Annotated in this window: 64 protein-coding genes, 1 pseudogene and 2 riboswitches (1 of these 67 cut by a window edge); of the genes and pseudogenes, 50 read left to right on the top strand and 15 right to left on the bottom strand. The window is 33.9% G+C overall.

The features are described 5' to 3' along the window. The first annotated feature begins 526 nt into the window (after window positions 1-526). From isdC to D2K62_RS11280, 13 genes are all read left to right on the top strand, one after another. Window positions 527-1,180 carry a heme uptake protein IsdC gene (isdC, locus tag D2K62_RS11335; RefSeq protein ID WP_112181801.1) on the top strand — a complete coding sequence of 218 codons (654 nt, stop codon included), beginning with the start codon at window positions 527-529 and terminating at the stop codon, window positions 1,178-1,180. Window positions 1,181-1,193: 13 nt separating this feature from the next. After that, window positions 1,194-3,779, top strand: coding sequence for an NEAT domain-containing protein (locus tag D2K62_RS11330; protein ID WP_117161483.1), 2,586 nt, complete (start codon window positions 1,194-1,196; stop codon window positions 3,777-3,779). Between the two features lie 111 nt (window positions 3,780-3,890). Continuing rightward, window positions 3,891-4,823, top strand: coding sequence for a heme ABC transporter substrate-binding protein IsdE (gene isdE, locus D2K62_RS11325; protein ID WP_232824119.1), 933 nt, complete (start codon window positions 3,891-3,893; stop codon window positions 4,821-4,823). Between the two features lie 27 nt (window positions 4,824-4,850). Continuing rightward, window positions 4,851-5,834 (top strand): FecCD family ABC transporter permease, encoded by a 984-nt coding sequence (locus D2K62_RS11320; RefSeq protein WP_112181799.1) that lies wholly within the window; start codon window positions 4,851-4,853, stop codon window positions 5,832-5,834. Then, window positions 5,824-6,594 (top strand): ABC transporter ATP-binding protein, encoded by a 771-nt coding sequence (locus D2K62_RS11315; protein WP_112181798.1) that lies wholly within the window; start codon window positions 5,824-5,826, stop codon window positions 6,592-6,594. The genes D2K62_RS11320 and D2K62_RS11315 overlap by 11 nt, the downstream gene beginning before the upstream one ends. A gap of 22 nt (window positions 6,595-6,616) precedes the next feature. Further along, complete coding sequence (srtB, locus tag D2K62_RS11310) at window positions 6,617-7,390, top strand: class B sortase (RefSeq protein WP_112181797.1); 774 nt, start codon at window positions 6,617-6,619, stop codon at window positions 7,388-7,390. Further along, the gene (locus D2K62_RS11305) at window positions 7,387-8,325 is read left to right on the top strand and encodes an ABC transporter substrate-binding protein (protein ID WP_232824118.1); all 939 of its coding nucleotides are present in this window, start codon (window positions 7,387-7,389) and stop codon (window positions 8,323-8,325) included. Before srtB ends, D2K62_RS11305 begins: the two co-directional genes overlap by 4 nt. Window positions 8,326-8,330: 5 nt before the next feature. Continuing rightward, on the top strand, window positions 8,331-9,326 hold the full coding sequence (locus D2K62_RS11300) for a FecCD family ABC transporter permease (protein ID WP_112181796.1): 996 nt from the start codon (window positions 8,331-8,333) through the stop codon (window positions 9,324-9,326). Further along, the gene (locus D2K62_RS11295) at window positions 9,327-10,100 is read left to right on the top strand and encodes an ABC transporter ATP-binding protein (protein WP_232828007.1); all 774 of its coding nucleotides are present in this window, start codon (window positions 9,327-9,329) and stop codon (window positions 10,098-10,100) included. It abuts the gene before it with no gap. Between the two features lie 15 nt (window positions 10,101-10,115). Next, window positions 10,116-10,436, top strand: coding sequence for a heme oxygenase (isdG, locus tag D2K62_RS19170; protein ID WP_232828006.1), 321 nt, complete (start codon window positions 10,116-10,118; stop codon window positions 10,434-10,436). 67 nt (window positions 10,437-10,503) lie between these two features. Then, window positions 10,504-10,908, top strand: coding sequence for an Rrf2 family transcriptional regulator (locus D2K62_RS11290; RefSeq protein ID WP_117161482.1), 405 nt, complete (start codon window positions 10,504-10,506; stop codon window positions 10,906-10,908). A gap of 232 nt (window positions 10,909-11,140) precedes the next feature. Beyond that, window positions 11,141-11,527 carry a hypothetical protein gene (locus D2K62_RS11285; RefSeq protein WP_117161481.1) on the top strand — a complete coding sequence of 129 codons (387 nt, stop codon included), beginning with the start codon at window positions 11,141-11,143 and terminating at the stop codon, window positions 11,525-11,527. Continuing rightward, complete coding sequence (locus tag D2K62_RS11280) at window positions 11,511-12,836, top strand: aryl-sulfate sulfotransferase (protein WP_117161480.1); 1,326 nt, start codon at window positions 11,511-11,513, stop codon at window positions 12,834-12,836. Before D2K62_RS11285 ends, D2K62_RS11280 begins: the two co-directional genes overlap by 17 nt. Before the next feature lie 93 nt (window positions 12,837-12,929). Here the strand turns inward: D2K62_RS11280 and D2K62_RS11275 are convergent, their stop codons facing one another. From D2K62_RS11275 to D2K62_RS11265, 3 genes and pseudogenes are all read right to left on the bottom strand, one after another. Continuing rightward, entirely contained in the window at window positions 12,930-14,378 is a 1,449-nt protein-coding gene (locus D2K62_RS11275; protein ID WP_117161479.1) for an aldehyde dehydrogenase family protein, read from the bottom strand. A 108-nt stretch (window positions 14,379-14,486) separates the two neighbouring features. Beyond that, a pseudogene (locus D2K62_RS11270) lies at window positions 14,487-14,990 on the bottom strand (peroxiredoxin family protein). 70 nt (window positions 14,991-15,060) lie between these two features. Continuing rightward, the gene (locus D2K62_RS11265; RefSeq protein WP_117161478.1) at window positions 15,061-15,732 is read right to left on the bottom strand and encodes a haloacid dehalogenase type II; all 672 of its coding nucleotides are present in this window, start codon (window positions 15,730-15,732) and stop codon (window positions 15,061-15,063) included. A gap of 620 nt (window positions 15,733-16,352) precedes the next feature. On the opposite strand from D2K62_RS11265, the gene D2K62_RS11255 reads away from it, so the two are divergent. After that, the gene (locus tag D2K62_RS11255; RefSeq protein ID WP_117161477.1) at window positions 16,353-17,813 is read left to right on the top strand and encodes a SulP family inorganic anion transporter; all 1,461 of its coding nucleotides are present in this window, start codon (window positions 16,353-16,355) and stop codon (window positions 17,811-17,813) included. 39 nt (window positions 17,814-17,852) lie between these two features. Then, complete coding sequence (locus tag D2K62_RS11250; RefSeq protein ID WP_117161476.1) at window positions 17,853-18,269, top strand: universal stress protein; 417 nt, start codon at window positions 17,853-17,855, stop codon at window positions 18,267-18,269. A 37-nt stretch (window positions 18,270-18,306) separates the two neighbouring features. On the opposite strand, the gene D2K62_RS11245 is transcribed toward D2K62_RS11250, so the two are convergent. Continuing rightward, a complete protein-coding gene (locus D2K62_RS11245) occupies window positions 18,307-18,474 on the bottom strand; it encodes a helix-turn-helix domain-containing protein (RefSeq protein WP_117161486.1) in 168 nt (55 codons plus the stop codon). Window positions 18,475-18,762: 288 nt separating this feature from the next. Between D2K62_RS11245 and D2K62_RS11240 the strand changes: the two genes are divergently transcribed. The 6 genes from D2K62_RS11240 (at window position 18,763) to D2K62_RS11215 (ending at window position 24,432) form a co-directional block, all read left to right on the top strand. Then, window positions 18,763-20,223 (top strand): SulP family inorganic anion transporter, encoded by a 1,461-nt coding sequence (locus D2K62_RS11240; protein WP_117161475.1) that lies wholly within the window; start codon window positions 18,763-18,765, stop codon window positions 20,221-20,223. Between the two features lie 39 nt (window positions 20,224-20,262). Further along, window positions 20,263-20,679, top strand: a complete 417-nt coding sequence (locus D2K62_RS11235; protein WP_112181789.1) for a universal stress protein — start codon at window positions 20,263-20,265, stop codon at window positions 20,677-20,679. A gap of 99 nt (window positions 20,680-20,778) precedes the next feature. After that, window positions 20,779-21,660, top strand: a complete 882-nt coding sequence (locus tag D2K62_RS11230) for a DMT family transporter (RefSeq protein ID WP_117161474.1) — start codon at window positions 20,779-20,781, stop codon at window positions 21,658-21,660. A 79-nt stretch (window positions 21,661-21,739) separates the two neighbouring features. After that, window positions 21,740-22,492, top strand: a complete 753-nt coding sequence (gene aroD, locus D2K62_RS11225) for a type I 3-dehydroquinate dehydratase (RefSeq protein WP_112181787.1) — start codon at window positions 21,740-21,742, stop codon at window positions 22,490-22,492. Between the two features lie 257 nt (window positions 22,493-22,749). Further along, window positions 22,750-23,988: a coiled-coil domain-containing protein gene (locus D2K62_RS11220; RefSeq protein WP_483312724.1), complete on the top strand. Its 1,239-nt coding sequence runs from the start codon at window positions 22,750-22,752 to the stop codon at window positions 23,986-23,988. 138 nt (window positions 23,989-24,126) lie between these two features. Next, a complete protein-coding gene (locus tag D2K62_RS11215) occupies window positions 24,127-24,432 on the top strand; it encodes a hypothetical protein (RefSeq protein WP_117161472.1) in 306 nt (101 codons plus the stop codon). 48 nt (window positions 24,433-24,480) lie between these two features. On the opposite strand, the gene D2K62_RS11210 is transcribed toward D2K62_RS11215, so the two are convergent. Further along, entirely contained in the window at window positions 24,481-24,909 is a 429-nt protein-coding gene (locus D2K62_RS11210; protein WP_112181784.1) for a BrxA/BrxB family bacilliredoxin, read from the bottom strand. Between the two features lie 201 nt (window positions 24,910-25,110). Between D2K62_RS11210 and D2K62_RS11205 the strand changes: the two genes are divergently transcribed. The 10 genes from D2K62_RS11205 to D2K62_RS11160 all read left to right on the top strand — a co-directional run bounded on the left by D2K62_RS11205 (window position 25,111) and on the right by D2K62_RS11160 (window position 34,295). After that, window positions 25,111-26,061, top strand: a complete 951-nt coding sequence (locus D2K62_RS11205; RefSeq protein WP_112181783.1) for an ABC transporter permease — start codon at window positions 25,111-25,113, stop codon at window positions 26,059-26,061. Then, on the top strand, window positions 26,054-27,001 hold the full coding sequence (locus D2K62_RS11200; protein ID WP_112181782.1) for an iron chelate uptake ABC transporter family permease subunit: 948 nt from the start codon (window positions 26,054-26,056) through the stop codon (window positions 26,999-27,001). Before D2K62_RS11205 ends, D2K62_RS11200 begins: the two co-directional genes overlap by 8 nt. Next, window positions 26,995-27,753, top strand: a complete 759-nt coding sequence (locus D2K62_RS11195) for an iron ABC transporter ATP-binding protein (protein ID WP_112181781.1) — start codon at window positions 26,995-26,997, stop codon at window positions 27,751-27,753. The genes D2K62_RS11200 and D2K62_RS11195 overlap by 7 nt, the downstream gene beginning before the upstream one ends. 193 nt (window positions 27,754-27,946) lie before the next feature. Further along, window positions 27,947-28,924 (top strand): siderophore ABC transporter substrate-binding protein, encoded by a 978-nt coding sequence (locus tag D2K62_RS11190; protein ID WP_112181780.1) that lies wholly within the window; start codon window positions 27,947-27,949, stop codon window positions 28,922-28,924. Window positions 28,925-29,135: 211 nt separating this feature from the next. Then, window positions 29,136-29,600 (top strand): chemotaxis protein CheX, encoded by a 465-nt coding sequence (locus D2K62_RS11185; RefSeq protein WP_112181779.1) that lies wholly within the window; start codon window positions 29,136-29,138, stop codon window positions 29,598-29,600. A gap of 201 nt (window positions 29,601-29,801) precedes the next feature. Further along, window positions 29,802-30,269 (top strand): chemotaxis protein CheW, encoded by a 468-nt coding sequence (locus D2K62_RS11180; protein WP_112181778.1) that lies wholly within the window; start codon window positions 29,802-29,804, stop codon window positions 30,267-30,269. A 23-nt stretch (window positions 30,270-30,292) separates the two neighbouring features. Next, the gene (locus D2K62_RS11175) at window positions 30,293-30,649 is read left to right on the top strand and encodes a response regulator (protein ID WP_112181777.1); all 357 of its coding nucleotides are present in this window, start codon (window positions 30,293-30,295) and stop codon (window positions 30,647-30,649) included. Window positions 30,650-30,777: 128 nt separating this feature from the next. Next, entirely contained in the window at window positions 30,778-32,010 is a 1,233-nt protein-coding gene (locus D2K62_RS11170; protein WP_112181776.1) for a methyl-accepting chemotaxis protein, read from the top strand. 112 nt (window positions 32,011-32,122) lie between these two features. Further along, entirely contained in the window at window positions 32,123-33,280 is a 1,158-nt protein-coding gene (locus tag D2K62_RS11165; protein ID WP_112181775.1) for an acyl-CoA dehydrogenase family protein, read from the top strand. 97 nt (window positions 33,281-33,377) lie between these two features. Beyond that, window positions 33,378-34,295: a M14 family metallopeptidase gene (locus D2K62_RS11160; protein WP_112181774.1), complete on the top strand. Its 918-nt coding sequence runs from the start codon at window positions 33,378-33,380 to the stop codon at window positions 34,293-34,295. Between the two features lies 1 nt (window position 34,296). Here the strand turns inward: D2K62_RS11160 and D2K62_RS11155 are convergent, their stop codons facing one another. After that, complete coding sequence (locus tag D2K62_RS11155) at window positions 34,297-35,442, bottom strand: glycosyltransferase family 4 protein (protein WP_112181773.1); 1,146 nt, start codon at window positions 35,440-35,442, stop codon at window positions 34,297-34,299. Between the two features lie 158 nt (window positions 35,443-35,600). Next, window positions 35,601-35,662, top strand: a riboswitch (Fluoride riboswitch). 59 nt (window positions 35,663-35,721) lie between these two features. Here D2K62_RS11155 and D2K62_RS11150 point away from each other — a divergent pair. After that, a complete protein-coding gene (locus D2K62_RS11150; RefSeq protein WP_112182757.1) occupies window positions 35,722-36,996 on the top strand; it encodes a voltage-gated chloride channel family protein in 1,275 nt (424 codons plus the stop codon). Window positions 36,997-37,102: 106 nt separating this feature from the next. Continuing rightward, window positions 37,103-37,522, top strand: a complete 420-nt coding sequence (locus D2K62_RS11145) for a universal stress protein (protein WP_112181772.1) — start codon at window positions 37,103-37,105, stop codon at window positions 37,520-37,522. A 645-nt stretch (window positions 37,523-38,167) separates the two neighbouring features. Here the strand turns inward: D2K62_RS11145 and D2K62_RS11140 are convergent. Beyond that, a complete protein-coding gene (locus tag D2K62_RS11140) occupies window positions 38,168-38,617 on the bottom strand; it encodes a GtrA family protein (RefSeq protein ID WP_112181771.1) in 450 nt (149 codons plus the stop codon). Window positions 38,618-38,728: 111 nt separating this feature from the next. Here D2K62_RS11140 and D2K62_RS11135 point away from each other — a divergent pair, with 111 nt between their 5' ends. Further along, on the top strand, window positions 38,729-39,517 hold the full coding sequence (locus tag D2K62_RS11135) for a VLRF1 family aeRF1-type release factor (protein ID WP_117148925.1): 789 nt from the start codon (window positions 38,729-38,731) through the stop codon (window positions 39,515-39,517). A 56-nt stretch (window positions 39,518-39,573) separates the two neighbouring features. Here D2K62_RS11135 and D2K62_RS11130 read toward each other — a convergent pair whose 3' ends face one another. From D2K62_RS11130 to D2K62_RS11110, 5 genes are all read right to left on the bottom strand, one after another. Further along, window positions 39,574-39,981: a Fur family transcriptional regulator gene (locus tag D2K62_RS11130; RefSeq protein WP_112181769.1), complete on the bottom strand. Its 408-nt coding sequence runs from the start codon at window positions 39,979-39,981 to the stop codon at window positions 39,574-39,576. Next, entirely contained in the window at window positions 39,978-40,832 is an 855-nt protein-coding gene (locus D2K62_RS11125; protein ID WP_117148924.1) for a metal ABC transporter permease, read from the bottom strand. The genes D2K62_RS11130 and D2K62_RS11125 overlap by 4 nt, the downstream gene beginning before the upstream one ends. A gap of 21 nt (window positions 40,833-40,853) precedes the next feature. Next, window positions 40,854-41,609, bottom strand: a complete 756-nt coding sequence (locus D2K62_RS11120) for a metal ABC transporter ATP-binding protein (protein ID WP_117148923.1) — start codon at window positions 41,607-41,609, stop codon at window positions 40,854-40,856. Window positions 41,610-41,766: 157 nt separating this feature from the next. Beyond that, window positions 41,767-42,087, bottom strand: coding sequence for a spore coat protein (locus tag D2K62_RS11115; protein WP_112181767.1), 321 nt, complete (start codon window positions 42,085-42,087; stop codon window positions 41,767-41,769). 15 nt (window positions 42,088-42,102) lie between these two features. Next, entirely contained in the window at window positions 42,103-42,378 is a 276-nt protein-coding gene (locus tag D2K62_RS11110) for a hypothetical protein (protein ID WP_117148922.1), read from the bottom strand. Between the two features lie 189 nt (window positions 42,379-42,567). Between D2K62_RS11110 and D2K62_RS11105 the strand changes: the two genes are divergently transcribed. The 4 genes from D2K62_RS11105 to D2K62_RS11090 all read left to right on the top strand — a co-directional run bounded on the left by D2K62_RS11105 (window position 42,568) and on the right by D2K62_RS11090 (window position 44,145). After that, entirely contained in the window at window positions 42,568-42,924 is a 357-nt protein-coding gene (locus D2K62_RS11105) for an arsenate reductase family protein (RefSeq protein ID WP_112181766.1), read from the top strand. A 34-nt stretch (window positions 42,925-42,958) separates the two neighbouring features. Continuing rightward, window positions 42,959-43,345 (top strand): glycine cleavage system protein GcvH, encoded by a 387-nt coding sequence (gcvH, locus tag D2K62_RS11100; RefSeq protein WP_112181765.1) that lies wholly within the window; start codon window positions 42,959-42,961, stop codon window positions 43,343-43,345. Window positions 43,346-43,475: 130 nt separating this feature from the next. Further along, window positions 43,476-43,832, top strand: a complete 357-nt coding sequence (locus tag D2K62_RS11095; RefSeq protein WP_112181764.1) for a toprim domain-containing protein — start codon at window positions 43,476-43,478, stop codon at window positions 43,830-43,832. 10 nt (window positions 43,833-43,842) lie between these two features. Continuing rightward, on the top strand, window positions 43,843-44,145 hold the full coding sequence (locus D2K62_RS11090; protein WP_112181763.1) for a thioredoxin family protein: 303 nt from the start codon (window positions 43,843-43,845) through the stop codon (window positions 44,143-44,145). 5 nt (window positions 44,146-44,150) lie between these two features. Here the strand turns inward: D2K62_RS11090 and D2K62_RS11085 are convergent, their stop codons facing one another. Further along, window positions 44,151-44,570 carry a TlpA disulfide reductase family protein gene (locus tag D2K62_RS11085; protein ID WP_112181762.1) on the bottom strand — a complete coding sequence of 140 codons (420 nt, stop codon included), beginning with the start codon at window positions 44,568-44,570 and terminating at the stop codon, window positions 44,151-44,153. Between the two features lie 124 nt (window positions 44,571-44,694). Continuing rightward, window positions 44,695-44,809, top strand: a riboswitch (SAM riboswitch). A gap of 95 nt (window positions 44,810-44,904) precedes the next feature. On the opposite strand from D2K62_RS11085, the gene D2K62_RS11080 reads away from it, so the two are divergent. The 9 genes from D2K62_RS11080 to sufB all read left to right on the top strand — a co-directional run bounded on the left by D2K62_RS11080 (window position 44,905) and on the right by sufB (window position 53,340). After that, the gene (locus D2K62_RS11080; RefSeq protein ID WP_112181761.1) at window positions 44,905-45,933 is read left to right on the top strand and encodes a methionine ABC transporter ATP-binding protein; all 1,029 of its coding nucleotides are present in this window, start codon (window positions 44,905-44,907) and stop codon (window positions 45,931-45,933) included. Then, window positions 45,923-46,591, top strand: a complete 669-nt coding sequence (locus D2K62_RS11075) for a methionine ABC transporter permease (protein ID WP_117148921.1) — start codon at window positions 45,923-45,925, stop codon at window positions 46,589-46,591. The genes D2K62_RS11080 and D2K62_RS11075 overlap by 11 nt, the downstream gene beginning before the upstream one ends. A 63-nt stretch (window positions 46,592-46,654) precedes the next feature. After that, window positions 46,655-47,476 carry a MetQ/NlpA family ABC transporter substrate-binding protein gene (locus D2K62_RS11070; RefSeq protein ID WP_117148920.1) on the top strand — a complete coding sequence of 274 codons (822 nt, stop codon included), beginning with the start codon at window positions 46,655-46,657 and terminating at the stop codon, window positions 47,474-47,476. 185 nt (window positions 47,477-47,661) lie between these two features. Continuing rightward, window positions 47,662-47,847 (top strand): YuzK family famiily protein, encoded by a 186-nt coding sequence (locus D2K62_RS11065; protein ID WP_112181758.1) that lies wholly within the window; start codon window positions 47,662-47,664, stop codon window positions 47,845-47,847. 262 nt (window positions 47,848-48,109) lie between these two features. Beyond that, window positions 48,110-48,895: a Fe-S cluster assembly ATPase SufC gene (gene sufC / locus D2K62_RS11060; protein WP_112181757.1), complete on the top strand. Its 786-nt coding sequence runs from the start codon at window positions 48,110-48,112 to the stop codon at window positions 48,893-48,895. A gap of 17 nt (window positions 48,896-48,912) precedes the next feature. Continuing rightward, window positions 48,913-50,220, top strand: a complete 1,308-nt coding sequence (gene sufD, locus D2K62_RS11055) for a Fe-S cluster assembly protein SufD (RefSeq protein WP_117148919.1) — start codon at window positions 48,913-48,915, stop codon at window positions 50,218-50,220. After that, window positions 50,220-51,440, top strand: a complete 1,221-nt coding sequence (locus D2K62_RS11050) for a cysteine desulfurase (RefSeq protein WP_117148918.1) — start codon at window positions 50,220-50,222, stop codon at window positions 51,438-51,440. The genes sufD and D2K62_RS11050 overlap by 1 nt, the downstream gene beginning before the upstream one ends. Continuing rightward, window positions 51,430-51,873: a Fe-S cluster assembly sulfur transfer protein SufU gene (gene sufU / locus D2K62_RS11045; protein WP_112181754.1), complete on the top strand. Its 444-nt coding sequence runs from the start codon at window positions 51,430-51,432 to the stop codon at window positions 51,871-51,873. The genes D2K62_RS11050 and sufU overlap by 11 nt, the downstream gene beginning before the upstream one ends. A 69-nt stretch (window positions 51,874-51,942) precedes the next feature. After that, complete coding sequence (gene sufB / locus D2K62_RS11040) at window positions 51,943-53,340, top strand: Fe-S cluster assembly protein SufB (protein ID WP_117161471.1); 1,398 nt, start codon at window positions 51,943-51,945, stop codon at window positions 53,338-53,340. Window positions 53,341-53,381: 41 nt separating this feature from the next. On the opposite strand, the gene D2K62_RS11035 is transcribed toward sufB, so the two are convergent. Together D2K62_RS11035 and D2K62_RS11030 are read right to left on the bottom strand one after the other, a co-directional pair. Further along, window positions 53,382-54,578, bottom strand: a complete 1,197-nt coding sequence (locus tag D2K62_RS11035; protein WP_117161470.1) for a site-specific integrase — start codon at window positions 54,576-54,578, stop codon at window positions 53,382-53,384. A 17-nt stretch (window positions 54,579-54,595) separates the two neighbouring features. Continuing rightward, window positions 54,596-55,369: a helix-turn-helix domain-containing protein gene (locus D2K62_RS11030; protein WP_117161469.1), complete on the bottom strand. Its 774-nt coding sequence runs from the start codon at window positions 55,367-55,369 to the stop codon at window positions 54,596-54,598. Between the two features lie 202 nt (window positions 55,370-55,571). Between D2K62_RS11030 and D2K62_RS11025 the strand changes: the two genes are divergently transcribed. The 3 genes from D2K62_RS11025 to D2K62_RS11020 form a co-directional block, all read left to right on the top strand. Beyond that, complete coding sequence (locus tag D2K62_RS11025) at window positions 55,572-55,832, top strand: group-specific protein (protein ID WP_117161468.1); 261 nt, start codon at window positions 55,572-55,574, stop codon at window positions 55,830-55,832. A gap of 189 nt (window positions 55,833-56,021) precedes the next feature. Beyond that, entirely contained in the window at window positions 56,022-56,198 is a 177-nt protein-coding gene (locus tag D2K62_RS18785) for a hypothetical protein (protein ID WP_157967887.1), read from the top strand. A gap of 16 nt (window positions 56,199-56,214) precedes the next feature. Beyond that, window positions 56,215-56,577 carry the 5' portion of a hypothetical protein gene (locus tag D2K62_RS11020; RefSeq protein ID WP_157967886.1) on the top strand. The gene runs 63 nt beyond the window's last position, so 363 of the gene's 426 nt are visible here — the first part of the coding sequence; the start codon lies at window positions 56,215-56,217; the stop codon falls past the right edge of the window.

Genomic DNA, 56,577 nt, shown 5'->3' with positions numbered 1-56,577 from the left:
AATTTTATCAGAAGGTATCCTTTTTTACTTACTAAAATTTTCGATTTTATAAAAAAGTTGCATCTTCCAACTACCGTTGGAAGATGCAACTTTTTATTGTTTATCTGAGTTTTGTCCCAGCCTCTTTGTGCTACACGCATTCGAACTATTTCATGCGTTAGCTTGAAACCTTATTTCTTGCTTCATTAGATCTTCCTAGTCCAGAATTTTTTCATTAAAAACGCAGAAATTCATAATCATTTTCCATACTTTTAAAACAAATAATTCCAAAAAAGTTATTGACATTGATAATCATTATCGATTAGTATGGTATTAATTACATAATGACTATGGAGATAGTAGATTAAGTCAACAGGAATTCCAAAGTCTTTGATAAAGGAGGAAAATTATTATAGTAAATATTTTTTGCGAAATGAAAAAGGTACAATAATAATTTATTAAATGAGTTATCTTAACTCATTATTTTTTTACTTATTCATTGATAATGATTATCGTTATCAAAAATTAAAAAGGAGTTGACTTTAAATTGAAGAAAATATTCACAATGGGAATTGTATTGTTCGCTTTCTTATTTTTGCTTTTACCAAATGCATTTGCTGCCACTTCACTAGAAGATGGTACCTATCAAATTAATTACTCTGTTTTACATGCGGACAATGATTCAGCGTCAATGGCAGATGGTTATTTTGCGAAACCAGCACAGTTAGAGATTAATGGTGGTGAGATTACAGTACAAATAGATCTAACCAGTAGCATGATTAAAGAATTACAGGTTGAATCAAAGGATGTAACGGAAGTAAGTTCTAGCGGTGAAATTAGAACAGTTAAATTCCCAGTTAGTACTATTTCTAATCCAATTATGTCAGAAATTCATGTAATAGCTAATGAGTCTTATGACCATTGGTACACAATTAGATTTTCTTTTGATGAGAGTTCTTTAGAGGTTATTCAATTAGCTGAATCAAATACAGAAGAGACTAATACAACTGAATCAACTGAATCGAATTCGACTGCTTCTACAGATGAGCAAGTTAGTAGTGAAACAAGTGATAGCGATGTAAGCAGTGAACAAGTCAGTAATCCTGAAACAGGTGAAACTATGTCAATAACGCTATTATCGTTGCTACTTATTTCGTCTATAGTATTTTTATTTTCCAAAAAAATCAAGTTTAATAGATAAGGGGAGAGCACTATTGAAGAAATCTTTTAAAATATTAATTGCTTTGTTTGTTGTAATATTCACAGTATTGCCTCAGGTTCAGCCAGCTGTGAGTGTTGTTGCTGCAGAACAAGAATTGTCTGATGGAGCGTATACGATAGATTACGATGTCTTTTATCAAGGAGCAGAAACAGTATTTGGTAAGTACTTCTCAACACCAGCTGAATTAACTGTTGAAAATGGGAAGAAGTACATTAGCTTTACTGCTTCTAGTAGTAATATAATTCTATCATTCGAAACAGAATTCGCGGGTCAATATAGTGAAGCTGAGGTTGTCAGTGAAGACACAGTTAATGAAACACGAGTTATAAAATTTGAAGTAGAGAATTTAACAGAAACAAATGTTAAATTAGTAATGTCTTATGGTATGACACATGACATTCAATTGAAATATGATCAAGCATCAATAACAGAAATAGAATTAGAAACACCTGAGACTCCAGAGGAAACAGAAACACCGGTAGAATCGGAGACTCCAGGGGAAACAGAAACTCCCGTCGAAAATGAGGATATTGAAATTGAAGACGGAGACTATACGATTGATTATGATATTTTCTATCAAGGAGAAGAGGCACCACGGTATGCCAGTTACTTCTCAACTCCAGCAGAATTAACTGTTGAGGATGGCGATCAATACATTAGCTTTACAGTATCTAGCGGTGATGTAATTGTCTCATTGGAAACAGAGTTCGAAGGGGAGTTTAGTAAGGCGGAAGTTGTTAGTGAAGACACAGTAAATCATACACGTGTCGTGAAATTTGAAGTAGAGAATTTAACGGAAACAAACGTGAAGATTGTAATGTCCTATGGTATGTCACATGAAATTCAACTGGTCTATGATCAAGAATCAATAACAGAAGTCATTGAAACTCCGGTAGAAACAGAAACTCCAGAGGAAACAGAGACACCAATAGAATCAGAGACTCCAGAGGAAGAAGAAACACCAGCCCAGAATGATGGCGATGAAATAGAAGATGGAGACTATACGATTGATTATGATGTTTTCTATCAAGGTGAAGAAACAAGTTTTGGTAGTTATTTTTCAACTCCAGCAATATTAACTGTTGAAGATGGCAAGCAATACGTTAGTTTTACTACATCTAGAAGTGATGTAATCGTATCGTTTGAAACAGAATATGCAGGTGAATATACCAAAGCGGAAATTGTAAGCGAAGACTTAGAGAATCAAACACGTCAATTAAAATTCGAAGTGGAGGATTTGACAGAAACAAATGTGAAGTTGGTAATGTCCTATGGTATGACACATGAAATCCAACTAGTCTATGATCAAGAATCTATAACAGAAGTGGTTGAAACACCAGAGCAGGAAGAAAGTGTTACTGCTAAACCAGTCGTGAGTAATGGAATGGCTACAATTGAAGATGACGCAGTAGACAAAGTAAAACAAGATGGTGAATTAGTTGTTAATGTTGATCAGGAATTAACAATAGAATTATCTCTTTCTAGCGAACAAGTTCAACAGTTAAAAACGAAAAACGTTAAATTAATTATTGTTAACAAAGAAACTACTGTTTCTATTTTAGCTAGTGAATTACCAGACGGAGAATTTAAATTCAATGTGGATGTAATTGAAGATGTAGAAGGATCTGATCAAGCATTAAGTAAGATCTTTGATTTCAACATTAGTAATAAAGATACATTTGAACAACCTGTGACATTGCAGTTTAATGTTGACCCGAATTCTGTTGGTAATAAAGATATAGAAGTGCGTTATTACAATGAGAGCACGAAAGAGTGGGAATCGATTGGTGGTAATTATCAAGATGGAATAATAACTGCTGAAACAAACCACTTTAGTATTTATGGTGTTTTTGAAATAGTGGAAGAATCTCCAGAAACGCCAGAAGAAGATACCACAGAAGATCAGGAATTAGCTGATGGAGAATATGACCTTCCGTTAAGCGTCTTATCTGTTGATTCAGATTCAAGTTCAGCTTTTGAAAAGTACTTTACTGAGACAGCTATATTAAAAGTAGTCGATGGCAAGTACACGATTGTTATAACTCAAAATGATTATAATCTTTCGGCATTAGGTGCGATAACATTTGAAATCAATGGAGTGGAACACACATTGGTTGAACAGAGCAAGGATGATGAAACAAGAGTGTTAACACTTGATATCGATGAAATACAATCGAGCTATACAGCGACAATTGAAGCAATTGGAGCACCACATCTTTACCCTGTAAGGTTTGTTTTTGATCTATCTGAATTAGAAATAGATGTTGTGGATGAGGGAGAAACCGGTTCGAATGATGAGGAAAACCCAACATCTAATACTGATAACACAGATAATATAGTAGATAACGTTGAAAATTCAATAAATGAAGAAAGTAATGAAAATGGTCCTGAATTTGATCGCGATGCTGATACAGATAATGCTACTGAATCTGTTTCATCTGATAGTGAAACTGAGGAAAATAATGCGAAAACTGGAGATGCAGTACAAATTGGCATGTACCTATTATTTTTACTAGGCTCACTAAGTTATTTAGTTGTTAGGTACCGCAGTAATAAATTTAGACTAATTACTAAATAATTCATATTTTCATTTTAATAGGTATATAGAATAAGGAATAGTAAGTTGCAGATTAATGCAACTTACTATTCAAATCTATACAAGTATTTCCTAACGGAAGGAGAGTAGAATTTGAGAAACTTAAAAATTTGTTTCGGAATATTGTTGCTGTTACTAGTTAGTGCATGTTCAGTAAATTCGGCTGAAGACCAAAAAGATTCAACAACTGTTAATGCAGAATCTAATCAGGATGTGGAACAAGAAAGTACAAATCCAGAAGTTGAACAAGATGAGAATGTAAGAATTATAGCAACAACTTTTGCCATTACACAGATAATGGATAAGCTTGAACTTGATTTAATTGGTATCCCAACAACATCTTATTCTGTACCTGAACGTTATGAAGAGGTTACAGAGGTTGGAAATCCAATGTCACCTGATATGGAGCTTATTAGTTCTTTAAAACCAACAGATGTTTTATCTGTTACAACTTTAAAATACGACTTGGAACCACAGTTTGAACAAGCTGGAGTTGAAACTAGTTTTTTAAATCTACAAAGTGTCTCTGGTATGAACGAAGCGATTCTCTCATTAGGAACAAAATATAATCGATTAGATCAAGCAAATAAGTTAATTGGATCTATTGAAGATAAAATAAATGAAATTGAAACAAAAACAGAAAATGAAAATCCACCTAAAGTATTAATTTTGCTTGGTGTTCCTGGTAGTTATCTCGTTGCAACTGAGCACTCCTATGTTGGAGATTTAGTAAGTGTTGCTGGCGGAGAAAATGTTATCACAGGCCATAGTGAAGAATATTTATCAGCAAATATGGAGTATCTTCAACAGGGTAATCCAGATGTTATTTTACGTTTATCTCATGGAATGCCTGATGAAGTGGTTGAAATGTTTAATAAAGAATTTGATACGAATGATATTTGGAAACACTTTAATGCTGTTAAACAAGACCGCGTGTATGACTTGAAGGAACCAGTATTTGCTACCACAGCAAATATCCAAGTAATAGAGGCATTAGATGAACTCGTTACGATCTTATATGAATAAGTCATTTATAAATAAAGGAAGATTAGTATGAATAAAAAAGTAATAAGTTTTTCAGTGGTCAGTTTATTGATAATTATTATGTTTTGCTACTCAGCAATTTCTGGAAGTATTTCTATTTCATTTAATCAATTAATAGATGGCCTTATACATGGTGGTGTCGAAGAAGTAGAAGTAATAAAAGATTTACGTTTTCCAAGAATTTTTGTATCTATGTTTGCAGGAGCTGCTTTGTCTGTCTCTGGGGTTTTGCTTCAGTCAGTCATGAGAAATCCGCTAGCTGATGCTGGTGTAATAGGAATATCCTCAGGTGCGAGCTTCTTTACGTTATTTGGCATCCTTTTTCTACCTACATTGTATATTAGTAGTCCTCTATTTGCATTTATAGGTGGGGCCTTGGCATGTTTCTTGGTTTACTGGCTTTCATGGAAATCAGGCTTACACCCATTACGACTTATTCTCACTGGTATAGCAATCAGTGCTATGTTTACTGGATTTAGAGAAGCTATGTTGATGATTTGTAGTTATTTTAATATTTCGGTGGGCGCATCAAACACTTCAAATTTATTAATGAAAACATGGGATGATGTTCATATTATTATCGTTTATGGACTGATCGGATTAGTCCTAGCATTCTTTGCAAGTTCCTGGTGTAATTTACTTTCTCTGCAAGATAAGAAAGCAAAAAATCTAGGTTTAAACGTGACCGCTGCACGATTATTGATTTCAGCGGTTGCAGTACTATTAGCGGCAGTAGCCACTTCAGTTGCTGGGGTCATACTATTTGTTGGTCTCCTTATTCCAAGTATAGCCCGTCAACTTGTAGGAACCGATCATCGAATCTTAATTCCTTTTTCAGCAATAGCAGGTGCTTTACTGATTTTAACAGCTGATACAATAGGAAGAACGATTATTTCTCCATTAGAGATTCCGGCATCTACTTTAATGGCCGTAATTGGTGGACCGTTCTTAATCTACTTATTGAGAAAGAGTGAGCGAATAAATGGAATTTAAATCTATTTCTTTTTCATATAATCAAAAAAGCAACCAGTTAAATTCTATTTCAGGACTTATAGAAAAAGGTAAAGTTACAACCATCATTGGTCCAAATGGTTGTGGTAAATCAACATTATTATCAGTACTCTCAAAAGATAACAAACCTTTATCAGGTCAAATTGTAATAAATGATCAAGATATTAATAACTATAAACCAAAGGAGTTAGCAAGAACAATTGCAATGGTTTATCAACAAAATGACGCACCACAAGATTTGACTGTTGAACAATTAATTGCATTTGGAAGAGTACCATATAAAAATTTATTTCATCCGAAATTAAAGGAAGATCAAGAGGTCATAGATTGGGCTATTTCTTCCACACGTTTAGAAGAAAAGCGGCATAAAACATTGGATCAATTATCTGGTGGTGAAAGTCAACGCGTGTGGATTGCATTATCTTTAGCTCAAAAAACAGAATTTTTATTTTTAGATGAACCTACTACATTTTTGGACATCTATTACCAAATGGAAATACTTGAGTTAGTGCGCTCGTTAAACAAGAAATATGGATTAACAATTGTTATGGTACTTCATGATATTAATCAAGCAATTCGATACAGTGATTCACTTATTGTGATGAAGAATGGCGAAATTTACGCAAATGGTGCTCCAGATAAAATTGTGAACGATGTAATGATGAAAGAAATCTACGGTGTAGATGTTGCTGTATACAACAGCAAGTTAGCAGGGCTGTATCTTGTTCCTATCGGAATATAAGCATTAAATGAGGAAGATATCTATGAATCGAGAAAACATAATTAAAAATTTGCAAAGAATTCTAACGATAATAGCAATTGGCGTGTTTTTATATTCTGGTTATACACTCTCGATTATTCTTTATGGTTACTATGAGAATAGACAGGTGCTAGCCGAAGCACATGAAATCTATCATTCCGAAGTAACTCGTACAGAAACAATTGAGAGCACCGGTCAGATTCGCGACCAATTTGATTCTCTAAGAGAAATTAATTCAGATATCATTGGTTGGATAACTATTGAAGAAACACAGATAGATTACCCAATTCTTCAAGAAGAGAACAATGACTATTATTTGAATCGGAACTATAAAAAAGAAGAATCTCGAGCTGGAAGTATCTTTATGGATTATCGAAATGATATTAATTCAGAGACAAACAAAAATATTATCCTCTATGGCCACAGAATGAAAGATGGATCTATGTTTGGACAATTAAAAAAATATTTAAGTGAAGAATTTTTTGAAAGTGGCAATAAAGTGTATCTTGATACTTTATATGAAGGATTTAGTTTGGAAGTATTTTCAGTCTATCAAACAACGAGTGATTTTTACTACATACAAACAGACTTCAATGAGGAAAATGATTTTATGACATTTATTGAAGGATTAAGAGATAAGTCACTCTATCAATCCAATGTATCTATTTCAGATGAAGATACAATTGTTACGTTATCAACCTGTGATTATAGTTTGGATAATAACAACGGAAGGTTAGTTGTTCATGCTAAGTTAGTGCAAAGAGAGGCGAGTGAATGATGAATTTAAAATTAGTGAAATATGCTATAGGAGCAATTTTTTTACTCACTATAAGTGCCTGCGGTCAAACAAATAATGTTACAGAAGCTGTTAATAAAGAAGGTTCTGTTACAGTTACAGATTTTACGGATCGCTCAATAACCTTCTCTGAAACACCTGAAAAAATTGTCGCACTTGGAAATGGCGATATTGACATAATTTATGCATTAGATGGTGCAGTTATAGGAAGACCAAATGGAACGGATGGATCAGCTGAAGCTATTGATGCTGAAGAAGTAGGAACCACACATGAGATTAATTATGAGAAAATAGCTTTGCTAGCACCAGATGTCGTTCTTGCTAACAGCGGATTGAATGATAAAGATGTCCCAACAATTGAGGCAATTGGTACAAAAGTTATTTTAACCCATGCTAACTCAATTAAAGATATTAAGAATCAAATAACTTTATATGGCGATCTATTAGATCAGAAAGATAAGGCAGTTGAGCTCAATGCTAAGCTAGATAATGAGCTAGAAAGTCTTCAAGAAAGTGATAATAGTCCGAGAGTTCTGTTAGTTTATGGTGCTCCAGGTACCTACATGGCTGCACTCGATAATTCTTTAAGTGGTGACATTCTTAAAGCGGCAGGGGGAATGAATATTGCTTCTGAATACCCTGCTCTTAAAGAGTTTCCACAGTATGCACAAATAAATACAGAACATGTAGTAGACTCGGATCCTGATTTAGTTTTATTAATCACCCATGGAAACACGGAAGAAGTAAAAAAAGGATTTATAAAGGAAATGGAACAAAATGCAGCATGGAACAATATTTCTGCAGTGGAACAAGGAAATATTAATGTTTTACCTTCAGATTTGTTTGGTACAAATCCAGGAACAAGGGTAGTTGAAGCTGTTTCTTATATGGTTGATATATTGAATGATCTGGAGTGAATGGTATGAGTTTGATAGGAAGAAAAGTGAAAAAGAAGTATATATTTTTAGTTACCTTTTGTTTACTGATTTTCACTGTGTATCTCGGTTTAACTTTTGGAGCGGTACCTATCAGTTTGCAAGATATATGGCAGGTACTAGTTGCTAAAGCTGATGATAGATATGAAAGTATTATTATTGATTTAAGATTGCCTCGAATTATTATTGGTTTGTTGGTGGGGGCATGTTTGGCAACATCTGGTGCTCTATTACAAGGTGTAATGAAAAACCCCTTAGCTGATCCAGGAATTATTGGAGTGTCAGCAGGTGGTGGATTAATGGCGATTATTACGATGTTGATATTTCCGCAATATAGTTATTTATTACCGGTAATGGCGTTTATAGGAGCCTTTGCTACTACGATTGTAATCTATTTATTAGCATGGGAAAATGGCGCTTCTACTATCAAAATCATTTTGGCTGGAGTTGCAATGAATGCATTACTCGGAGCTGTTATGAATGGTGTGATGGTTATTTATAGTGATCGTGTTCAGTCTGTTATTTCATGGCTTTCAGGTGGATTGAATGGAAGGAGTTGGTATCATTTAGAATTTATGTATCCTTATGCAATTGTAGGTCTTTTGCTTAGCTTTTTTGCAATAAAGCCAATAAATATAATCTTACTAGGTGATGAGTCTGCTAAACTACTTGGTCAAAATGTAGAATTAATGCGATTATTATTAATTCTATTAGCTTCTTTTTTAGCGGGCATAGCTGTGAGTGTTTCCGGATTAATTGGCTTTGTAGGATTGGTTGTTCCACACTTCATCCGCTTATTAATAGGTGAAGATTATCGAATGTTACTACCTTTATCAATGTTAGGTGGGGCCATACTAGTGGTATTTGCTGATACGATAGCTCGAACCATGTTTGAACCAATTGAGTTACCCGTGGGCATTTTATTAGCTTGTATCGGTGCACCGTTCTTTCTATTCTTATTACGTCGAAAGCGGGTGATGTAATTGAAGTCGTTGGAAACAAAACAACTGCGCTTTAAACAAGGTAGTTTTGTTTTAAATGATATTAATGTCACCTTCCCAAAAGGTAAGATGACGGCAATTGTTGGTCCTAATGGATCAGGTAAGTCAACATTATTAAAAATATTAGCAAAACTGTATAACGCTAATGAGGGTGAGGTTCTTCTTGATCAACTATCAGTTACTACTTATAAGAGAAAAATGTATGCAAAATATGTGGCTATGTTATTACAAGTAAAAGAGACTTTACCAAATTTAACAGTTCATGAGCTGGTAGCATACGGTCGCTCTCCTTATCAAGGTTACAGATCTGAAAAAACAGATGATTTGTCTATTATAAAATGGGCACTGGAAGAAACGGGACTAACTAAACTGGAAGACAGACTATTTCATACGTTATCTGGGGGAGAACAACAGCGTGCTCGTATCGCAATGGCACTAGCGCAAAAAACGGATATTCTATTATTAGATGAACCGACGACATATCTTGATATTGCGCATCAATTAGAATTAATGGAACTACTTGTACGTATTAACACTACGCATAAGATCACCATTGTAATGGTGCTTCATGAGATACAGTATGCAGCAGCCTATTGTAGTCATATCATTGCGATGAAAGAAGGTGAAGTAATTCGGTTTGGTTCACCAAAAAATGTAATTAATCAGAAATTTTTTCGAGATGTTTATCATATTCATGCAAAAATAAGATTTGAGGATAATTATCCTATTATAGTACCACTATCAAAAATAGAATAGAGGAGGATGTTTATTATGTTTATTGCAACAAATACTGTTCAGTTGAAAAATGGTCACGCAGAGGCGTTTGTAGAACGTTTCAACAAAGTTGGTAAGGTCGAAACAATGGAGGGATTCGTTGGTTTAGAGGTATTAGTAACAGAAAACACAAAAGAATTTGAAGAGATCACGATTTTCACAAGATGGGAAAATAAAAAAGGGTTTCAAGGATGGATGAAGAGCGATGCGTTTAGAGAATCACATGCACACCGTGGAGGGGTTCCGGATTTCATAATAAAGAATAAGACCGCGTTTTATGAGGTTAAGGTGACGAGACAACCTATTAATGTTGGATAAGAGGTTTTTACATTATTCTTGACAAATGTTCATTTGTAACTAAGAATGTTACAAAGAGGTGAATAATGTGATTAATACGCGTCTTTCTGTTGCAATCCATATTATGTCTTTAATTGCAACGTATCCAAGGATATCTTCTACAGAGATTGCAAATAGTGTGACAACAAATCCAGTTGTAATAAGACGAATAAGCAGTGAGTTGAAAAAAGCTGCTTTAGTAACCGCACAAGTCGGAATTTCTGGTTTTTCTTTAACGAGGGACCCTAAGGATATTACCTTATTAGACATTTATAAGGCTGTTAATATAGAAAAAGAATTATTTTCGATTCATGAAAAACCTAACCCCGCATGTCCTGTCGGTAAAAAAATCCAAGGAACTTTAGATGTTACGTTTAAAAATGTTCAATTGGCAATGGAAAACGAACTAAATAATAAAACGCTTCAAGCAGTTATGGATGATCTCTTTATATAAAGAGATCATCTTTTTAGTGTACTTGATAATAAAAGAGACGGATTTAACTAATACTTAGATAATTAACAGACTATTATAATAGTCATTCTATTCATATTAGTTTTTGTACCAATAGTATTTGTTTTAAGTTAAATAAAAACGGGAACTTAATAATCTATTAATAGATTGACATTAGACTGACACATTTTAAAAGTATTATACTAGTTAATATTTAAAAAAGAGGAGCATTAAATTGAAAAAGATATCTAGGTTATCACTACTAATTCTAGTAGTAGTAGTAGCGATTGCTTACATAGTAGTGAATGGTAACAATGAAAAAGTTAGTAATATGACTAACGCAGAAAGAGGCGATTTAGTAGAACAAAATAAAGCTGTAGATACAGAGGGTCTTGTTGTAAGTGTCTTAGAAGATGGGATTGAAGAACAAGAAGTGCTAGAGGAATCCTATTTAGAAATACTAGAAAATGAGGCATATACCGAAGAGAACATGTATGTGGTGAAAGACCCTTACGAGAATTCGCCATTAACAGCCTTAGCGTTATTTCAAACAGAAGAACCATCTAAAATAACGGTCAGTTCCAGGATCAACAGATGCAACAACCATCACACATACTTATGATACGTATGAAACGAAACATGAGATTCCTATATTAGGTTTGCTACCAGACAGTATAAATGAAGTAAAGGTATCTGTAGAAACAGAAACAGGGAAAGTAACTGAACAAATGGTTTCTATTGAAACAGAAGTATTACCTGATTATATTGGAACAGTCGATATTGAAGAAGCAGATACAGAACAGATGGAGTTGGGCGATAGTTCCTTAACCTTTTTCATAGCAAGTACTAAATATTCTTATGCATTTGATTCAAATGGTGATGTTCGTTGGTATAATACGCGTTATAATAGTCATGTTCTTCATGAACTAGAAAATGGGCACATTTTATACCTAACTAAAGAAGATAATAGCTCTAGTACATATAATGAATTAGTTGAAATGGACTATCTCGGAAAATATTATAAGGCTTTTTACTTAAATTCAGAAACGGTTATTGGGGAAGCAGGTAGTGATGAGTCAACTATGATCCATCATGACGCAATTGAATTACCAAATGGGAACTATCTTTTAACCATTAATGGGGATAGTAATTATATTGAAGATGTTATGGTTGAGTTAGATAGTGAAACAGGTGAAATAGTTAAATCAATTGATTTAAAGGATCTATTACCTGAATCGTTTTATGAAGAATATGACGCCACAGAACGTGATGATGGTAAAATTGACTGGTTTCATCAAAATGCTGTAGTTTATGATGAATCAGATGATTCAATTATTGTTTCAAGTCGCAATCAAGATTTGATAATGAAAATTGATTATACTGCACAAACATTCACAAAGGATCAAATTGTTTGGATTCTTGCCGATGAAGAAGGTTGGCCAGAGGAATATCAAGATGTATTAATTGAAGGTATAGGTGATGATTTTAAATATAGTGCGGGTCAACATGCACCAGAAATATTACCAGATCAAGATAATCAATCTAATACAATAGATGTTTTACTTTACGACAATAATGTAGTTGTCACGCGTGGTAATGAAGAACTATCAGATAAATATAGCCGTGGCGTGGTGTATCGTATTGATGAAAATGGAAAGACGGCTGAAGAAATGTGGAGCTTTGGCGAGGAACTAGGAGAAGAATACTTCACTTATATTGTTGGTAGTGCGCGTTATATGGAAGTAACAGGAAACTATCTAATTGATTTTGGATATGTTAATGAAGATGAAAGAAGTGGAATCTTTGAAGTAAATCAGAATGGAGAAATCGTTTGGCATGCTGAAGTGTCTGAATTTCCTGAAGGGGCTCGTGCTTATCGTGCTGAACGGCTTGATCTATATAATAATTGGGAGTATTCATTAAGTAATTAATTAAGAGTAGCCAGTTAGGTTCAATTAAAACTATAAAACGCGTTTCGAAATGAATCTTATCATCTCGAAACGCGTTTTATTATCTAGTAAGGTTTAAAATTTTCTATATTCACTTTGGACACTGATCCATTTCTCTGTTGTAAATTTATCTAATGCCCAGCTTCCGCCAAATCTTCCTAGTCCAGAGTGCTTTTCACCACCAAATGCTACATGTGGTTCATCATTAACAGATTGATCATTTACGTGGATCATTCCTGTATGGACTTTTTTTGCTACTTCAAGACCGCGCCAGCGATCACTAGTAAAGACAGAGCCGCTTAAACCATATGGTGTACCGTTTGCAACCTGAATTGCTGCTTTTTCATTCTCTACTTTAATGATTACAGCAACAGGGCCAAAAATTTCATTTTTTGCCATTGTCATTTCATTTGTTACGTTTGCAAGTACAATTGGTTCCATTAAATTACCATTTACTTCACCAGAGGTCATAACTGTTGCGCCTTCTTCTTTGGTTTTTGCAACATCTTCTAGAATACGACTTACTTGACCATTATTAATTAGTGGTCCGATAAATGTATCTTCTTCATTCGGATCACCTGTTTTAAGTTGTTTGACTGCTGCAGTGAACTTTTCAACAAATTCATCGTGAACATTTTCATCAACAATGATTCGATTGATTGCCATACAAATCTGACCTTGATGAAGAAACTTACCAAAGACAGCTGCTTTTACAGCTTCGTCAATATTCGCATCATCCAAAACCATCATTGCGTTATTACCACCAAGTTCTAAAGCAGTATCTTTCAGGTCCTTACCTGCTAATTGTGCCAAATGACTACCTACTTCAGTAGAACCTGTGAAGGAAATAGTTGATGGAATAGGATTTGTTACAACTGAATCACCAATCACTGAACCTCTTCCAACAACAACGTTTACGACACCTTTTGGAAATCCTGCTTCTTCAAATAAGGAAGCGATTAGAAGACCTGATGTAATTGGTGTATCAGATGCTGGTTTGATTACTACGGTGTTACCTGCTGCAATTGCTGGCGCAACAGAACGTAATGTTAAATATAATGGGAAATTCCATGGACCAATAATACCAATTACGCCTTTGGGATTCCGATAAACGAAATTCTCCTTTCCAGGTGTATTAGATGGTAGTATCGTACCTGTCATTCGTGTTGGAAAAGAGAGAGCTTCTTTAATCACTTCGTAACAAATGCCATATTCCACATTTGCTTTAACTCGAGTACTACCGGATTCTTCTACTAACCAGTCAATAATTTCATCTTTACGTTTCTCCACTAATTGTAATAGGTTTAAAAAGTGTGATTGTTTTTCAGCAGGTGTAACATCTTGCCAACTTTTTTGTGCGCTTTCAGCCGCTTGATACGCTTTATTTACATCCGACTCATCTGCTGAAGGGCTCGTCATGATTTCTTTTTCTGTATATGGATTATAATTTTCAACAACCGCATCACTTGAACCCTTAATCCATTGTCCGTTAATAAATTGTTTTGTGAACTTTTCGTTAACCAATTATAAGCCTCCTAGTGTAATAGATTATATAGTAGTATTTCACTGTAATTGTCAGTATTAAACATTTTAATATAGAAAAAGCTAGAAGATTTACCCTCTAGCCCTTTCTTATTTCATATTTTTATGGATATAAGTTGTGATCTTTCTTAGTTCTGTTACAGATGGCCTTCCGAATGGACTTGTCTGTCTTTGTTGATAAAGCAAACGACCGTTTTCATCAACTAAAAAGTAAGCGGGTTCTCCGTGTGCACCGTGATCTTCATATGGTGCATTTTCCTTGTGATAGTGAACCTGATAATCTTTGATTGCCTGATGCTGTTCATCTGAAAGTACTGTAAAGCTGAATTTATGTTCTTTTGTCATGTCTGTTAAAGCATTTAAATTGTCAGTTGAGATCGTAATGATATGAATGTCTTATTTGTTAAAGTAATCTTTTCCTTCTTCTAATGCATCCAACTCACTCATACATGCTGGACACCATGAGCCACGGAAAAAGATAATTAAATACCAATCTTCTTTTTGTTTGCGCTGTTCCTCAAAATTATATTCCTCACCTGTTGCAGTAGGAAGAATTAGATTAGGAACAGTTTTTCCAAGTTCAAATTCTGACATTGAATACTCCTCCTTTATTAAATTCCTTCCCTGAAAAAGGGAAAGCTAAAAGTTTATTTTGGAATCTTCATTAATCTTTCCATTCTAGAATGCCTTGTAAATTTTGATAAATACTATTTGGTTCAAGGTTTAATTCTTCTACAGGTAAATTCTTGCGATTTATCCAGGCTGTCTGGAATCCATAGTTTTTCGCTCCAGAAATGTCCCAACCATTAGAAGACATAAATAATACTTCTTCACGTTGTACACCAAGTTGTTGTAAAGCATAATCATAGGAAGCAACCGTAGGCTTAAATTGTTTTATCTCATCTACACTGATGAGTTGATGAATAAGACTGGAGATTTCAGATTCCTTAATTAACGGGTCTAACATATCGTGCGAACCATTTGAGAAAACGGCAATTTTTTTATTTTGTATTTGTGATAGTACCTCTTTTACTTCTGGATAGGTTACAAGATGTAAGTAGCTATTAATTAATTCTTTTTCTGAGTTTTGATCAAGTTGTTCACCGTGTTGCTTTACTGCATAACGTAGTGCTTCTTTTGTAACAGTGAGGAAAGTTTGATAATTCCCCATTAATTGGTGTAAGTTTGAATATTGTATTTGCTTTTCTCTCCAAGTTTTACTGATTTCAGTACCTTTTCCAGGATACATTTTTTCGCAATTGTCGCCAACTGAATGAACATCAAACAGTGTACCGTAGACATCGAAGACGAACGCTTTAATAGATTGTTGTGGCATCTATAATCTCTCCTTATTGAATATAATTGAATGAAATTTAATAACGGCTAATGAAGTGAACATTATTTTAACAAAATACCCTTTTACTATTCCCTAATTCAATCGTTTTCTAACTTATAAAATAGGAATAAGATTTATTTTGTTTAATATAGATATATCTTATTGTGTTCTTTTGCCTTTTTTTAGTTATTAAATAAATTTATCTAAATAAACCTTTTTAATCCGCCTAATTTCACTAATTTTAAAGCTTAGGAGTTTTCCTTCTTGTACGAGTTTATATGTAGTCATTTCGTTTATTTGCTAGTATTTCTCAATATGTACAATTGTCATAATTACTTTTCCATATGCCCTCTCCGATTAATCAAGATAACGATATCATAATACTATTTATTTTAAAAATATAACATTCATTTATATTAAATTATACTCAAATATATTTAAACGTATTTGTTTAAAAAGTACCTATATAGAGAAAAATAAAGAATATTAAAGTATATTGTCAATGAATACGCTTTAATAAGGTTTTGATCATTTAAAAGAATATGATATGATTCATTTTGTTCAAAACGAATCGGATTTTTTAAATCGGACAAAATATTACTACTAAAAGAGGTGTTAAATTGAACATTCAAAAAATAAAACAAGATTGGTTTGGCAACGTAAGAGGTGATGTGTTAGCGGGGATTGTAGTTGCACTCGCACTTATACCAGAAGCCATTGCCTTTTCTATTATTGCTGGTGTAGATCCAATGGTCGGACTCTATGCATCATTTTGTATAGCAGTTGTGATTGCATTTATTGGTGGACGTCCAGGAATGATATCTGGTGCTACTGGTGCGATGGCATTATTAATGGTTACTTTGGTTGCAGATCACGGATTGCAATATTTACTGGTTGCTACCATATTAACGGGAGTACTGCAGATTTTATTCGGCGTTTTTAAATTAGCAAGTTTTATAAAATTTGTACCACGATCTGTTATGGTTGGGTTTGTTAATGCACTTGCTATCATGATTTTTACCGCGCAATTTCAACATTTCGAAGGCGAAAGTTGGATTATGTACGCGCTTGTTGCAGTTACGTTAGCTATTATTTATTTATTTCCGCGAATTACAAATGCAGTGCCATCAACTCTGGTGGCGATCATAGCTGTTACAGCATTTGTTGTCTTTATGAATGTTGATATTAGAGCAGTAGGTGATTTAGGAAATCTAACACGTCAATTACCTGTATTCCTAATCCCATCTATCCCGTTCAGTTTTGAAACGTTAATGATTGTATTTCCTTATTCATTATCGCTTGCAATTGTCGGTTTACTTGAGTCATTATTAACTGCTAATATTGTTGATGACATGACAGATACACCAAGTGATAAGAATAAAGAGAGTCGAGGTCAAGGAATTGCTAACGTAGTTACTGGATTCTTTGGTGGCATGGCAGGTTGTGCGATGCTTGGTCAATCTGTTATTAATGTGAAATCAGGCGGGAATGGAAGGTTATCTTCCCTTGTTGCTGGTGTGTTCTTAATGTTTTTGATTATTGTTTTAGGTGGTGTCGTTGTACAAATACCAATGGCGGCATTAGCTGGTGTTATGATTATGGTTGCAATTGGTACATTTGATTGGTCTTCTCTTCAAAGTATTCATAAAATACCACGCACAGATGCCTTAGTAATGATTGTAACGGTTGTTACTGTAGTTGTTACGCATGACCTATCTATTGGTGTTATGGCTGGTGTGTTATTAAGTGCCATCTTCTTTGCTGCCAAAATCTCTAAAGTGAAAGTAAAGAAAATTGTAGAAGTAGAAGGAACAAAACATGTGTATAAAATTTATGGACAAATCTTTTTTGCCTCTGTAAATGATCTAATCGACAAGTTTGATTATATGGATGATGTAGAAGAAGTTGAAATTGACTTATCTAATTCACATCTTTGGGATGATTCAGCGATAGGGGCATTAGATAAGATTGAGACGAAATTTGAACAAAATCACGTTAAAGTAATTTATTCAGGTTTGAACGAAGAAAGTCAATCGTTGAAAAAGAAAATTGGTGGCTTGTCAAAAGCTTCCGGACATTAAAAGATTATCTAACAAATTAAACGTGAAGAGGTGGCTATATTGTTTTCAAAACTATTACTTGCTACAGATGGTTCAGAGCATTCTATTCGTTCGGCTGGTTATGCAGTTGAACTTGCGCAACAGTTTCATGCAAAAATAGATGTTGTCTATGTAATTGATGAAAAAAAATCAAAATCGGATGTTCTCCACCATGTTGATAAGTATGATTTAAAAATAGAAAGACAAGAGAAAATAAAGCCTGTATTAGCACTTTTGGATAAAGAGAAAATTGACTATGAAGTTCACTTTACTCATGGAGAACCAGCACCAAGTATCATTGAGTTTGCTGAAAGTAATCAATCAGATTGTGTTATCGTGGGAAGTAGAGGCCGTAATAAAGTACAAACAATGATTCTAGGTAGTGTCAGTCACAAAGTCGCTAAACATGTGCATTGCCCAGTGTTAATCATTAAATAAAAATAAGGAGTAGCCAGTTTAAACTGGCTACTCCTTATTATAGTCTTTCACCTTTTTTTAGCTTTTCAATAAAATCGTCTAAATCATCCCTTTTAATTCGCCAATGTCTACCTATCTTAAAGCCAGGGAGTTTTCCTTCTTGTACGAGTTTATATGTAGTCATTTCACTTAGCTGCAAGTATTCGGCAACTTGTGCAATTGTCATAATTGCTTTCTCCAAATAGACGCCTCCCAATAATCAACTAAACCTATCATATCATAATAATCTTTCTTTTTGAAAATAGTGATGTTCAATTATACTCAGTTATATTCAACATATTTTTTTAAAAAAGTATCTATGTAAAGAAAAACAAAGAATCTTAAAGGATATCATAATTGTATGCGTTTTCTTTAGGTTTTGATCATTTAATAGAATATGATATGATTCATTTTGTTCAAAACGAATCGGATTTCTCAAATCGGACAAAATATAATTACTAAAAGAGGTGTTAAATTGAACATTCAAAAAATAAAACAAGATTGGTTTGGTAATGTAAGAGGTGATGTGTTAGCTGGTATTGTTGTTGCGTTAGCACTTATACCAGAAGCAATTGCCTTCTCTATTATTGCTGGTGTAGATCCAATGGTTGGACTTTATGCTGCATTTTGTATTGCAGTAGTAATTGCATTTATCGGAGGCCGTCCAGGAATGATTTCTGGTGCTACTGGTGCGATGGCTTTACTAATGATTACATTAGTTGCAGATCACGGTTTACAATATTTATTTGCTGCTACAATTTTAACAGGAGTACTCCAAATCTTATTTGGTGTTTTTAAACTAGCGAGTTTTATAAAATTTGTGCCTCGTTCTGTTATGGTTGGGTTTGTTAATGCACTTGCTATTATGATTTTCACCGCACAGTTTCAACATTTCGAAGGTGAAACGTGGGTTATGTACACGCTCGTTGCAGTTACGTTAGCTATTATTTATTTATTTCCGCGAATTACAAATGTAGTGCCATCAACTCTGGTGGCAATTATTGCTGTTACAGCATTTGTTGTCTTTATGAATGTTGATATTAGAGCAGTAGGTGATTTAGGAAATCTAACACGCCAATTGCCAGTTTTCTTAATTCCATCTATACCGCTTAATTTTGAAACATTAATGATTATATTTCCTTATTCATTGTCACTTGCAATTGTCGGTTTACTTGAGTCATTATTAACTGCAAATATTGTCGATGACATGACAGACACACCAAGTAATAAAAATAAAGAAAGTCGTGGACAGGGAATTGCCAATATCGTAACGGGATTCTTTGGTGGAATGGCAGGTTGCGCAATGATTGGACAGTCTGTTATCAATGTCAAATCAGGTGGAAGTGGTAGATTATCTTCCCTTGTTGCTGGTGTATTCTTAATGTTCTTGATTATTGTACTTGGTGGGGTCGTTGTACAAATCCCAATGGCAGCATTAGCTGGTGTCATGATCATGGTCTCTATTAGTACATTCGATTGGTCCTCATTACAAAATATTCATAAGATACCGAGAACAGATGCATTAGTTATGGTTGTAACTGTTGTAACTGTTGTTATAACCCATGATTTATCTATTGGTGTTATGGCGGGTGTATTATTAAGTGCTATTTTCTTTGCTGCAAAAATTTCTAAGGTGAAAGTGAAGAAAATCGTAGAAGTAGAAGGCACAAAACATGTGTATAAAATTTATGGCCAAATCTTTTTTGCTTCTGTAAATGATCTAATCGACAAGTTTGATTATACAGATGATATAGAAGAGATTGAAATTGATTTATCTAACTCACATCTTTGGGATGATTCAGCAATAGGTGCTTTAGATAAGATAGAGACAAAATTTGAACAAAACCATGTTAAAGTGATTTATTCAGGTTTAAATGAAGAAAGCGAATCGCTTAAAAATAAAATTGGTGGCTTGTCAAAAGCTTCCGGACATTAAAAGATTATTCAACAAATTAAATGTGAAGAGGTGGCTATATTGTTTTCTAAACTACTACTTGCAACAGATGGTTCAGAGCATTCTATTCGTTCAGCTGATTACGCGGTACAACTTGCGCAACAGTTTAATGCAACTGTAGATGTTGTTTATGTAATTGACGAAAAAAAATCAAAATCAGATGTTCTTCACCATGTCGATAAGTATGAACTGAAAATAGAAAGACAAGAGAAAATAAAGCCTGTATTAGCACTTTTGGATAAAGAGAAAATTGACTATGAAGTTCACTTTACTCATGGAGAACCAGCACCAAGTATTATTGAGTTTGCTGAAAGTAATCAATCAGATTGTGTTATCGTGGGAAGTAGAGGACGTAATAAAGTACAAACAATGATTCTAGGTAGTGTCAGTCACAAAGTCGCAAAACATGCACATTGCCCAGTGTTGATCATTAAATAAAAACAAGGTGTTCGCAGAAAGGCGAACATCTTGTTTTTTTGTGTGTACTTGTTAGGCTTATAGAGTATATAAAAAGAACTTTTAGTTAGGAGTGATAGTATTCCTTATATTTTCCTTATTTTTGTAGTTATATTTTTTGCGGGAAATATTTTAATAGGGAAAGCAATTAATGACTTAGCACCGTTTACGATTGCTTTCTTTCGGTTATTTGTGGCATTTTTAGTTGTTTTGCCAGTTGGTTTAAAATCAGCGTGGAACAACAGGGAACTATTTTTAAAATATAAAAAACCTTTCATTATAATGAGTTTGACAGGTGTAACGTTTTTTAATATGTTTATCTATGCTTCGTTACAGTTTACCACTGCTTCTAATGTGTCTGTGTTAGAGACGGTTATTCCGGTGATAACCATTTTATTAAGTGCTTGGTTGTTAAAAGAAAGATTGCGAAAAATACAGTGGGCAGGTGTTATTTTATCTGTTTTTGGAGCAGTTTGGGTTGTACTTAATGGAGAAGTCATGCAAATAACGACGATTAATTGGAATATCGGTGATTTTATTATGGTTGGGGCTATCCTTTGTTGGGCGGTATATTCGATCTATGTAAAGCAATACATGCACTTTTTTCCTTCCATTGCTGGACTGCTTGTGATGACAAGTATTTCACTTATAGTATTATTTCCTCTGGTCATGATGGAGTGGTTATTCTTAGGTGTACCAGATCTATTCCAAAGTGAGTATGTCGTTAGTTTATTATATTTAGGTATATTCCCAAGTTTAATTGCGTTACTATTATATAATCATGCCGTACAAAAATTAGGCGCATCTAAGGCGTCATTATTTCTAAATTTCTTACCAGTCATTACAATGCTCGGTGCGTATCTTTGGTTAGGTGAATCGATTACGCTCATACAAATAGGTGGTGCATTGCTTGTAATAGTAGGTGTAATTATTACAACACAAGTAAACTACAAATCCGTTTAAGAAAAAGAGATGCATAGCTTCTTTCATAGCACAATTATTGCTATAATAAGATTATTATTATAAAAGGGAAGGGAAGCATGTGAAAAAAGAAATTCATGTAAAAGGTGTAACAATTGGTTCAGGTAATCCAAAGATTTGTGTGTCATTAATAGAAAATTCAGCGGATAGATTGGTTGAGGAAGCAAAGGCTTTGCGCACACTTGAAATTGATTTAGTTGAGTGGCGTGTTGACTTTTTCAAAGATGTTGGTAATGTAAAGTTAGTAAAAGAAGCGCTTGAAGAAATTCGTCACGTTCTCCCAAATACACCATTAATTTTCACTTTTCGCACAGAAAGTGAAGGGGGAGAAAAGCAAGATCAATTAGTTGATTATTTTCAGCTAAATAAAGAAATCATCGAAACAAATATGTTAGATATGATAGATATTGAACTTTCTACAAACAAAGAAAAAAGACAAGCACTTATAGAATGTGCACATGCTAATCATATATCTGTAATTGTATCTAATCATGACTTTGATAAGACGCCTTCGAAGGATGAAATTATCTCTCGATTATGTCTTGCAGAAGAAATAAATGCTGATGTAGCGAAGATTGCTGTCATGCCACGTAGTCCTAGAGATGTTATAACATTGTTAGACGCAACAGAAACAATGTATCGGTCATATGCAAAAGGGCCAATTATCACGATGTCAATGGGGAGTATAGGTGTTATTAGCCGTATGGCTGGTGGGATTTTTGGTTCGGCAGTTACTTTTGCTGCTGCAGAGCAAGCATCAGCCCCTGGCCAACTAGCTGTTTCAGACTTGGTACAAATCTTAAATAAATTATAGTAATCAAAAAAGAGATCTATTAGATCTCTTTTTTGATTACTATAATTTATGAATCTAGCAAAAATGACACAAATTGAAATATAATTGTAATGTTCATATAACACTACTGTTACTTCAAGATGTTATACTGACGTTGCTGGAAAATTCACAGCGCAAATTTAAGTATTTAAAACTATATATATACCTATAACCTACATAGAAGAATAGTATACATAAATACTAAAAAAAATTGTAAATAGAAAGAGAGTGTGGAAGCATTGAATAATAAAAAAATCTTAGTTGGTATGACATTAACATTTGGTTTAATAATATCCTTTCCAGTAGAAAAAGAATTGGTCTATGCTGAAACACAAAATGAGATTGAAGAAAATCGTGCGGAAATTCAATCTGAATTAGAAGATAAGAAACAAGATTTACAAGATGTGCAAGCTGAATTAATAGCTTTAAATGAAGATATTGCACGTGTTGATGAAACAATAGAAGAGAATGAAAACAAAATTAAAGAAACAGAAGTTGAGATAGAAACAAAACAAGAAGAATTAAAGATAAAAGAACAAGAAGTGAAGGAATTAGAAGAAGATATTGACAAACGTTTTGAAATCTTGAAGGATCGTGCATCATCTTTACAAAAATCTGGAGGTTCTGCTGGTTATCTTGAAGTGATTTTTGGTTCAGAAAGTTTCACTGATTTTATTGATCGTGTTTCATTAGTAAGTAAAATCGCTAAAGCCGACAGTAATTTAATTGATCAGTTTGAAGCGGACAAAGAAGAATTAGAGGTACAAAAAGCTAAAGTTGAAGAAGAGTTAGCAGAATTATCTGCAATGCAAGAAGAATTAACATTAATGCAAGCACAGATTTTAGAACAAAAAGAAGAAAATGAAGCAAAAAAAGAGACTTTAAATGAAAAAGAAAAGGCTAGTCAATCTATAATTGCTGAACTAGAATTAGAAGACAGTGAATTGGCACAGTTAGAGGAACAAGCTAAAGCACAAGCAGAAGAAGCAAACAGTCAAGTAATTGAACAGTACGCAGCGACAACAAGTACTTCTAGTAGTTCAAGCAGTTCAAATTCTACAACGTCGTCAACAGTAACTGTTAAATCTAGTGGAAATGCAAGTAGCATCATGTCTGCTGGTTATAAATATATCGGAAACTCTGCATATAAATTTGGTGGAGGACGTACTTCTTCTGATATAGCAAATGGTTTGTTTGATTGTTCAGGATTTGTTTCATGGGCTTTTGCACAAGGTGGAATAAGTGTACCAGCTAGTACTAGTGGATTAAGCGGAGTTGGACAAAAGGTTTCAACTAGTGACATGCAACCTGGAGATCTTGTGTTTTTCAATACATACAAGACAAACGGTCATGTCGGAATATATCTAGGCGGTAATCAATTCATTGGTTCACAATCATCTACAGGTGTTGCAGTTGCAAATATGGGTAGCGGATACTGGGCAGATAAATTCAGTGGTCATGTTCGCAGAGTTAATTAATACATTCATTTAAGTGGCATAGAAGCTCACTTTATCAAAAGTTCGATGTAACGTTCATAACCTTACATCGGGCTTTTTTCTTATATTATGTCAAATATGTCTATATTATGGATAGATATATAAGAAAGGAGAAACAATTTGGTTGAACAATCATTCGATACTAATTTAATTAAAAATATAGAAGTGAAAAATGCTGCTGAATTTAGTGGATATCATGTTTATTTTACGATCAACGATCAGAAATTCCAATTGTTAGTGGGGGCTGGTGAACGTCTGTTTGTTCTTAATATTAAACATGTATTTGAAGAAAAAGCTACATGCAAACTATGTTCAAGAATAATATTACCTACACCTATTGGTCATCAATGGTGTAAGTTTTTAAAAGAACAAAAAGAAGTGTTACTTTCATTTTTTGAAAGTCAAATAAAACTTTATCAGAAATAAAAGTAAAGCCAGAAGGCACTTGTAAGTGCTTTCTGGCTTTATGATTGCTTAATTATGTGTGTGATAAGCTTTAGTTAAATTATTTGTAATTTCTTCTAGTTCATAACCTTCAATTTCGTCCCTCGGAATAAAATGAGCAACTTTTCCATCTTTCATTAGAGCAATAGAAGGAGAAGATGGCTGGATACCTGTAAAGTATTCACGCATTTTTTCGGTTGCTTCTTTATCCTGTCCAGCAAAAACAGTGACAAGGTGGTCAGGCTCTACACCATGTGACAAGGCATCTATCACAGCAGGTCTAGCTAATCCTGCAGCACAACCACAAACAGAGTTGACAACTACTAAACTTGTACCTGTCGAAGTCTTTACAAATGTATCTACTTCCTCTGGAGTTGTAAGTTCCATAAACCCAGCAGATGTTAATTCACTTCGCATTGGTTGTGTAATTTCTTTCATATATTCTTCATATGCATTCATTCTATGCACTCCTTATTAAAAGTTTAAGTAACACTTCATTTATTTTAGCACAGTTAAACCAAATCCAAAAATCAGAATAACAAATAATGGCTTAAAATATGAAAAAGATATTGACAGCGAAGTGTAACATGTTAAGATAGTAAGTAATTTAATTGATAATGAATATCATTATTGTTTAATTCTTCTGTAAAGGAATTTTTTATGAAAAAAAGATACTTGATTATTCTACTAATTCTATTATCTATTCTATCCTTATTTATTGGAGTAGTTAATTTAACGCCAGGAGATTTGTTTCACTTAACAGAAAGTCAGTCACAAATAATATGGATTAGCCGATTTCCACGATTAATCAGTATTATAATTGCAGGAGTTAGCATGAGTATTTGTGGATTAATCATGCAACAATTGAGTCGAAATAAATTTGTTTCACCAACAACTGCTGGAACAATGGACTCTGCAAGATTTGGTATTTTAGTATCTATGTTGTTATTTTCAACTGCATCACCTATTCAAAAAATGTTAGTTGCATTTGTTTTTGCATTAGCTGGAACATTTATCTTTATGAAAATTTTAGATAAGGTGAAATTCAAAGACCCGATATTTATTCCTTTAGTGGGATTGATGTTTGGTAGTGTCATAAGTTCAATAACGACGTTTTTTGCTTATAAAAATGATTTAATTCAAAATATGTCTTCTTGGTTACAAGGTAATTTTGCGCTGATCATTCAAGGGAGTTATGAAATGCTCTACATAAGTATACCATTGGTTGTTCTCGCATATATCTATGCAAATCGTTTTACAATAGCAGGAATGGGCGAAGACTTTTCTACGAATCTCGGAATGAATCATAAGAAAATTGTGAATATAGGGCTTGTAATTGTAGCGTTAATGACCTCTGTTGTTATCATAACGGTTGGAATGATTCCATTCTTAGGTTTGATCGTACCGAATATTGTAACGCTATATAAAGGTGATAACTTGAAGAATAGCTTGCCACATACTGCATTATTAGGTGCCATATTTGTATTGGTTTGTGACATTATTGGAAGAACTATTATCTTCCCTTATGAAATTGCAATTGGTGTCACCGTAGGCGTTATTGGTAGTGGACTATTTCTTTATTTGGTAATGAGGAGAAAGGTTTATGAGTAATAAAATTAAAATGCTTCTTTTAGCTTCAGGCGCAGTAGTACTTGTGCTCATTTACATATTTATTGGTATAACAGGAAACTGGGATTATATTTTACCGAGAAGAGCAACTCGCATTTTAGCAATTGTTATTACAGGTGCTGTGATCGCCTTGTCAACTATAATATTTCAAACAATCACAAATAACCGAATCTTAACACCTAGTTTAATCGGTTTGGATTCATTGTATCTATTAATTCAGACATTTATTATTTTTGTTTATGGTTCTACTAGTGTTACGGCTCTAGATAAAAATTTGAATTTCTTTATCGCAATTGGATTTATGATTGCTTTTGCACTGTTTCTATTCCAAATATTATTTAAGAAAGGCCGTAATATATATCTTCTACTTTTAATAGGTTTAATATTTGGTACTTTTTTTCAAAGTTTATCATCGTTTATGCAAGTATTAATAGATCCGAATGAATTCTTTATTGTGCAAAATAAAATGTTTGCAAGTTTTAATAATGTCGATACAGATCTATTATATTTATCTATTGGAATACTTTTTATCACTTGCCTTTATCTAGCCAAATATGTGAAATATCTAGATGTTTTATCTCTTGGTAAAGAACAAGCGATTAACTTAGGATTAGACTATGATTTTATTGTCAAACGCCTAATGATTGTAATTGCAATTTTAGTGTCAGTAGCAACCGCACTTGTCGGACCAATCATGTTTCTCGGTATCTTAGTTGCGAATGTTACGAAAGAGATGTTCAAAACCTACCGACATACCTATCTAATCCCTGGTTCCATTTTAGTTAGTATTATTGCATTAGTTGGCGGGCAATTAATAGTTGATAGAATCTTTACATTCTCTACAACATTAAGTGTAATCATTAATTTTATAGGTGGAATCTATTTTCTATATCTTATATTAAAGGAGAATAAAACATGGTAGAAATAAAAGAAGTTGCAAAAAAATATGGCGATTCGTTTGTTGTTGATCATGTTTCTATGAATATCCCTAAAGGGAAAATCACCTCCTTTATTGGTCCGAATGGGGCAGGAAAAAGTACACTTTTATCAATGATGAGTCGTCTAATTGCTAAAGATCACGGTGAAGTTTTAGTCGATGATGAAGAAATCACGCAGACGAAAAATAATGAGTTAGCGAAAAAAATATCTATTTTAAAACAATCTAATCATATAACTGTTCGCTTAACAGTCAGAGAACTAGTAAGCTTTGGCCGTTTTCCTTACTCACAAGGAAGATTGACGAAGGAAGATACCATTATGATTAATGAATCAATCGCTTATATGGAATTGGAAACGATGGAAAATAAATTCATTGATGAATTAAGTGGTGGGCAGCAGCAACGTGCATATATTGCCATGATTATTGCCCAGGACACTGACTATATCTTATTAGATGAACCTTTAAATAATCTTGATATGAAACACTCTGTTCAAATTATGAAAGTATTACGAAGATTAGCAGATGAATTAGGTAAAACAGTTATTATAGTTATTCATGATGTTAATTTCGCTTCCGTTTATTCGGATTATATAGTTGCCTTAAAAGACGGAAAAGTCGTTAAACAAGGTGCAAAAAATGAAATTATTAAGCAAAGTGTTTTAAAAGAGGTTTATGACATGGATATTCAAATTCAAGATATTGATCAATGTCGTATCTGCCTTTATTTTGCGTGAGTAGTGACGTCCACGCAATCTTAGCTAATATGTTTTAAATCATGGTGAAGTTGTGTCTATAATGCTGGGAGTCTGGATTTCTATTTGGATAGCTGGGCCCAAGAAATAAGCAAATCTTAATAGGAAGCAATCACAGATAGTTAGACCAATTATCATCTGTTTAAATAAATTTTAAGAAAATAGGAGTGAAGAAATGAAAAAACTTGCATTGTTATTACTTATGTTGCTTTTCGCACTAGTTGCAGTAGCTTGTGGTTCTGAGAGCGACGAAGCAACAGCAACAGATGATATAGAAGAAGAACAAACAGAAGAAGAGGTAGAAGAAGTTGAGGCTCCCACTGAGATAGAGGTTGAGCATGAACTTGGCACTACTACTGTCCCTGTAAATCCAGAAAAGGTTGTTGTATTTGATTTTGGTACATTAGATAGCCTTGACAAGTTAGGTGTAGATGTTACAGCAGTGGCACAAGAAAGCTTACCGTCATATCTATCAAGCTATGAAGATAGTGCTTATGAAAATGCTGGTACACTATTTGAACCGGATTTTGAAAAACTAGCTGAAATTGATCCAGATTTAATTATAATTTCTGGTCGTACATCAGAAGTATATGATGATTTATCAGAATTAGCTCCAACGATTTATATGGGTGTAGATACTACACGCTATATGGAGTCATTTGAAGAAAATGTTACACTATTAGGTGAAATTTTCACGAAACAAGAAGAAGCTAGTGCTGCATTTGAAGAAATTGAAACAGAAATAGCAGATTTAAAAGAATCCATTCCAACAGATAAGACAGGACTTATTGTTCTAACAAATGATGGTAGTCTTAATGCATATGGACCTGGTTCACGTTTTGGAATAATTCATGATGTATTTGGTGTTACTCCTGCTGATGAAGAAATTGAAAGTTCAACACACGGTCAAAATATAAGTTTTGAGTATGTTTCTGAAACAAATCCAGATTATATATTTGCTGTAGATCGAAACCAAGTTACCGGTGGCGATTACACTGCTGAAAGTGCGCTAGATAATGAATTGGTTAATTCAACTAACGCAGCACAAGAAGACCATATTGTTCTTCTAAGCCCTGATTATTGGTATCTTTCTGGTGGCGGTCTAATATCTGTAGCTGAAATGGTTAATGAAATTGCTGCAGGAATAGAATAAGCTTTATAAATAAGTAGATTAATAGTAAAAGAGGTGGTTAATATAACCATCTCTTTTATTTTAAAAATTTATAGGAAAAAGTACTTAATTATTTGGTGGTTTATGTCGAAAATAGAAGTAGTGCTAAAAAGCTATCGCTTTGAAAAAAATAAAGGCATTGGGTTTAGCGTTAAAAATAAAAGATACATTAAGAAAAAGGGAGGATAATCTATTGACAACGGAGAGTAAGAACATCAATGAAATGATTAAAGATTTATATAATGGTACCATCCATACGGTTAAAAAGGTTATACCAATGGAGCCAGTAATGGGTTCTCCAGAGCTTATAGCTCCACCATTAGTGGTTAAATTTGGTGTTTTAATTGGCTTTACAGGAGATTTAAAAGGAGAGTTACTTTTACAAGCTAGCCAAGAATTGTTTAGTGAGATTGGTGAAGCGATGTTTGGTATGCCGTTATCAGAAGAGATGCTTGATTCTTTTGCAGGTGAATTAGGAAATATGGTTGCAGGAAGTTTATCTACTTATCTAGCAGAAGTTAAAGTTCAAACGGATATTACACATCCCACTGTATTAAATGGTAGCACTAAATTAACTGGATTTAAGCGAGCATTACGAGTTAAAGTAGACTATGGACAAGGAAAAGAACTAGAGGTTTTCATACTGTTAAATCAATAGTCTGAAATAGATTTGTGTATATAAATGAAAGTACTTTAACCGATATTGATTTATACGTATAAAACAGGTATTCTGATACTATCTTTTATTTTGAAAATACTAGATGAAATGTGTCTATAAGATCATTCGTTACGTAACTTATCATGCTATTATTATTTTATACTAGTGAATGACATATTTTATTTATAAAGGGGAAAGCAAATGAGTACTGAAAAATATATTATCTTTCAATTAAACGGTCAAGAATACGGGGCAAGTATTCAACAAATTATCTCAATTGAACGTTTACAAGATGTTGTTGCACTGCCGCAAGTTTCAGATTTTATTGAGGGTATTACGAAAATGCGTGGCGAAGTTATTCCTGTCATTGATTTAAAAACTCGAATGCATTTAGAGCGGTCTGATGAAACAGAACAATCAAGAATGCTTGTTTCTAAAGTCAATGAAGGTGAAGTAAATGTTGGTTTTGTAGTAGACGCAGCATCCGACGTAATTGATATTGATCAATCTGATATTGAAGATGCACCAACAACAATCAAAGGTGTCAATGCGAATTTTTTGCATGGTGTGGCAAAATTAGAGGATCGATTATTATTGTTGGTCGATCTAGAATATGTGTTGAACTATGAAGAATTAAATGAATTAAAACAAGTTGTTGAAGAGAAATAAGACTTGATGTAGGAGGAAATAGTATGGCTAGAATTTTAGTAACAGATGATGCCGCATTTATGCGCATGCAATTAAAAAATATTTTTACTTCTTTAGGTCACGAAGTAGTAGGAGAAGCAGAGAACGGAAAGATGGCTATAGATCTTTATAATGAGTTGAAGCCTGATCTTGTATCAATGGATATTACAATGCCTGAAATGAATGGTGTTGAGGCTCTTAAAGAAATCAAGAAAAATCATCCGGATGCTACAGTTGTTATGTGTTCTGCTATGGGACAACAGCAAATGGTGTTAGAAGCAATTCAATCAGGTGCAAAAGACTTTATTGTAAAGCCATTTGACCAAGATCGTATTCAGCAAGCTTTATCTAAAATCTTTTAAAGTATTTAAAAACGTAAAAGAAAATCTTTTACGTTTTTTCATTACTACAAAATAATAGTTAATATTTTCAAAACAGAGCCGATAATAAAAGGGAAGATTAAAATAATAGTAAGGGGTGTCATCCGATCATGAAAATCAGATTAAGTCTATTTGTTAGTTTTTTGCTAGTTATTTTATTACATACTGCAGTTATTGGCTATAGTATATTTGCGTTGGTAAAAGTGGACGCGTTTTCATTACCAATAATTATTGTTTTCGGTGTTGTTTTGATCGCGAGCTTTGCAATTGCTCACTTCTCAAGTCTGAAAATTGTGAAGCAATTAAAACAAACTAGTGAACGAATAGAAATATTAGCAAGTGATAAAGTAGAAGATCTGCCTGAATCAAATATGAATAATGAAGAGTTTATTTTATTAAATGAAGAAATTGACCATCTATTTGAGAAAACTAAAAATTCATTACAGTTTATCTCGACGATAACAGAGCATATGAATAAACAAAGTAGCACATTACATCAATATACAGATGATTTAGAGAAGGATAGTAGTTATATTACTGCTACGATGCAAGAAATATCAAGCGGTGCTGAAGAACAAGCAAATTCTGCTTCCTCTTTAACAGAAACGATGCAGAAATTCTCCAATACAATAATGAGTGTTGTATTAAATGGTGAAAATATAAAAGAAGAGTCCAAATCTATGTTATCAATCACAGATGAGGGTAGTCAACTGATGCATCAATCGGTTGATAAAATGTCGGTTATTGATGATACGATTAAACAATCGTTAGATAAAGTAAGAGGACTTGATGCTATGACATTAAAAATAACCAAGGTAGTAACTGTCATTAAAGAAGTTGCAGAACAAACTAATTTACTAGCGTTAAATGCAGCGATTGAAGCAGCGCGTGCTGGCGAACATGGAAAAGGCTTTGCAGTTGTAGCAGATGAGGTTAGGAAACTTGCAGAACAAGTAAGCTTATCTGTTACCGATATTACGGAGACAACAAGTGGCATTCAAGACGAGTCCAAAGAAGCTGTAGAAGCATTGGAACGTGGATACCAAGCAGTTAATGAAGGATCAACACAAATTCAAACGACTGGCTCTACATTTGACAAGTTAAATACTATTATAACGAATATAGGTAAAGAGATCGAGGATGTCTCAAATAACTTGTATGATGTACTTGATAATACTAAGGTTATTAATGACTCGATTACTAACATTGCAAGTGTGTCAGAAGAATCAGCAGCAGGTATTCAAGAAGCAGAATCTGCATCAGAACGTTTGAGTGGATCTGTTGAAAATATTCGCGTAGGACAAGAAGAGCTAGAAACAGGTATTAGTAAATTGAATTTCTAGTATGTAAAGAAGAGAGGTAATAGCTGAAAAAGGCTAACCGCTCTTCTTTTTTTTGTAAAAATCCAAAGGGTAGCATAAAATAATAGTATTAGTAGATATGGAGGAGATTAAAATGGATTTATTTAAAACCTTTGTAAAAAGTGAAAGACAAGTGAGATTGTTAGAAAAAGCAGCTCAAATAGCACAAAAAGTAGAAAAAAGGGTTAAAATTGCTGAAGAAACTGCATCAATGCCAATTGGAAATGTAGAAGATCTAAGAGCGGTAAACTATATGTCTCTCACATTACCTAAATCTTATGGTGGAGAAGCTTTATCGTTATATGAATTCTTATTAATGCAAGAAAGACTAGCTGCTGGTGATGGTGCCACTGCTTTATCAGTTGGTTGGCATTTAGGAGTTGTCAAAGAACTGAGTGAGGATCATTTATGGAATGATGCTATTTATCAACCATTTGCGAAAGAACTTGCTGAGAAGCAATTGTTAGTAAATCGTTTAGCAACAGAACCAGCAACAGGAAGTCCAACGAGAGGAGGAATACCGGAAACAAAAGCAAAACGTTTAGGAAATTCCTACCTATTAAATGGTAGAAAAACATTTGCATCAATGGCTAGTGTACTAGACTATTATATTGTCACCGCATATATTGAAGATCAAGAAACAGTCGGTTCATTTCTTATTGCTAAAGATACACCAGGAATTAGCATAGAACATACTTGGGATACACTTGGAATGCGCGGAACAGGAAGTGATGATGTTATTTTAAAAGATGTTACAGTTGCAGAAAATATGCTTGTTGAATTACATCAAAAGGGTAAAAAACCTACTCCTAAGGGATGGCTTTTGCATATTCCAGCTTGTTATCTAGGGATTGCAATTGCAGCACGTAACGATGCAATTGTATTTGCTAAGAATTTTCAGCCGAATAGCTTAAATACACCAATTTCAGAAGTGGCCCATATTCAACAAAAGATTGGTGAAATGGATTTAAAGCTCATGCAAGCACGCTACTTTATGTATAGTATTGCAGAGCGATGGGATAACAATCCTGAAGAAAGAGGACAATTAGGTGCGGAGCTAGCCGCTGTAAAGACAGTTGCAACAAATAGTGCAAATGAAGTAGTAGATCTAGCAATGCGCATAGTTGGAGGACGAGGACTATCTAAAGAGAATCGATTTGAACAATATTATCGAGATGTTAGAGCCGGCCTTCATAATCCACCAATGGACGATATGGTAATAAGTATACTCGCTAAAAGAGCAGTTAATTAAATGACTGCCTTTTTTGCTTGTGTTTTGAAAAATGATGCTTATTAGTTGTTATAATCCTTCCTTTCCTTCATATCCATAATAGGAAGGAGTGAATGTGATGGGACAAATAATAAATCCAAAAAGAGTATATACCTACCAACAGTTAACGGCAGACATAGAGCAATTAATCAAAACATATCCGGATCTACTCGCTGTTGATATTATTGGTAAGTCTGTGAATAATCGCTCTATTTATTCGATAAAGCTTGGAAGCGGCGAGCAAAAGATTCTCATAAATGGTGCGCATCATGCAAGAGAATGGCTAACAACAACGCTACTTATGGATATGGTTGAAACGTATTGTCTAGCAGCCTCAACCAATCAGTGTATTAGTACTTATCAGGTAAAAGATATTCTAAAGCTAGTAACGATCTACTTTATTCCAATGGTTAATCCAGATGGTGTGACACTGGTACAGCAAGGTCCAGATTTATTTCCCAACAGTAAAGAATTACGTGAGTGGAATGAAAATAAAGATGACTTTATGGATTGGAAGGCAAATATCCATGGCGTAGATTTAAACCGACAGTACCCGGCTGACTGGGAACAAATTCAGCATGATCCAGGCCAACCAGCTGCAATGAATTTTAAAGGGTACGCAGTCCTTAGTGAACCAGAAGTGAAAGCAGTTTATGATTTGGTACTGGAACATGATTTCAAGATAGCTGTAGCTTACCATTCATCCGGGGAAGAAATCTTCTGGAAGTATAAAAGCACAGGTCAACAAGAAGAATATGCAAAGAAAATCGCGGAATTAGCTAGTAATAAAACAGGTTATCAGTTGATTTATCCAACTGATAACCCGAGTGGAGGTGGCTTTACTGACTGGTTTATTAGCTATTTTAAACGACCAAGTCTTACGGTTGAAATAGCTCCTTTGATTGGTCCTAGGCCAGTTCCATTAAATTATTATGAAAAAATATGGCATGAAAATAAAGAAGTACCCTTAGAACTTGCAAACCATTTAATAATCTAACTTATGCCTGTTTCATCTGGTCAATTTTCTCTTGTAATACTTCAGCATAATCATCTAAAAGTTGGTCAAATATTTTTTTCCAACTTTTTGTTTTGGCAAAAACTCTAGCAGAAGTCTCCATTTGTTTTCTCTTTAAACGATTTGTTAGGAGTTCAGTGATCGCCTTAACAAATTGATCAGGTTTATTAGGGTCACATGCTATTCCATGAGCGTATGTGTGCTTTTCTAATAGATACTTTACTCCTCCTGTGTTGGCACCAATAACTGGAGTTCCAGATGCTAGCGATTCTAAAACAACATTTCCAAATGTTTCGGTGGCAGATGGAAAGACGAATAAGTCAGAATTAGCATAGACATCAGTTAATTCTTGACCATGTACGTAGCCAGTAAAAGTTATATTCGGGATATTAAGTTCAATTAAGCGTTGGCGTTCAGGACCATCTCCAGCAATTAACCAATGTATTTTGTTTGAAAATGAAGTTTGTAAACCGCTAATAATTTGTATGAGAGAATCAATATTTTTTTCTGGAGACAATCGTCCGACGTAGCTCAATATGAATGGAGTTGTAATGTTATATTTTTCTCTAAATGTCTCATTATGAATACTTGGCTTGAAGGCATTGGTATCTACACCACGTTGCCACAATCGTAAGTTGGTAAATCCTTTCCGTTTTAATTGTTGCATTGTATCAGGCGAGGGAACGAAAATCCTTTGCATTGGTTCATGTACACGATGTAAATACTTCCATACAGCTTGCGATAAAAAGCGTAAATGATAGTATCTTAAATATTGATCAAAATTAGTATGATAAGAACCAACTAAAGGAATTTGATTTTTTAACGCATATCTTATTCCATATAAACCAATTGAAAAAGGTGTTACAACATGAATAATATCCGGTTTGAATGCTTTTAATGATTGCTTAATTTGTGCGTAGTTAGGAAGATGAATTTGATATTCGGGATACAAGAAAAAACGCATACTTAAGAGAGGATGAATATATAGGGGTTGGCTTTGATCAAGACTAGGTTTAAAGATATGATACGTGTGCTCGCTTTGGTCTAAATAGCTAATAAAGTTAGTTAGTGTTGTCGCAACCCCATTTACATCTGGAGAAAAGGTGTCAGTAAAAATAGCGATACGCATATTTTCCCTCCTTTTATCTTAATAGCTCTACTGTAAAGATATACAAATTTCATACAAAATACGATGCGTTTTTTGTAAAAAATAAGTAAAAATTTTATCACTTAGAGTGAATGAAGCTATTTGACCAATTACTTCTACTGTTATATAATGAGTGAAATATTAAAATAGGTGATGGAGTTCACCAAATAAACCGCAAAATGCTAATGACTCCTACCAGTATAAGTTCTACTGGTAGGAGTCTGTTTATTTGAGGAGGAAATGTAAGTGAGAAACAGTACACTGCATTACATAGAGCGATTTAAAAATAGCTTTCATTTTGTTTCATTAATTTATTTAATTAAATGGATATGCTTAGCTAGTATAGTTGGAACTTTAGCTGGAGCTGCCTCTGCATTTTTCCTTGTTAGCTTAAATTGGGCAGCGACAACGCGTGAATCATATACTTATCTTTTATTTTTCTTACCTTTTGCGGGTGCGTTCGTTAGTTTTTTATATATGAGATTTGGTGGTAGCGCAATTAAAGGAAATAATTTAATTTTAGAAGAAATAAGAGATCGTAAAGAGGGTATTCCACTACGTATGGCACCACTTGTTTTATTTGGTACAATAATGACACATCTGTTTGGTGGTTCAGCTGGTCGAGAGGGTACAGCTGTGCAAATGGGGAGTACGTTTGCTGATTTCACAGGGAAAATATTTCGTTTAGACAGAATAGACCGAAAGATTATTTTAATAGCTGGGATAAGTGCTGGATTTAGTTCTTTATTCGGGACACCATTAGCTGGTACGGTTTTCGGTATAGAAGTACTTGCATTAGGTTTAGTTAGCTATCAAGCATTAATACCAGCATTTTTAGCTAGTATCGTTGGTGATCAAGTTACAAGAGGATTTAATGTTCCGCATGCACATTATATCATTGATAGCATACCAGCATTTTCAATCATAGTGGTATTGAAAGTGATTATTGCGTCAATTCTATTTGGTTTAGCTGCAGGGTTATTTAGTAGATTAACTGGTTTCTTTAAGAAAACATTTAGTAATACGTTTAAAAACCCAATGTTAAAAAGTTTTGTAGGTGGTACAGTCATTATAATACTTGTATACATAATGGGCACAAGAGATTATCTTGGTTTAGGTCTACCTCTAATTGAGGATTCCTTTAATAGCGAAGTAAACCCACTAGCATTTTTGTGGAAGATTATCTATACATCTATTACACTAGGTGCTGGATTTCAGGGTGGTGAAGTAACCCCATTGTTTGCAATTGGTGCAACACTCGGCAATATGTTAGCAGGTATACTAAACCTTCCATTAGGATTTTTAGCTGCTTTAGGATTCATTGCGGTTTTTAGTGGGGCAACTAATACGCCTTTAGCTTGTTTTATTATGGGTATAGAATTATTTGGGGCAGATGCTGCAATATATTTATTTCTTGCATGTATCATTAGCTATCTTTTTTCAGGACATACGGGCATTTATTCATCTCAACAAATAGGAACTTCAAAAAGTCGTCAGCTTATTAAAGATGAAAAGCGGATACTTTCTGATTTGTAACAAAATAAAGTAAAAAATGAAGAATGACTTTAAATGAAAACGTATACAAAACAAGTGAATAATTGGTATAATATAGAGAAGAAAATAATCAATGAGGAGAAATGCTATGTTTAATCAAATCTTACTAGCTTCAGATGGATCTGAACATGCAATTAGAGCTTGTGAAAAAGCACTTGTTTTAGCAGAGAATAATCCACAAGCAAAGATAATTATAGCGTATGTTGTAGATGGTACCACTTCAAAAACAGATGTGTTACACCAGTGGAACTCCATTGATTTAGATCAAAGTCGAAAAGCTAAGTTGCAAATTTCAGAGAGAAAGATTAAAGAAAAAGGTATTGATTATGAAATTAAAATTTTGCACGGTGATCCAGGGCCGTCAATTGTGAAATATGCAAATGCGCAGCAGGTTGATATTTGTGTAATTGGTAGTAGGGGATTAAATGGTTTACAGGAAATGGTTCTTGGCGGTGTAAGTCATAAAGTAGCCAAACGAGCCGAATGCCCAGTCTTAATTGTTAAATAATAGAGACCCTAATCTTATAAAATTAAAAATTTACATTATTTTTCATCGTAATAATCATCAACTGAGACTTAAAAGAAAATCTCCTGACCCGCTACTCAAGTGAAATTGACTCCCTTTCCGCAGGCACGGCTTCAGCTAACTCGAAAACAAAGTACGTTTTCGAGTGGATCTTCAGCCCGCGCTGTTCCTGCAGGAGTGTCGCCAATTTCACTTGATACGCTAATATTCATCTACCTATCGCTAACAGAGAGTATAAATCTGCACATAAAAATGAACGGATTTTAATCATGTTTTGTTAAGTGAAAATTAGCATGTAAATTATAACTTCATCAAATTTAATTCATCTCTTCTATCGAAACTGATATCGTTTGTAATTAGACACCAGCGAAGTAAGCAAATGGATGACACTCCTGTGGGAACAGCAAATGTTTTCGATGGGATGAGTAATCGCAATCCCACAAGTTGAAGATCCACTCGGAAAGCGACTTTTGCTTATCCGAGTTAGCTGAGACTGTGCCCACGGAAAGGGAATCCATTTGCTGACGAAGCGGATAAGGAACTTCTGTTACGTCGCAGTTTTTCTCTATTTTGTATTGAGGTTGAATAATTCTTTTGATAAGCACTAAAAAAGAGTCTGGTGTATTTTTATTGTACATCTGACTCTTTTTCTTTTTTGAAAACAAGGTAGCGCATCAGAAAAAAGCTTGCGGTTGAAGATAGAAACATTGCCATTCCCTTAGCTATATTGCGAGCAAGAAGCGACGGGATTGTAATAACAGTTTGGATTGCAAATATATCCATTAAGCCAATAAATGTTCCGTTATTAATTAACAATGCAATAAATGCCTGAAAGATAAACCAGCTTAGTTCCTTTTTGTTGAAGTAAGCACGATGACTAAACGTGTATTTTGTATTCCAAATATAGCTATTAATAATTGCGCACGTGTATGCAAAAGTATTAAAAATAAGTAGTAAATTGGAATCTGTTGTAGGCCAAATCCATAGTAATATATTTAAAAGTGCAATATCCACAACGGCATTGCTGATTCCTATAGTACTAAATTGTAATGCTTGCCATTTAACTTTCTTTGCCATTCGAATAATCGCCTTTCTAGAAACTTTTTTTATACAAGTTTAATAACTCTTTAATTAGGATACAGATAAATAAGCATAATTTCAAATCTAATAAGAGGAGGATTATAGCAAATGCGATTGAATAAAGAACTAAAAGAATTAGAATCATTACAAGTGGTAAAACCAGAGGGTATTTTAACGATGTATTTAAATACAGATCCATCAGACCCAGAACAAAGTGGTGGAGAGTGGAAAATCCAACTGAAGAATAGTATGAATAGTTTTGAGAATTACTTAAAGCAAAGTGACGATAAGGAAGAACTAGATAAGTTTAAAAAAGTACGTAAACAAGTGGAAAATTTTATGTTCGAAAATCAAAAAAATCTCAAAAAAAGTGTGATTATCTTTGCCTCGTCAGATCAATTAACATGGTTTGCTGAGATTTTACAATTACGCGTTGAGTCAACGTTTTATTGGCAAGAAACGCCAGTATTAGATCAATTGAAGAATTTGAATCAATCATATCCAAAACTGGGCATCGTTTTAGCACAGCAAAACCAAGTGAAGATTATTGAAGCAGAGCTAGGAAAAATAGTAAATACGGAACTATTCGAGTTAGATCTAGACACAGAAGATTGGCGACAGTTTGCTGGTCCACGAGCTAGCACAAGCGGGAAGAATCTACAAACTGATCAGTTTGATAAGCGATTTGAAGCTAATCAAAAACGTTGGTATAAAAACCTGGCACCAACCTTGGACAAGGTAGCTAAGAATCATAACTGGAAAAAGATTTATTTAGCAGGTGAAAAAGAAGAAGCACTTGATTTGGCTAGTTACATGCAAAAAGAAGTAGATAGTATCTTTTATCAAAATATATTAGATCATGAAGAATCACAGGTATTGGAAAAAGTACTTGCTTAACAAAAAGGGCTTCTCTTACAAAAAAATGTAAGAGAAGCCCTTTCAACGTGATGCAGTTACTGACACTCAGGACATCTTCCATATATCTCAAACTTATGATCATCAATCATAAAGTTACTTAATTCTTCTTGTATATCATCCATTGGACAACTTAGAATTTCCTTTGTAACACCACATTCTTTGCAAATAAAATGATGATGATGATGCTGATCACATTTCATGCGAAAAAGCTTTTCACCATCAAGCTCTGTAGATTCAAGAATATCAAGCTGGTCAAATAAATGTAAGTTACGATATATCGTGTCAAAACTAATACCGACGAAATTAGGTTCCATATGTTGTAATAGATCTTTAGCTGTACGATATCGATCTTCATTGGAGAAATAATCTAATATAACTTCACGTTTATCAGTATATTTATAGCCTTTTTCTTTCAACACGGATAACGCTTCTTGTACTTTCATATGATCGCCTTCCTTCTAGTGAAATAATCCCATGCTTTTTTTAGACCAATTGTAATAAGTAAAATAAAAATAGAAGTCATAACAATCGTACCACCAGGCGGGATTTCAAAGTAATATCCTGTTACTAACCCTATAATAACAGATAATTCACCAAAAATGACAGAATAAAATATTGTTTGTTTAAACCCTTTGGCAATTCTAATACTCGCAGCAACAGGTAATGTCATTAAAGCTGAAACGAGTAAGACACCGACAATTCGTATAGACGCTGAAATGACAAGTGCAACTAATACAATAAATATGAAATGGATTCGTTTTGCATGAATTCCAGATACTACCGCATGCTCTTCATCAAAAGAAAGCATAAAAAGCTCTTTGTAAAAAAATATTATTACGAAGAGAACAATAATGGTAATGGTTAAAATACTCCATAGGTCATTACGACTAACAGCTGATACAGACCCAAATAAATAACTATATAAATCCGTATTAAATCCATCTGCAAGGGAGATGAAAATGACACTAAGGCCAACACCACCAGATAAAATAATAGGTATTGCTAATTCTTGGTATGCCTTGTAAACACTGCGCAGGCGTTCAACAAACATCGATCCTATAACAGAAAAAAACATCCCAGAATAAAACGGGGAGATAATGGCTAATCCATATTTCTTTTCCATTAGTAAGCCAAAGGCAATGCCACCTAAGGTTACATGAGATAACGCATCAGCAATTAACGATAGGCGCCGAACAACGACAAATGTTCCTAGTAATGGGGCAATGAAGCCAATTAGTAAGCCGGTATAAAAGGTGTTTTGTAAAAATTCATACGTAAAAAATTGCGTGAGCATAAGTACACTTCCTTAACTAATTTAATGCTGATGTGTGACAAGGTTTAGATCATGACCATAAAAGTGCGATAATTCTCTATCAGTCAAATTTGAGAATGATTTCGTGTCTCCGTGAAAATGCAAGGATTTATTTAAACAAGCAATACCATCTGCATGCTCAGTCATTGTTCCTATGTCATGTGAGACTAATAATAGTGTAATATTATTTTCTTCATTCAGACGATGCAGTAAGCCATAAAATTTTTGAACATTTTCAGTGTCAATTCCTACTGTTGGCTCGTCAAGAATTAATAAGGCAGGATCACTTACTAGAGAGCGCGCAATAAATATACGCTGTTGCTGTCCTCCTGAAAGATCGCCAATGTTTTTATTGATATAATCTTGCATCCCAACCATTTTAATTGCATGTTCAACCTTTTGTTTATCTGCTTTTTTAAAGAAGTGGAAATAACCTAATTTAGCTGTAATTCCTGTAGAAACAACTTCTCTTACTGTTGCAGGAAAACCTCGATTAAAACTATTTGCTTTTTGTGATACGAATCCAATTCTACTCCACTGTTTAAAGTCGGTAATATTTTTGTCAAAAAGTTTTATCGATCCTTGTTGTGGCTTTTCAAGACCGAGCAATAGCTTTATAAGTGTCGTTTTCCCACCACCATTTGGTCCAACAAGACCTAAAAAAGCACCTGTATTAATTTCTAGATTAATATCTTTTAATGCATGTTTATTATCATATGCAAAGCTAACATTCTCCATTGTTATAAGTGGTTTGGACAATTTATGAACCCCCGATTTTCTTACAAAATTCACTATAGCCTATTGTATCTTAATGATTGCATTTTGTAAATAAGAATAGTTACGTTTTAAGCGTGATGTAAGTTAGGTGAATTAAAAAACGTGCTTCTCCATTAGGAAAAGCACGTTTTTATTAAGATTAATGGACTGGAAATTGATTAGTGTAACCACTATATTGTTGATTTGCTTGCTGGATTTTTTGTTGATCGGCTTTATCTATGCTATACCAACCATTTTTGAACATCAAATTATACAAATTTCTCTGACAATCTTGCGTTTCATTAAAAATAGCTAGTAAATCCTGATAAAACGTTTGATTACTGGCTTCGTTTAATGCAATACTGTATGATTGTGTCATATATTTTTCCGTAGATAACATGTCATTAATAAAGTCGCGGTCATTCATTTCAGGTGTTTTGTTAACTTGTGTTTCAGGGTTTTGAACCTTTTGCTGATTCATATCTTATCCTCCTTATTATTGCATCATTGAATTTGGTTGTTGATTTGTATGTTGTAAAATCTTTTGATAATGTTTTTGGTGCATCTGACAGACTTGTTCCAAAGCAGATTTGAGCTCAGGGATAGTGCATTGTTCAGCAAAAAAATGTGCCTTTTTTGTTGCATTTAAATTCCATGACATCATGTCAGTTAAATATAATAAGTCTTTTGAAGATACAACAGTTGGTGGTTGTTGCATAATTTGACCAGTTTGAGCAGTGTTCATATTTGTTGCTTGTTGTTGCTGTTGCATATGTGGTGTCCTCCTTTTAATTTGTGCATTTGTAATGTCACCATTACTAATGAAATTATACAGTGATGATTTAGAGGCATACTACTAGTCAGGTGTGCATTTTTCTTATATACTAATAGGAAATAATCAGGGTTTATAACAATTAAAAGAGGTTATTATGATAAAATAGAAATAAAGGAGTGACATACAATGACGATTACTTTTTATGCATATCCAAAGTGTGGTACGTGTCAAAAGGCGAAAAAATGGCTTGAACAAGAACAAGCTGCGTATACTGAAATACATATAGTAGAAAACCCACCAACCAAAGAACAATTACGTTCGATTATATCTAAAAGTGACATGCCAATTAAAAAGTTTTTTAATACAAGTGGTTTAAAGTATCGAGAGCTTGGATTAAAGGATAAGTTATTGGATGCAACGGATGAAGAGAAATTGGACTGGTTAGCTTCTGATGGCATGCTTATAAAACGACCATTAACAACTGATAATGAAAAGGTTACACTAGGATTTAAACTAGAAGAATTTGAACAGACTTGGAAATAGGTTAATTTAAAATACATTTATGGAGGTAGTTAGAGTGAGTTTACCAAAAGATTTGCGTTATTCCGAAGAACATGAGTGGGTTAAAGTAGAAGGAAATAAAGTACGAATTGGTATAACAGACCATGCGCAAGACGAATTAGGTGATATTGTATTTGTAGAATTACCTGAAGAAGGTGACGATATAGAGTCAGATGAGCCATTTGGTAGTGTAGAATCTGTTAAAACTGTTTCTGAGTTATATGCTCCAATTAGCGGGAAAGTGGTTGAAGTAAACGAGGAACTCGATGATAGTCCTGAATTTGTTAATGAATCTCCATATGATAAAGCGTGGATGGTTGTAATAGAACCAAGTGATTCATCTCAGATTGAGGCATTAATGACTCCAGAAGAATACCAAGCAATGATTGAAGATGACGAATAATTAATTATTGCATGTTTTTTTTCCTTTTTCATACAATATTACAGACAGTATAAGTTATAATCCCTTGTTACAAATGCAGTAACAAGGGATTACTTGTAAATAACGTTAATTAGTAAAGTAGGTGAAGCTCATGTCTTCAAATGATACTAAAAAGATCATTATTGTTGAAGGACGTACAGATAAAAAACAAATCGAAAAATTAATTGACGAATCAGTTACGATAATTTGTACAAATGGGACGCTGGGTGTTGAGAAGATGGAAGAGTTAATACTAGATTATGACTTAGACAATCGAGACGTTTTTATCTTGGTTGATGAAGACCATTCGGGTAATAAATTACGAAAGCAATTATCAATAGAATTACCACACGCAATACACATTTTTATTGACAAGACTTTTAGAGAAGTTGCAGCAACCCCAGAATTAGAACTAGCGACAGCATTATTAAGTAGAGGAATTACTGTAAACCCTAGTTATCTTATGTAAGGTGGGAAATATGATACCAATAACGCGTGAAACAATACGTACAGTAGTGCAACCAGATAAAATGATTTTTATTTATACCCCTTTTTGTGGAACGTGCCATTTAGCGAGAAGGATACTAGAAGAAATTGAAGAAGCTTCAAATGGAGCTGTTATATTTTATGAGCTAAATGCAGGTTTATTTCCTGAGGTGATGCAACAAGAAAGAATAGAAAGTGTTCCTTGTCTATTGATGACCAATAATGGAGAGCCGAGTAAAATATACTCGTTCGAATCGTTAGGTAAGTTAAATAATTTATTACATTCAAATCGCTGAACCTATCATTTAGGCATGATATTACCTACTGCTGTAACGATATCTAAGAAATTGGCTTTATCATTAAATTGTTTATAAATAGTTCCGGTTGAATCAATTAATACAGTAGTTGGAACACCCTGACATTGATATAAGTTATATATTTCTGTTCCTTTATCCATTAAAGTTGGCTGTTCCAAAAATTCTTTAGTGAAATCTACAGCTGCTGATTGATCGCGTTCTCTACCTGTAACATTAATAGTCAACATTTTCACTTTTGGATTGTCTAGTGATCGGTAAAGTTGTTCCTTCTTTGGTAAGTCGATGCTACAATCTAGGCACCATGAAGCCCAAAAAGTAAGAATAATGATACTGCCAAGGTCATCGTGTAAATGATAATTACCTTCTTTATTTAAATAGGGTAATACAAAATTTGGTGCTAACATTTAAATCATCCTTTTAATAGAATATTGCTATTATTCTAACACATTTTATGGCGTTAAAATATGTTGACATTGATTATTAGCATATGCTAAAATCACATTTAGTTAAAATAATTACATACATTATCTCTTATCAAGAGAGGTGGAGGGACTGGCCCGATGAAACCCGGCAACCGTTAAACATTTATTTGTGTTTAAAAAGGTGCCAATTCCTGCAGAGCAATTGCTTTGGCAGATGAGAGAACAGGAAAGTTATATTCGCCAGCCAAAAACGCGTCTTTCTGTTCTCTTGAACAGAAAGTCGTGTTTTTTAATTTGTGTAGAAAGAAGGAATAGTATGATATCAATTCAACACTTGTCAAAAGTTTATAAAACCAAATCTTCAACTATTCAAGCAGTAGATGATTTAAGTTTAAATATAGATAAAGGCGAAATATTTGGTGTAATTGGATATAGCGGAGCTGGTAAAAGTACCTTTATCCGTTTAATAAATCGACTGGAGGAACCATCAACTGGCGATATAATTATTGACAATCAAAAAATAACGTCATTATCTAAAAATGAATTAAGACTTTCACGTCAAGAAATTGGAATGATTTTTCAACATTTTAATTTGTTATGGTCAAGAACAGTTCGAGATAATATTGCCTTACCACTAGAAATAGCTGGTTTATCAAGGCAAGAGCGTTATAAGCGTGTTGATGAATTAATTGGACTTGTTGGTTTGACAGGCAGAGAAGATGCATTCCCATCGCAATTGAGCGGTGGTCAAAAGCAACGTGTTGGCATAGCAAGAGCTCTAGCTAACAATCCAAAAGTACTTTTGTGTGATGAAGCAACCTCAGCACTTGATCCAGAAACAACAGACTCTATTCTTTCTTTATTAGTAGATATTAATCAAAAACTTGGTTTAACTATTATCCTTATTACACATGAAATGCACGTTATCCAAAAGATTTGTCATCGTGTTGCAGTAATGGAAGAAGGTAGAATTGTTGAACAAGGTGATGTAGTAGAGGTTTTCTCGCATCCGAAACAGGGTGTTACAAAGAAATTTGTTGAACAAGTTATGGGTAAACCGGATGATGAAGTTACGGAAGAAACATTAATCAAGTCTGTTACAAAAGGAAAGGTTTTACGTTTACACTTTGTTGGTGAAACAGCAAATCAAGCTGTTATAAGTCAAGTTGCTAAAAGATTTGATGTGGAAGTTAATATCTTACATGGTAACGTTAAGCAAACGCAGGCAGGTGCTTACGGTACCTTATTTGTAAATGTAATAGGTGAAGAAGAAGTAATAGAAGAAGCACTAAGATTTATTACTTCTACATCTGTTGAAGTGGAGGTGAAAAATAATGCTAACTAATCCATTTCCGAACGTTGACTGGATGGATCTACTATTTGCAATGGGTGAAACATTCTATATGACAATGCTTGCTTTAATAGGAACATTAATTTTTGGTGTTATTTTAGGTTTATTATTATATCTTACAGCGAATGATGGCATTTGGGAAAATAAACTATTGAATTTCATTGTATCGTCAATCGTTAACGTTTTTCGCGCGATTCCATTTGTTATTTTGATATTATTACTTATTCCATTTACTGATTTTCTTATTGGAACGATACGTGGTCCAAATGCGGCTTTGCCTGCTTTAATTATTGGGTCAGCACCATTTTATGCTAGATTGGTGGAAATAGGTTTAAGAGAAGTTGACAAGGGAGTAGTAGAAGCAGCTAAATCAATGGGTGCAAAAACAACAACAATTATTTATAAAGTGTTGTTAAAGGAATCCACTCCAGCACTCGTTTCAGGTTTAACGGTGACAGCGATAGCCTTAATTGGTTACACCGCAGTAGCCGGAGTTATAGGTGCAGGTGGTTTAGGTGACTTTGCTTATTTCCACGGATTTATGCGCAGAGACTTTGATGTTGTTTTCGTTTGTACAGTCTTAATCGTAATAATTGTATTCATCTTCCAATTTATCGGTGATGCGATCACCAATAAATTGGATAAAAGGTAATCGTTAATAATACCCACTATGTTGGGAATTATATATAAAACAAAAAAAGGGGAGCAATGCAAAATGAAAAAACTTGTAACATTATTATTGTTAGTATCTGTTGGGATTATATTAGCGGCATGTGGAAACGGAGATTCAGAGGACAATGTGATTAAAGTCGGTGCAACAAGTGTGCCACATGCTGAAGTTTTAGAGGAAGCTAAACCATTATTAGAAGAAGAAGGCATAACATTAGAAATCGAACAATATACAGATTACAGTTTACCAAACCAGGATTTAGTCGATGGTACAATTGATGCTAACTACTTCCAACATGTTCCATTCATGGAAACTGAAATTGAAGAAAAGGGCTATGACATTGTTAATTTAGGTGGCGTTCATTTAGAACCAATGGGTGTTTACTCTCAAAGTATTGAAAGTATTGATGACATTGAAGAAGGAACAGAAGTAGTTATTAGTCGTAATGTACCAGATCATGGTCGTATCCTTTCTTTATTTGAATCAAATGGTCTAATAACATTAGCTGATGACGTTAAAAAATCAGAAGCGACTGTTGATGATATTGTTGATAATCCATTAAATTTAACTTTTTCAGCAGATGTAAATCCTGAATTTTTAATTGAAACATACCAAAGTGAAGAAGATGTACTAGTTGCAATTAATACTAACTATGCAATTGAAGCAGATTTATCACCAGTAGACGATGCTTTGTTTATTGAAAGTGATGATTCATTATATGTGAATATTGTGGTTGCAAATGCAGAAGATGAGAATAATGAAAACTTAAATAAATTAGTAGAAGTTTTGCAATCAGAGGAAATTCAAAATTTCATTACAGAAAATTATAATGGAGAAGTAATTGCTGTTGGTGGATCAGAAGAATAATTCGAGAAATTCAAATGAATTCAAAGGATATTTGATGTACTTTAACTAATTTTAAACTCAATTCTATAGGTGAAGCGAAAAGGTTATTTATTAGTCCAAACGATTTGTCAACTCTTTTGTTACATCATCTTACAAATGATATAATAAATTTGTTCAAATAAAGAAAGGATGGGTTTTAACAAACCATGGATAATCTAGCTTTAACTTATACAAGTGAAATGGAAAAGGCGATGCAATTAAATCACGGTTTAGGATTCGCTGAATACGAAAGAAAACTAAATCAACGTTTAGAAATTGAAAGAGCACGAGAGAAAAGTCATCGAAATGGCTTGAAAGCAGTAACAGAGATGAAACGAAAAGTGCATCGTTAATAAAAGAAAAATATTAAGATCCCTTGCGAATACATTTGCAAGGGATGTTTGCGTTATAATAGAATAGAAACATGTAAATTAGTTTCTTCATTATAATACAATTAATAAGAAAAAGTTTGAAAACAAGTTGGAATTATGAGTGAAAATCTTGATTATAGATTCGAAATAGTATAAGATTGTAATGAGAATAAACTGAGAATGAATAAAAATTATATTGTTCATTCCACACAACATAAATAATAATTTTTTTGGGGGTATCGAAATGGCAGGATCTATTCTAGAAATTAAAGATCTTCACGTTCAAATTGAAGATCAAGAAATATTAAAAGGTGTTAATTTAACGATTAAAGGTGGCGAATTCCACGCGATAATGGGGCCGAACGGTACTGGTAAATCAACGTTGGCATCAGCAATCATGGGGCATCCTAATTATGAAATAACTAGTGGTAGTATACATTTAGATGGTGAAGATGTTTTAGAAATGGAAGTTGATGAACGTGCAAAAGCTGGACTATTTCTAGCGATGCAGTATCCAAGTGAGATTAGCGGTGTTACAACATCTGATTTCCTACGTTCTTCTGTTAATGCACATCGTGCAGAAGGAGACGAAATTCCTTTAATGAAGTTTATTAAAGAAATGGATAGTTCAATGGACTACTTAGAGATGGATAAAAATATGTCGCAACGTTATTTAAACACTGGTTTTTCTGGTGGAGAGAAGAAACGTAATGAAATTCTTCAATTAATGATGTTAAAACCTGCGATTGGTATATTAGATGAAATTGATTCTGGATTAGATATCGATGCATTGAAAGTTGTATCAAAAGGAATTAATAAATTACGCAATGAAAACTTTGGTTGCCTAATTATTACACATTATCAACGTCTTTTAGACTATGTTACACCTGATTATGTACATGTAATGATGCAAGGACGTGTTGTTAAGTCTGGTGGACCAGAATTAGTTAAACGCTTAGAGGCTGAAGGTTATGATTGGATTAAAAAAGAGCTAGGCATTGAAGAAGAAACCGTTGGTAACAACGCGTAATAGTAAGGAGGGATTACATGGCTATTGAAACGAAGCAACCATATGAAAAAGAATATATCGAACAGTTTTCTGAAAAACAAAACGAACCAGAATGGATGAAGGTATTTCGCACCCAAGCATTAGAAATTTCTAAGAACTTGGAGATGCCAAGACCTGATAAAACGAATATATCTAAATGGAATTTTACGAAATTTAATTTAGAAGCTGAAATAAATAAACTTGATTCGTTAAAAGATTTACCAGATGATATCAAAGTATTCGTTGATACGGATAAAGATGATCATAATTTAGTCATCCTTCGTAATCAATACAATGCTTATGAAATGGTTTCAGATAAATTAGCAGATCAAGGTGTTATCTTAACTGACATTTTCACTGCACTACAAAAATATCCGGAACTAGTTCAAAGATATTATATGAAAGATGCTGTTGCATTTGACGAAAATCGTTTAACAGCTCTACATGCAGCATTAATGAATGGCGGTATTTTTGTTTATGTGCCCAAAAATGTTGTTGTTGAAGAACCACTACAAGCAATTTTTTGGCAAGAAGATAATAATTTTGCTTTATTTAATCATGTTATTGTTGTAGCAGAAGAAAATAGTTCCCTAACATATGTAGAAAACTATATTTCTTTTAACAAAGATGAAGAAACTGTTGCAAATGTTGTAGCAGAAGTAATTGCACATGACAATGCTTCTATTTCTTTTGGTTCTGTTGATAACTTTGCGCATGGTACTACCGTTTATATGAATCGACGTGGAATTGCTTATCGTGACGCGAAGATTGAATGGGCATTAGGTCAAATGAATGATGGTAATACGGTTTCAGAGAATATAACGCATTTGATTGGAGATAATTCCTTCTCTTATGCTAAAGCTGTATCAGTTGGACGCGGAGATCAAATCCAAAACTTTACTGCAAAAATTGTCAATTATGGAAAACGTTCAGAAGGACTTATCTTACAGCACGGAGTAATGAAAGACAGTGCCTCTGCCATTTTTAATGGTATCGGAAAAATTGAACATGGTGGTACAAAAGCAAATGCTGAACAAGAATCCCGTGTTTTAATGCTTAGCAAAGATGCACGAGGAGATGCAAACCCGATTTTATTAATTGATGAAGATGATGTAACAGCAGGCCATGCTGCATCAGTAGGTCGTGTTGACCCGATTCAATTGTATTATCTTATGAGTAGAGGTATCTCGCAAAGAGAAGCAGAACGCTTAGTAATTCACGGCTTCTTAGCACCTGTTGTTAATGCAATACCAATTGCAGCAGTTAGAGAACAATTAACTGAAGTTATTGAGAGGAAAGTATACTGATGGATGTAAAAGCTGTCCGTTCACAATTTCCGATTTTAGATCAAAACGTTAACGGAAGTCCTTTAGTATATCTTGATTCTGCTGCAACATCGCAAAAGCCATTACAGGTAATTGAAGCAATTAATGCTTATTATCGTCTAGATAATTCAAATGTCCATCGAGGAGTTCATACCCTTGGTACGCGTGCAACTGATAAATATGAAGGCGCTCGTGAAAAAGTAAGAGGATTTATTGATGCAAAATCAACAGAAGAAATTATCTTTACAAGAGGTACGACTACATCAATTAACACAGTTGCCAACTGTTATGGTCGTACTAATCTTTCTGAAGGTGATGAGATTGTTATCACTTACATGGAACATCATAGTAATATCATTCCATGGCAACAGTTGGCTAAATCTACAGGTGCTACACTAAAATATATACCACTTCAGTCTGATGGAACAATCACATTAGATGATGTACGCCAGACTATAACAAGTAAGACTAAAATAGTGGCGGTAATGCATGTATCCAACGTTTTAGGAACTGTTAATCCAGTTAAAGAAATTGCTACAATTGCACATGAACATGGTGCGGTTATACTTGTAGATGGTGCACAGGCAGTACCACATATGAAAGTTAGCGTTACAGATATTAATTGTGATTTTTATGCATTTTCAGGTCATAAAATGTGTGGTCCAACAGGTATAGGCGTATTGTATGGTAAGAAAGCGTTACTTGAAAGAATGGAACCAGTAGAATTTGGTGGAGAGATGATTGATTTTGTTAATCTTTACGATTCAACCTGGAAGGACTTGCCTTGGAAGTTCGAGGCTGGTACACCGATCATTGCAGGTGCAATTGGTTTAGGCGCAGCGATTGATTTCTTACAAGATATTGGTTTAAATGAAATTACAGCACATGAAAATAAAATTGTTACGTATGCAATGGAACAAATTCGCACAATAGATGGTTTAACAACATATGGTCCAAAAGAACGTGCTGGATTAATTACGTTTAATCTAGATGATGTTCATCCACACGATACATCAACAGTATTAGACGCTGAAGGTATAGCAGTACGTGCAGGGCATCATTGTGCACAACCGCTAATGAAGTGGTTAGAAGTCACAGCAACTGCTCGTGCAAGTTTTTATTTATATAATACAACTGATGACGTGGATCGTTTCGTTACTGGGTTAAATAAAGCGAAGGAGTTTTTTGGTGATGTCTTTTGATAATCTGGAAACATTATATCGTCAGGTAATTATGGATCATTATAAAAATCCGCGAAATCGTGGTTCATTTGAAGAAGAGTCATTAACAATTAATATGAATAACCCTACCTGCGGTGATCGAATTCAATTGCATCTTTTAGTAGAAGACAATCAAGTGAAAGATGCTAAATTTGACGGAGAAGGTTGTTCTATTAGCTTATCATCTGCATCAATGATGACACAGGCTGTTAAAGGAAGAACAGTAAACGAAGCATTAGAAATGTCACAAATGTTTTCTGACATGATGTTAGGAAAAGATGTTGACACAGAGAAACATGAATTTGGTGATATAGAGGCCCTTCAAGGTGTTGCAAAGTTTCCTGCACGAATTAAATGCGCAACATTAGCTTGGAAGGCAATGGAAAAAGGTATTAAAGAACAAGAGGAAGCATAACGTTGAAATTAGCAAATGCTTATTTTCTAGTTTAGTTAAGCAAACTACTTGAACAGGAGGGGTTTAATAATGGCTAAAAACGCACCGGAAGTCGGAGAATATAAATATGGGTTTCATGATCGTGATGTTTCAATCTTCCGAACTGAAAAAGGGTTAACACAAAAAGTTGTGGAAGAAATTTCGAACATGAAAGAAGAACCCCAATGGATGTTAGACTACCGTTTGAAAGCTTTAAAACAATTTTATAAAATGCCTATGCCACAATGGGGTGGAGATCTAGCTGAATTGAATTTTGATGAAATTACGTATTACGTAAAACCATCAGAACGTTCTGAGAGAACATGGGATGAAGTACCTGAAGAGATCAAAAACACTTTTGATAAATTAGGAATTCCAGAAGCAGAACAGAAGTATCTTTCTGGTGTTTCTGCTCAATATGAATCTGAAGTGGTTTATCACAGTTTGAAACAAGAATTAACTGACAAAGGTATTGTTTTTAAAGACACGGATTCTGCATTGAAAGAAAATGAAGATCTGTTTAAACAATATTTTGGTAAAGTTATTCCTTCTGCAGATAATAAGTTTTCAGCATTGAATTCTGCTGTATGGTCTGGTGGATCATTTATATATGTTCCTAAAGGTATTAAGGTCGATACACCATTACAAGCATACTTCCGTATTAACTCAGAAAATATGGGTCAATTTGAACGTACACTTATTATCGTAGATGAAGGTGCTTCCGTACACTATGTAGAAGGTTGTACAGCACCAACATATACAACTAACTCACTACACAGTGCTGTTGTAGAAATCTTTATTAAAAAAGATGCGTATTGCCGTTATACAACGATTCAAAACTGGGCTAATAATGTTTATAATCTTGTAACAAAACGTGCAATTTGTGATGAAAATGCAACAATGGAGTGGGTAGATGGAAACATTGGTTCTAAATTAACAATGAAGTACCCAGCTGTTATTTTAAAAGGTAAAGGTTCTCGTGGTATGACCCTTTCAATTGCTATTGCAGGTAAAGGGCAACACCAAGATGCTGGAGCGAAAATGCACCACTTAGCTCCAAATACGTCATCAACAATTGTTTCGAAATCCATTTCAAAACAAGGTGGAAAAGTGACGTATCGTGGTATTGTTCATTTTGGACGAAAAGCACACGGAGCACGTTCAAACATTGAATGTGACACGTTAATCATGGATAATAAATCAACATCTGATACTATTCCTTATAATGAAATTCTTAATGAAAATATTTCATTAGAGCATGAAGCGAAAGTTTCTAAAGTATCAGAAGAACAACTTTTCTATCTAATGAGTCGTGGTATTTCCGAAGTAGAAGCGACTGAGATGATCGTAATGGGATTCATTGAACCATTTACGAAAGAATTGCCTATGGAATATGCCGTAGAAATGAACCGTCTAATCAGCTTTGAAATGGAAGGCTCAATTGGTTAAAAACCTTAAACCCTTGTCGCTATTGATTTAGTGGCGAGGGTTTATTTTTGTGTTTTTCCTTTATGCCATGTTTGTGCCATGTTATAGTTTAAATGGTTGGCAATTTTATTTAATTCGCCCGATTCATATTGCTCTGTTACCGACAGGTAATTGGTTTCTGTTGTAGAAATTGAACCGTGCCCTAACCTTCTTGAAATGTATAATAGATCCGCACCTGCTTCCAGTGCCATGACCGCATGTGTGTGTCTAAAGGAATGAGTACCTTTATATTCAACGCCAGCTCTAAAACAATAATCTTGCAAAGTTTCTCTAATTGAAGATGGTGTTAGATAATTACCATTGTAAGTCTGAAATAAAATCATATCCTTGTTCCTTTTAAAACCTTTGTGTTCTAATATTAAATCATTCTGTAGCTTTCTAAATCCCATTAAGATTTCAGTAGTATCATCATCGATTTCTATATTTCTATATGAAGAAACTGTTTTTAAAGTTGTAATTTCGAGTTGGTTTTGATCGTTTCGAGATGTTTGTTTATTGATATTAATACGATTTCCTTCAATGTCGCTCCATTTTAAAGCTAATGCTTCACTTATTCTTAGACCTGTTCGAGATAAAAAATAAACTAAAATGAAATATATTTTATAATCTTTAAATCGTGGTGGCTCATAGTTATTTAAGAATTCAAGCAGAATATTCAACTCGGTAAGATTATAATATTTAATATCCTTTTTTATTGCCACTTTACCTCTTGATGGAACTTGAATCTTTGCGGATGGGTTCTTATTAAGTATTTCCATCTCAAAAACAGCATGATTAAAAATGTCTTTAAGTGTAGAAAGGTATCTTTGTCTTGCACCGTGCGAGTATTTTGCATTACCCTGGTTGTCTTTCATATCTTCGTAAAACTTGATCCATGTGTTAATATCAGTTCTCGTTATTTGAAAAAGTTTACGCTGCGCGAAAAAAGGCTCAATATGAATTCTTTTTACTACTTCTAATTGATCGAGAGTGGTTGATTTAACCGTCTGTGTTTTTAATTTAAACCAATCATCGATGACAACTTGGAACAAAACATGACGATCAGTAGGTGTTTCATTGAAGTATATTTGTCTCTCGATTTCTCCTGATTTTACTTCAGCTTCCTTTTTGGTGCTAAAAGTACCAATGCTTTCATACTTTCCATTTCTGTATACCCTAGCCTGCCATTTACCACTTGGCATTTCTCTAAAAGTTGCCATTATGTTCCATCTCCTAGTTATAGTTTGTTGATTTCACTTTTAATATCTTCTGGATCGATTCCCCAAGGTGATGTTTGGCCTTTTCTTCGATTGACTTCACCATACACTACATTGATTATTTTTATCATACTTGCTTCATCTAAAACGCTTAGATCACTATCGAATAAATGTATCAAAAATTTATACAGGTTTTTATCTTTCGACATTGCATTAAAGGATGTTTCTAAATTGCTGACAAAATCAAACCCTCTATTATTCTTATCCATTGCAGCTCTATATAGAAGAGAGTTGATTTTTTCAAGGTTGGACTGAATGATTTCACTTCTTTCACCAGTTACTTCCAAATCTCTGGGGTCTTTTATTTTGTTTACTTGCTTATCAACTTGATGTTCTAAATAATCAGGATCTTTGGAATATCGTTCCATCTTATTATAGAATTCCTCATCTGCTTTCTCTTGTTGTTTCTCCATTTCTTCAGCTTCTTCAGCTGAAATGTTTTGCATGTCGATAGCCCTTTGCAGCTCAGCTTCTTCTCTCTCGGGTGAAATAAATCCAAAATGCTCAAGATAATCCTCTATTCGATCTTGTTCTATTCCAATCTGTAAAAAAATTTTATATAGCATTTCGAAATCAGGCTTTTTATTGTGCCCGTTTTCGATTTGAGAAACATAAGCGTTTGCTTTGCCTAACCTTTTTGCTAAATCTACTGAGTTAACTTTTTTTGCTTTCCTATGCTGTTTAATGAAGTCACCGATTGTCCCATTAAAATTTAAGTAATACTCACGTACCAAATAAAAAACCTCCTATATAATCATCACTTTTCATATTATAGCACATAGTTTCACGAAATTAATCAATAAATTTTGTAAAGTAACAGAAATATTAATTAAATACTTCTCGATTAGGGGTTGCAATGCATGAAATGACATGATATTATTAATTCAAGGTTCATGAAACCATATGATATAAAATAAATTGAAAGGAGGATAAAAATTGTTAGAAATTAAATTAGATGAAAATGAAGTAAAGAAAATGTATCTAGTTGAATTAGAAAAACACATCAGTAAGCTAGATAACGAAGTATTATTTTGGGATATCAAAGAGTTGGAAAGACAGACAAGTTTATGTTTGAACACCATGAAAAACACATTTTTTTATAACGATGATTTTCCGAAGAAAAAAATCAGGTCAAAATGGTATTTCCCTGCCAATGCCACGAAAAATTACTTACTTAATTGGATCGAGCAACAATAATACATACATATTAAATAAAATCTTAAAGGAGGTGGTTCAACGTATTTAAGCCGTATATCATCATATGTGTAATTAAACTCAACAATGAGCAATCATGCTCGAACGAACCACAAAAGACGAGAAAGGAACGAGAGGGCTGTCTAAATTGAATCTGATAATATTTTAACTTTAATAGAAGGAGGTATGCGAATGTTCGGGTTTAGAAACTACATTTATGAAATTTTGGCAGAAGTTGATAACTGGCGATGCATAAGAATTTTGGAGAGTGAAACAGAATTGTCAACGGAAGAAGTAAAGCAGCAAGCAATGGAATTGTTTGAAGGAGATAATGTAAAATTAATTGGTTACAACAAAAAATACTATTAAAAAGGGGCAATTAAAAATGATAATATCTACAGTCGAACGTAAACAGACAGCAAGGGATTTAGGGGTAAGGTCTCAGATACACATGGATCAATTTTGCTTCTTGATTAAATCGGAGGAAGAATTACAAGAGTTTAAAGATTGGTACTGTACAGAAAGTATAATAGAAAGCATTTTAATGTATAAGAGTTTTAAACGGTATGTAAATAAGATTAGTAGAGATAGTTTTATAGAGTTAGCTAAAGACAACAAAAAATTGGCTTTGGAAAAGCACTTCCAAGAACCAGTTAGTGATAGTCATATGGACTTAATTGAAAAGCTAGGGTTGTCTTGCGTTGAAATTTATGACAAAAAAAACTTGCAAGGATCTAGAACCCTCCGA

The organism is Paraliobacillus sp. X-1268 (genome assembly GCF_003426095.1).
Lineage (GTDB): Bacteria > Bacillota > Bacilli > Bacillales > Amphibacillaceae > Paraliobacillus_A > Paraliobacillus_A zengyii.
This window is presented reverse-complemented; position numbering and strand designations above follow the sequence as displayed.

What these genes read in the sequence shown, in the direction of transcription:
- D2K62_RS11320 (WP_112181799.1), top strand. Translation starts at nt 4,851, where the DNA reads ATGAATAAAAAAGTAATAAGTTTTTCAGTGGTCAGTTTATTGATAATT.
- D2K62_RS11315 (WP_112181798.1), top strand. Translation starts at nt 5,824, where the DNA reads ATGGAATTTAAATCTATTTCTTTTTCATATAATCAAAAAAGCAACCAG.
- srtB (WP_112181797.1), top strand. Translation starts at nt 6,617, where the DNA reads ATGAATCGAGAAAACATAATTAAAAATTTGCAAAGAATTCTAACGATA.
- D2K62_RS11305 (WP_232824118.1), top strand. Translation starts at nt 7,387, where the DNA reads ATGATGAATTTAAAATTAGTGAAATATGCTATAGGAGCAATTTTTTTA.
- D2K62_RS11300 (WP_112181796.1), top strand. Translation starts at nt 8,331, where the DNA reads ATGAGTTTGATAGGAAGAAAAGTGAAAAAGAAGTATATATTTTTAGTT.
- isdG (WP_232828006.1), top strand. Translation starts at nt 10,116, where the DNA reads ATGTTTATTGCAACAAATACTGTTCAGTTGAAAAATGGTCACGCAGAG.
- D2K62_RS11265 (WP_117161478.1), bottom strand. Translation starts at nt 15,732, where the DNA reads ATGCCACAACAATCTATTAAAGCGTTCGTCTTCGATGTCTACGGTACA.
- D2K62_RS11245 (WP_117161486.1), bottom strand. Translation starts at nt 18,474, where the DNA reads ATGACAATTGCACAAGTTGCCGAATACTTGCAGCTAAGTGAAATGACT.
- D2K62_RS11210 (WP_112181784.1), bottom strand. Translation starts at nt 24,909, where the DNA reads ATGAATGCATATGAAGAATATATGAAAGAAATTACACAACCAATGCGA.
- D2K62_RS11205 (WP_112181783.1), top strand. Translation starts at nt 25,111, where the DNA reads ATGAAAAAAAGATACTTGATTATTCTACTAATTCTATTATCTATTCTA.
- D2K62_RS11200 (WP_112181782.1), top strand. Translation starts at nt 26,054, where the DNA reads ATGAGTAATAAAATTAAAATGCTTCTTTTAGCTTCAGGCGCAGTAGTA.
- D2K62_RS11195 (WP_112181781.1), top strand. Translation starts at nt 26,995, where the DNA reads ATGGTAGAAATAAAAGAAGTTGCAAAAAAATATGGCGATTCGTTTGTT.
- D2K62_RS11190 (WP_112181780.1), top strand. Translation starts at nt 27,947, where the DNA reads ATGAAAAAACTTGCATTGTTATTACTTATGTTGCTTTTCGCACTAGTT.
- D2K62_RS11180 (WP_112181778.1), top strand. Translation starts at nt 29,802, where the DNA reads ATGAGTACTGAAAAATATATTATCTTTCAATTAAACGGTCAAGAATAC.
- D2K62_RS11175 (WP_112181777.1), top strand. Translation starts at nt 30,293, where the DNA reads ATGGCTAGAATTTTAGTAACAGATGATGCCGCATTTATGCGCATGCAA.
- D2K62_RS11170 (WP_112181776.1), top strand. Translation starts at nt 30,778, where the DNA reads ATGAAAATCAGATTAAGTCTATTTGTTAGTTTTTTGCTAGTTATTTTA.
- D2K62_RS11165 (WP_112181775.1), top strand. Translation starts at nt 32,123, where the DNA reads ATGGATTTATTTAAAACCTTTGTAAAAAGTGAAAGACAAGTGAGATTG.
- D2K62_RS11160 (WP_112181774.1), top strand. Translation starts at nt 33,378, where the DNA reads ATGGGACAAATAATAAATCCAAAAAGAGTATATACCTACCAACAGTTA.
- D2K62_RS11155 (WP_112181773.1), bottom strand. Translation starts at nt 35,442, where the DNA reads ATGCGTATCGCTATTTTTACTGACACCTTTTCTCCAGATGTAAATGGG.
- D2K62_RS11145 (WP_112181772.1), top strand. Translation starts at nt 37,103, where the DNA reads ATGTTTAATCAAATCTTACTAGCTTCAGATGGATCTGAACATGCAATT.
- D2K62_RS11140 (WP_112181771.1), bottom strand. Translation starts at nt 38,617, where the DNA reads ATGGCAAAGAAAGTTAAATGGCAAGCATTACAATTTAGTACTATAGGA.
- D2K62_RS11135 (WP_117148925.1), top strand. Translation starts at nt 38,729, where the DNA reads ATGCGATTGAATAAAGAACTAAAAGAATTAGAATCATTACAAGTGGTA.
- D2K62_RS11130 (WP_112181769.1), bottom strand. Translation starts at nt 39,981, where the DNA reads ATGAAAGTACAAGAAGCGTTATCCGTGTTGAAAGAAAAAGGCTATAAA.
- D2K62_RS11125 (WP_117148924.1), bottom strand. Translation starts at nt 40,832, where the DNA reads ATGCTCACGCAATTTTTTACGTATGAATTTTTACAAAACACCTTTTAT.
- D2K62_RS11115 (WP_112181767.1), bottom strand. Translation starts at nt 42,087, where the DNA reads ATGAATCAGCAAAAGGTTCAAAACCCTGAAACACAAGTTAACAAAACA.
- D2K62_RS11110 (WP_117148922.1), bottom strand. Translation starts at nt 42,378, where the DNA reads ATGCAACAGCAACAACAAGCAACAAATATGAACACTGCTCAAACTGGT.
- D2K62_RS11105 (WP_112181766.1), top strand. Translation starts at nt 42,568, where the DNA reads ATGACGATTACTTTTTATGCATATCCAAAGTGTGGTACGTGTCAAAAG.
- D2K62_RS11095 (WP_112181764.1), top strand. Translation starts at nt 43,476, where the DNA reads ATGTCTTCAAATGATACTAAAAAGATCATTATTGTTGAAGGACGTACA.
- D2K62_RS11090 (WP_112181763.1), top strand. Translation starts at nt 43,843, where the DNA reads ATGATACCAATAACGCGTGAAACAATACGTACAGTAGTGCAACCAGAT.
- D2K62_RS11085 (WP_112181762.1), bottom strand. Translation starts at nt 44,570, where the DNA reads ATGTTAGCACCAAATTTTGTATTACCCTATTTAAATAAAGAAGGTAAT.
- D2K62_RS11080 (WP_112181761.1), top strand. Translation starts at nt 44,905, where the DNA reads ATGATATCAATTCAACACTTGTCAAAAGTTTATAAAACCAAATCTTCA.
- D2K62_RS11075 (WP_117148921.1), top strand. Translation starts at nt 45,923, where the DNA reads ATGCTAACTAATCCATTTCCGAACGTTGACTGGATGGATCTACTATTT.
- D2K62_RS11070 (WP_117148920.1), top strand. Translation starts at nt 46,655, where the DNA reads ATGAAAAAACTTGTAACATTATTATTGTTAGTATCTGTTGGGATTATA.
- D2K62_RS11065 (WP_112181758.1), top strand. Translation starts at nt 47,662, where the DNA reads ATGGATAATCTAGCTTTAACTTATACAAGTGAAATGGAAAAGGCGATG.
- sufC (WP_112181757.1), top strand. Translation starts at nt 48,110, where the DNA reads ATGGCAGGATCTATTCTAGAAATTAAAGATCTTCACGTTCAAATTGAA.
- sufD (WP_117148919.1), top strand. Translation starts at nt 48,913, where the DNA reads ATGGCTATTGAAACGAAGCAACCATATGAAAAAGAATATATCGAACAG.
- D2K62_RS11050 (WP_117148918.1), top strand. Translation starts at nt 50,220, where the DNA reads ATGGATGTAAAAGCTGTCCGTTCACAATTTCCGATTTTAGATCAAAAC.
- sufU (WP_112181754.1), top strand. Translation starts at nt 51,430, where the DNA reads ATGTCTTTTGATAATCTGGAAACATTATATCGTCAGGTAATTATGGAT.
- sufB (WP_117161471.1), top strand. Translation starts at nt 51,943, where the DNA reads ATGGCTAAAAACGCACCGGAAGTCGGAGAATATAAATATGGGTTTCAT.
- D2K62_RS11035 (WP_117161470.1), bottom strand. Translation starts at nt 54,578, where the DNA reads ATGGCAACTTTTAGAGAAATGCCAAGTGGTAAATGGCAGGCTAGGGTA.
- D2K62_RS18785 (WP_157967887.1), top strand. Translation starts at nt 56,022, where the DNA reads ATGTTCGGGTTTAGAAACTACATTTATGAAATTTTGGCAGAAGTTGAT.